Source organism: Tateyamaria omphalii (assembly GCF_019802125.1).
GTDB lineage: Bacteria > Pseudomonadota > Alphaproteobacteria > Rhodobacterales > Rhodobacteraceae > Tateyamaria > Tateyamaria omphalii_B.
Window position 1 is genome coordinate 956,205 of sequence record NZ_JAHVHT010000001.1, and the last position, 57,671, is coordinate 1,013,875.

50 protein-coding genes and 1 tRNA gene (1 of these 51 only partly in view) are annotated in these 57,671 nt (G+C 62.1%); 22 read left to right on the top strand and 29 right to left on the bottom strand.

Annotation, left to right across the window (positions count from 1 at the left end; all coding sequences use genetic code 11):
* Positions 1–279: 279 nt before the first annotated feature.
* The 6 genes from KUV51_RS04755 to KUV51_RS04780 all read right to left on the bottom strand — a co-directional run bounded on the left by KUV51_RS04755 (position 280) and on the right by KUV51_RS04780 (position 6,178).
* Positions 280–672 carry a hypothetical protein gene (locus KUV51_RS04755; protein WP_222520440.1) on the bottom strand — a complete coding sequence of 131 codons (393 nt, stop codon included), beginning with the start codon at positions 670–672 and terminating at the stop codon, positions 280–282.
* A gap of 436 nt (positions 673–1,108) precedes the next feature.
* Entirely contained in the window at positions 1,109–1,525 is a 417-nt protein-coding gene (locus KUV51_RS04760; protein WP_222520441.1) for a hypothetical protein, read from the bottom strand.
* A gap of 246 nt (positions 1,526–1,771) precedes the next feature.
* Positions 1,772–2,164, bottom strand: a complete 393-nt coding sequence (locus KUV51_RS04765) for a hypothetical protein (protein WP_222520442.1) — start codon at positions 2,162–2,164, stop codon at positions 1,772–1,774.
* A 69-nt stretch (positions 2,165–2,233) separates the two neighbouring features.
* A complete protein-coding gene (locus KUV51_RS04770; protein WP_222520443.1) occupies positions 2,234–2,620 on the bottom strand; it encodes a hypothetical protein in 387 nt (128 codons plus the stop codon).
* 94 nt (positions 2,621–2,714) lie between these two features.
* Entirely contained in the window at positions 2,715–5,021 is a 2,307-nt protein-coding gene (locus KUV51_RS04775; protein WP_222520444.1) for a mechanosensitive ion channel family protein, read from the bottom strand.
* A 251-nt stretch (positions 5,022–5,272) separates the two neighbouring features.
* Positions 5,273–6,178: a LysR family transcriptional regulator gene (locus tag KUV51_RS04780; protein ID WP_222521244.1), complete on the bottom strand. Its 906-nt coding sequence runs from the start codon at positions 6,176–6,178 to the stop codon at positions 5,273–5,275.
* A 170-nt stretch (positions 6,179–6,348) separates the two neighbouring features.
* On the opposite strand from KUV51_RS04780, the gene KUV51_RS04785 reads away from it, so the two are divergent.
* From KUV51_RS04785 to KUV51_RS04830, 10 genes are all read left to right on the top strand, one after another.
* Complete coding sequence (locus tag KUV51_RS04785) at positions 6,349–9,768, top strand: indolepyruvate ferredoxin oxidoreductase family protein (RefSeq protein WP_222520445.1); 3,420 nt, start codon at positions 6,349–6,351, stop codon at positions 9,766–9,768.
* A gap of 85 nt (positions 9,769–9,853) precedes the next feature.
* Positions 9,854–10,738, top strand: a complete 885-nt coding sequence (locus KUV51_RS04790) for a lysophospholipid acyltransferase family protein (RefSeq protein WP_222520446.1) — start codon at positions 9,854–9,856, stop codon at positions 10,736–10,738.
* Between the two features lie 18 nt (positions 10,739–10,756).
* Positions 10,757–11,566, top strand: coding sequence for a glutamate racemase (locus KUV51_RS04795; protein WP_222520447.1), 810 nt, complete (start codon positions 10,757–10,759; stop codon positions 11,564–11,566).
* A 27-nt stretch (positions 11,567–11,593) separates the two neighbouring features.
* Complete coding sequence (gene argC / locus KUV51_RS04800; RefSeq protein ID WP_222520448.1) at positions 11,594–12,622, top strand: N-acetyl-gamma-glutamyl-phosphate reductase; 1,029 nt, start codon at positions 11,594–11,596, stop codon at positions 12,620–12,622.
* 9 nt (positions 12,623–12,631) lie between these two features.
* Complete coding sequence (gene ccmE, locus KUV51_RS04805) at positions 12,632–13,075, top strand: cytochrome c maturation protein CcmE (protein ID WP_222520449.1); 444 nt, start codon at positions 12,632–12,634, stop codon at positions 13,073–13,075.
* A 74-nt stretch (positions 13,076–13,149) separates the two neighbouring features.
* A complete protein-coding gene (locus tag KUV51_RS04810; protein ID WP_222520450.1) occupies positions 13,150–13,761 on the top strand; it encodes a holin-associated N-acetylmuramidase in 612 nt (203 codons plus the stop codon).
* Entirely contained in the window at positions 13,752–14,324 is a 573-nt protein-coding gene (locus tag KUV51_RS04815; protein ID WP_222520451.1) for a holin family protein, read from the top strand. Before KUV51_RS04810 ends, KUV51_RS04815 begins: the two co-directional genes overlap by 10 nt.
* Before the next feature lie 155 nt (positions 14,325–14,479).
* Entirely contained in the window at positions 14,480–16,447 is a 1,968-nt protein-coding gene (locus KUV51_RS04820; RefSeq protein WP_222520452.1) for a heme lyase CcmF/NrfE family subunit, read from the top strand.
* The gene (locus KUV51_RS04825) at positions 16,444–16,899 is read left to right on the top strand and encodes a cytochrome c-type biogenesis protein CcmH (protein WP_222520453.1); all 456 of its coding nucleotides are present in this window, start codon (positions 16,444–16,446) and stop codon (positions 16,897–16,899) included. The genes KUV51_RS04820 and KUV51_RS04825 overlap by 4 nt, the downstream gene beginning before the upstream one ends.
* 69 nt (positions 16,900–16,968) lie before the next feature.
* A complete protein-coding gene (locus tag KUV51_RS04830) occupies positions 16,969–17,745 on the top strand; it encodes an enoyl-CoA hydratase-related protein (protein ID WP_222520454.1) in 777 nt (258 codons plus the stop codon).
* A gap of 56 nt (positions 17,746–17,801) precedes the next feature.
* Here the strand turns inward: KUV51_RS04830 and KUV51_RS04835 are convergent, their stop codons facing one another.
* The 4 genes from KUV51_RS04835 to gltX all read right to left on the bottom strand — a co-directional run bounded on the left by KUV51_RS04835 (position 17,802) and on the right by gltX (position 23,720).
* Entirely contained in the window at positions 17,802–19,556 is a 1,755-nt protein-coding gene (locus KUV51_RS04835) for a calcium-binding protein (protein WP_222520455.1), read from the bottom strand.
* Between the two features lie 198 nt (positions 19,557–19,754).
* On the bottom strand, positions 19,755–20,765 hold the full coding sequence (locus KUV51_RS04840; protein ID WP_222520456.1) for a calcium-binding protein: 1,011 nt from the start codon (positions 20,763–20,765) through the stop codon (positions 19,755–19,757).
* A 154-nt stretch (positions 20,766–20,919) separates the two neighbouring features.
* Complete coding sequence (gene gltA, locus KUV51_RS04845; RefSeq protein ID WP_222520457.1) at positions 20,920–22,215, bottom strand: citrate synthase; 1,296 nt, start codon at positions 22,213–22,215, stop codon at positions 20,920–20,922.
* A gap of 104 nt (positions 22,216–22,319) precedes the next feature.
* Positions 22,320–23,720, bottom strand: a complete 1,401-nt coding sequence (gene gltX / locus KUV51_RS04850; RefSeq protein ID WP_222520458.1) for a glutamate--tRNA ligase — start codon at positions 23,718–23,720, stop codon at positions 22,320–22,322.
* An 80-nt stretch (positions 23,721–23,800) separates the two neighbouring features.
* On the opposite strand from gltX, the gene KUV51_RS04855 reads away from it, so the two are divergent.
* Positions 23,801–25,870 carry a ComEC/Rec2 family competence protein gene (locus KUV51_RS04855; protein ID WP_222520459.1) on the top strand — a complete coding sequence of 690 codons (2,070 nt, stop codon included), beginning with the start codon at positions 23,801–23,803 and terminating at the stop codon, positions 25,868–25,870.
* 46 nt (positions 25,871–25,916) lie between these two features.
* Here the strand turns inward: KUV51_RS04855 and lexA are convergent, their stop codons facing one another.
* The 6 genes from lexA to KUV51_RS04885 all read right to left on the bottom strand — a co-directional run bounded on the left by lexA (position 25,917) and on the right by KUV51_RS04885 (position 30,816).
* The gene (gene lexA, locus KUV51_RS04860; RefSeq protein WP_039686474.1) at positions 25,917–26,615 is read right to left on the bottom strand and encodes a transcriptional repressor LexA; all 699 of its coding nucleotides are present in this window, start codon (positions 26,613–26,615) and stop codon (positions 25,917–25,919) included.
* 66 nt (positions 26,616–26,681) lie between these two features.
* Positions 26,682–27,857, bottom strand: coding sequence for a gephyrin-like molybdotransferase Glp (glp, locus tag KUV51_RS04865; protein WP_222520460.1), 1,176 nt, complete (start codon positions 27,855–27,857; stop codon positions 26,682–26,684).
* Positions 27,854–28,327: a cyclic pyranopterin monophosphate synthase MoaC gene (gene moaC / locus KUV51_RS04870; protein ID WP_222520461.1), complete on the bottom strand. Its 474-nt coding sequence runs from the start codon at positions 28,325–28,327 to the stop codon at positions 27,854–27,856. The genes glp and moaC overlap by 4 nt, the downstream gene beginning before the upstream one ends.
* The gene (gene trpC, locus KUV51_RS04875; protein WP_222520462.1) at positions 28,328–29,143 is read right to left on the bottom strand and encodes an indole-3-glycerol phosphate synthase TrpC; all 816 of its coding nucleotides are present in this window, start codon (positions 29,141–29,143) and stop codon (positions 28,328–28,330) included.
* 75 nt (positions 29,144–29,218) lie between these two features.
* Positions 29,219–30,238 (bottom strand): anthranilate phosphoribosyltransferase, encoded by a 1,020-nt coding sequence (gene trpD, locus KUV51_RS04880; protein ID WP_222520463.1) that lies wholly within the window; start codon positions 30,236–30,238, stop codon positions 29,219–29,221.
* Entirely contained in the window at positions 30,235–30,816 is a 582-nt protein-coding gene (locus KUV51_RS04885; RefSeq protein ID WP_222520464.1) for an anthranilate synthase component II, read from the bottom strand. The genes trpD and KUV51_RS04885 overlap by 4 nt, the downstream gene beginning before the upstream one ends.
* 166 nt (positions 30,817–30,982) lie before the next feature.
* Between KUV51_RS04885 and KUV51_RS04890 the strand changes: the two genes are divergently transcribed.
* The gene (locus KUV51_RS04890) at positions 30,983–32,473 is read left to right on the top strand and encodes a divergent polysaccharide deacteylase family protein (RefSeq protein ID WP_261385645.1); all 1,491 of its coding nucleotides are present in this window, start codon (positions 30,983–30,985) and stop codon (positions 32,471–32,473) included.
* A 152-nt stretch (positions 32,474–32,625) separates the two neighbouring features.
* Here KUV51_RS04890 and trpE read toward each other — a convergent pair whose 3' ends face one another.
* The 6 genes from trpE to fabI form a co-directional block, all read right to left on the bottom strand.
* Positions 32,626–34,134: an anthranilate synthase component I gene (gene trpE, locus KUV51_RS04895; protein WP_222520466.1), complete on the bottom strand. Its 1,509-nt coding sequence runs from the start codon at positions 34,132–34,134 to the stop codon at positions 32,626–32,628.
* Complete coding sequence (locus KUV51_RS04900; protein ID WP_222520467.1) at positions 34,134–35,981, bottom strand: peptidylprolyl isomerase; 1,848 nt, start codon at positions 35,979–35,981, stop codon at positions 34,134–34,136. The genes trpE and KUV51_RS04900 overlap by 1 nt, the downstream gene beginning before the upstream one ends.
* 77 nt (positions 35,982–36,058) lie before the next feature.
* Entirely contained in the window at positions 36,059–37,234 is a 1,176-nt protein-coding gene (locus tag KUV51_RS04905) for an aminotransferase (protein WP_222520468.1), read from the bottom strand.
* 64 nt (positions 37,235–37,298) lie between these two features.
* Positions 37,299–37,802 (bottom strand): xanthine phosphoribosyltransferase, encoded by a 504-nt coding sequence (gene gpt / locus KUV51_RS04910; protein WP_222520469.1) that lies wholly within the window; start codon positions 37,800–37,802, stop codon positions 37,299–37,301.
* 3 nt (positions 37,803–37,805) lie between these two features.
* A complete protein-coding gene (locus KUV51_RS04915; protein WP_315898792.1) occupies positions 37,806–38,414 on the bottom strand; it encodes a LysE family translocator in 609 nt (202 codons plus the stop codon).
* A gap of 4 nt (positions 38,415–38,418) precedes the next feature.
* The gene (gene fabI, locus KUV51_RS04920; protein WP_222520470.1) at positions 38,419–39,225 is read right to left on the bottom strand and encodes an enoyl-ACP reductase FabI; all 807 of its coding nucleotides are present in this window, start codon (positions 39,223–39,225) and stop codon (positions 38,419–38,421) included.
* A gap of 150 nt (positions 39,226–39,375) precedes the next feature.
* Between fabI and pdxH the strand changes: the two genes are divergently transcribed.
* The 4 genes from pdxH (at position 39,376) to KUV51_RS04940 (ending at position 41,241) form a co-directional block, all read left to right on the top strand.
* Positions 39,376–39,981: a pyridoxamine 5'-phosphate oxidase gene (pdxH, locus tag KUV51_RS04925; protein WP_222520471.1), complete on the top strand. Its 606-nt coding sequence runs from the start codon at positions 39,376–39,378 to the stop codon at positions 39,979–39,981.
* A gap of 146 nt (positions 39,982–40,127) precedes the next feature.
* Positions 40,128–40,637, top strand: a complete 510-nt coding sequence (locus tag KUV51_RS04930) for a cold-shock protein (RefSeq protein ID WP_222520472.1) — start codon at positions 40,128–40,130, stop codon at positions 40,635–40,637.
* Position 40,638: 1 nt separating this feature from the next.
* Positions 40,639–41,109, top strand: coding sequence for a DUF192 domain-containing protein (locus KUV51_RS04935; RefSeq protein ID WP_261385646.1), 471 nt, complete (start codon positions 40,639–40,641; stop codon positions 41,107–41,109).
* A 55-nt stretch (positions 41,110–41,164) separates the two neighbouring features.
* Positions 41,165–41,241: transfer RNA gene (locus KUV51_RS04940), tRNA-Pro, on the top strand.
* Positions 41,242–41,246: 5 nt separating this feature from the next.
* On the opposite strand, the gene KUV51_RS04945 is transcribed toward KUV51_RS04940, so the two are convergent.
* Positions 41,247–41,702 carry a hypothetical protein gene (locus tag KUV51_RS04945; protein ID WP_222520474.1) on the bottom strand — a complete coding sequence of 152 codons (456 nt, stop codon included), beginning with the start codon at positions 41,700–41,702 and terminating at the stop codon, positions 41,247–41,249.
* 512 nt (positions 41,703–42,214) lie between these two features.
* Here KUV51_RS04945 and KUV51_RS04950 point away from each other — a divergent pair.
* Positions 42,215–45,874, top strand: coding sequence for a vitamin B12-dependent ribonucleotide reductase (locus KUV51_RS04950; RefSeq protein WP_222520475.1), 3,660 nt, complete (start codon positions 42,215–42,217; stop codon positions 45,872–45,874).
* Between the two features lie 317 nt (positions 45,875–46,191).
* Here KUV51_RS04950 and KUV51_RS04955 read toward each other — a convergent pair whose 3' ends face one another.
* Entirely contained in the window at positions 46,192–46,665 is a 474-nt protein-coding gene (locus KUV51_RS04955) for an RNA polymerase sigma factor (RefSeq protein ID WP_222520476.1), read from the bottom strand.
* A gap of 236 nt (positions 46,666–46,901) precedes the next feature.
* Between KUV51_RS04955 and KUV51_RS04960 the strand changes: the two genes are divergently transcribed.
* Complete coding sequence (locus KUV51_RS04960) at positions 46,902–47,150, top strand: hypothetical protein (protein WP_222520477.1); 249 nt, start codon at positions 46,902–46,904, stop codon at positions 47,148–47,150.
* A 391-nt stretch (positions 47,151–47,541) separates the two neighbouring features.
* On the opposite strand, the gene KUV51_RS04965 is transcribed toward KUV51_RS04960, so the two are convergent.
* Complete coding sequence (locus KUV51_RS04965; protein ID WP_222520478.1) at positions 47,542–49,083, bottom strand: trimethylamine methyltransferase family protein; 1,542 nt, start codon at positions 49,081–49,083, stop codon at positions 47,542–47,544.
* 389 nt (positions 49,084–49,472) lie between these two features.
* On the opposite strand from KUV51_RS04965, the gene KUV51_RS04970 reads away from it, so the two are divergent.
* On the top strand, positions 49,473–50,060 hold the full coding sequence (locus KUV51_RS04970; protein WP_222520479.1) for an outer membrane protein: 588 nt from the start codon (positions 49,473–49,475) through the stop codon (positions 50,058–50,060).
* Here the strand turns inward: KUV51_RS04970 and KUV51_RS04975 are convergent.
* The 3 genes from KUV51_RS04975 to KUV51_RS04985 form a co-directional block, all read right to left on the bottom strand.
* Positions 50,057–51,235, bottom strand: a complete 1,179-nt coding sequence (locus KUV51_RS04975; protein WP_222520480.1) for a pyridoxal phosphate-dependent aminotransferase — start codon at positions 51,233–51,235, stop codon at positions 50,057–50,059. The two genes, KUV51_RS04970 and KUV51_RS04975, sit on opposite strands and share 4 nt — an antisense overlap.
* Positions 51,236–51,349: 114 nt before the next feature.
* On the bottom strand, positions 51,350–51,706 hold the full coding sequence (locus KUV51_RS04980) for an MmcQ/YjbR family DNA-binding protein (protein WP_222520481.1): 357 nt from the start codon (positions 51,704–51,706) through the stop codon (positions 51,350–51,352).
* A gap of 102 nt (positions 51,707–51,808) precedes the next feature.
* Positions 51,809–52,726: a DMT family transporter gene (locus KUV51_RS04985; protein ID WP_222520482.1), complete on the bottom strand. Its 918-nt coding sequence runs from the start codon at positions 52,724–52,726 to the stop codon at positions 51,809–51,811.
* Positions 52,727–53,089: 363 nt separating this feature from the next.
* Here KUV51_RS04985 and cysS point away from each other — a divergent pair, with 363 nt between their 5' ends.
* The 3 genes from cysS to KUV51_RS05000 all read left to right on the top strand — a co-directional run bounded on the left by cysS (position 53,090) and on the right by KUV51_RS05000 (position 57,090).
* Positions 53,090–54,583, top strand: a complete 1,494-nt coding sequence (gene cysS, locus KUV51_RS04990) for a cysteine--tRNA ligase (RefSeq protein ID WP_222520483.1) — start codon at positions 53,090–53,092, stop codon at positions 54,581–54,583.
* A gap of 85 nt (positions 54,584–54,668) precedes the next feature.
* Complete coding sequence (cimA, locus tag KUV51_RS04995) at positions 54,669–56,285, top strand: citramalate synthase (protein ID WP_222520484.1); 1,617 nt, start codon at positions 54,669–54,671, stop codon at positions 56,283–56,285.
* Positions 56,286–56,322: 37 nt separating this feature from the next.
* Positions 56,323–57,090 (top strand): squalene/phytoene synthase family protein, encoded by a 768-nt coding sequence (locus KUV51_RS05000; RefSeq protein ID WP_222520485.1) that lies wholly within the window; start codon positions 56,323–56,325, stop codon positions 57,088–57,090.
* Positions 57,091–57,110: 20 nt separating this feature from the next.
* Here the strand turns inward: KUV51_RS05000 and KUV51_RS05005 are convergent, their stop codons facing one another.
* A protein-coding gene (locus KUV51_RS05005) for an MFS transporter (RefSeq protein WP_222520486.1) crosses the window boundary here: on the bottom strand, positions 57,111–57,671 show its final stretch. The gene runs 663 nt beyond the window's last position; only the last 561 of its 1,224 coding nucleotides appear in the window; the start codon falls outside the window, past its right edge; its stop codon occupies positions 57,111–57,113.

Genomic DNA, 57,671 nt, shown 5'->3' on the forward strand with positions numbered 1-57,671 from the left:
TGTCCCCGCGGGGACAGCTTGTGCGGTACCTTTGCGCTATTTTAAGCGCTCTGTGAACGTGCCGCCAAACCAATGGCTTGCCATTGCGCACGGTGATTTCATCGGAAATTAACCATAATTTTCCAGACTGACGCACGATCCGGTGCGGTCGTGCGCGTGGCCTGTGTTTCTGGCGGTGCGATATAGGTTGTCCTGGTCCATCCAACGGACGGCAAAACCGGCCAAAACCTGAGAACCGTCAGGCCTGGCCATCACCGTCATAAGGGCATGACAGCCGTCTCAGGTCAAAAGGAGGATGGTCAGTGCGCCGTCCTGATCAGAGGCTGGATTCTGCGCCTTGATCCGCAGACGCAGCGTGTCCGCATCCAGCACCAGATCATTGCCGCGACGGGAGATGAGGTCGGTCTTGGTCGTGACGATCACGTCGCGGCCACGCAGACGAAAGATGGAGCCGGACCGGGGCAAAAGAAACAGCCGTACCCGTTCGCCACTGACGCGCAGTCCATTTGTTACGCCGACGAAGTCGCCGTCGGAGGAGTAAACGCGCACACCGCTCTTGCCATCAAATGCCGCAATGTCTTCGGCGCTGAGATCGGCCTGGCTGCCAGTTGCGGCCAGAGTAAATGCGGCGGCCATGGTGAATGCTTTCAAGGTGGTCTGAAGACGGGTCATGGGGCAATCCTTTTGAAGTTGTTGCCCATCATGTGAGTGTGCGCGGCATACGGGAAAAGATGCGGTCACGGGTACGTGTCCGTGCGTTCGCTGTCGGTGAACGGGTGGTAGGGGCAGATGCGGTCGGCATGATCGAGGTCACCAAAAGGCATGTAAGACTGCCGTCCGCTGAACCGAAGATCCAGCCGGATGCACGGCGTGTTGGGAAGACCTGGAGAATGTGAGCGGGACAGCTTTCTACAGCCTAAATCTCTGGTCCAAGGGATTGGACGGCTGCCTTTTCGAGAATGGGAAAGTTGCGTGAGCCTGCAGGTCTCGGAGGCGCTGGCCCTGTGCGCTTGGAGCAAGCGAACTGCTCTTGCCAGAACGAAAAACCGCCCTGCGATTGGCAGGGCGGTAGTCTCAGATCAGCAACCCTATGGGCTGCGATACAGAGTTATTGGAAATCGATCTCAAGCGGACCGGCTGCATTGTTGCCGCCTGCGCCGATGGATGCGTACAGCTCATCATTGCTGGGGCTGATGGCGACGCCACCGTCAACAACTGTCACGTTGGACGGATCAATGGTCAGATCCATGGTGTCACCGTTGTAGCGCAGGCCTGCTTCGAGATCGATCATGATCTCGGCGCGGTCGCCTTCACCGATGTTGAAATCTTCGATCTGGCCCAGCAGGACGCCGTCGCTTGTCACCACGTTGCCGCCTTCGATGGCTGCGATGGTGGTCACGCGGTCGGTGTCACCGGCCAGAGTGTTGGCGGGGTCGAACTTCATGTTGGCGTAGTCGTCGGCCAGCAGGGGTGCGGCGGACAGGGCCAGTGCGGTCGAAGCGATCAGTGCAATCTTGCGTGTCATTGTCAGTCTCCTTTGTATTTGTCTGACTTCGGGTACACAACGGCACCGCATTGCAGATCGTTCCCAAAAAAGCTGTCAAAAAAGCCATAAAAATAAGGGAACCTGCGGAGTACTGGGGCGTTTGGTAGAGTCGTCCCGGACGTCCGGGAATGGGAGCGGTTTTCAAACCTTTTGATATGTGGGCCGCAACGAAAAACCCCGGCACATCGGGTGCCGGGGTTTCGTGGATGTATGGCGAGAGAGCCGTCAGATGCGCGGCAGGTGCACCGTGATCTGGTCGTCATCCTCTTTGAAGACTTTTGCCTTGGTGCGGACGCGCTGCGCGTTGGCGCTCAGGAAAAGCTGTGTGCCCTGGAGCGACAGTTCCGTGGTGTTGGTGCGGATGATGATGTCCTTGCCGCTGCGGCGCAGGATGTCGCCGCTGCCGGGTTTGAGGAACAGCGAAGCGCGGTCGCCGCTGATGGACGCGCCTTCCATCAGGCCGACGAGAGCGCCATCGGAGGAATAGACGGCTGTGCCGCGGAGCTTTTCAACCTGCGCGGCCTGGCTGGCTGTGAGATCGGCCTGCGCTGTTGTAGCGGCGAGGCCCAGTGCAAGCGTGGCAAGCGCGCGTTTTGTCAATTTGGCGAGATGTGTCATTTGAAATGTCCTTTTCAAGTTGTTCTGCCATGACAACGCGCGAGGGGCGCGGTTTATTCGATGGGATTTCTACGGTCCGAGCAAAAGGATGGTAATGGGCGAGCTGTCATCGGTGAAGGACTTGTTCGCCTTGATCCGGACCCGTTGCGCGTCCGCATCCATCACGAGGTCATTTCCCTGCCGTGTCAGCTTGGCCGGGGTGGTAGTGACCACGATGTCCTTGCCGCCGGTCCGTCGGAAGATGTTGCCACCCCGCGTCAATACAAAGAGCTTGGCCCGGTCGCCGGATATGCTGACCCCGTCGATGGTGCCCAGCACGGCGCCGTCTGATGCCAGGACACGGCCCTTGGGGCCGTTCGACAGGGCAGTGACGTCGGCAGAGGACAGGTCTGCGTGACCCGTGCCCGGTATTGCGATGGCCAGCGCCAGTGGTGCGATGTATTTGGCAAGGTGCATGGTCGTCTCCCGTGATCATCTCCAAGGGAGAAGGTGGCGCGCCCGCATCCAAAGGCAAAACGGGTCACGCCATCGTGTCAGGTCCGTGTGCGGGTCAGTCGCCCGGTTTGCCCGGTCCGGCCGGTGCCTCTGCCATCTCTTGTGCGGCTTCGGTTGCGGCGGCGGCGATGGTCGCCTTGTCCTCTTCCGTCAGCTTGTCGTGGTCGTCGAGCCCGGGGATCGCCACCCGCACCTCGCGTCGGGCAAAGTCGATGCCGGCCTCTTCGAACTTTTTGTTCACGCGGCTGAGCAGTTCCTTGCGGATGGTGAATTGGGTGCCGGGTTTGGCCATGAACTTGCCCCGCATCACGATGCCCACGTCGTCGAATTCCAACACGCCCTGGGATTTGAAGGGTTGCAGGAAGTCGTCCTGGAACAGCGGGTCCTCCATCATTTCGGCGCCGATGGACTTGAAGATCTTTTTCACCTTGTTTGGGTCCGTGCCGAATGGGACGGTGAAGCGCAGTTTCATGATGACCCAATCACGGGAGTAGTTTGTGATCTTGGGGATCTCGCCATAGGGCAGGGTGTGCACGGGCCCACGGTGGTGGCGCAGCTGCATCGACCGGATCGAGATTTTCTCGACCGTGCCCATGGTGCCGTCGACCTCGACATATTCTCCGGTGCGGAAGGCGTCGTCGATCAGGAAGAAGATGCCGGAGACAACATCCGTCACCAGTTTCTGCGCGCCGAACCCGATGGCGAGGCCGACGATACCGGCACCGGCGAGGAGGGGCGTGGTGTCGACGCCCGCGTTGCTGAGCCCCAGAAGCAGGAACAGGACCACGATCGCCGCTTGGCTGACACCAAGGATGAGGGGCAGGACCGTGGAGAGCCGCGAGCCGCCCGCGCCGCCGCCATCCCCGCCGCCGATTTCTTCGGCATTGGGGTTATAGCCGGATGCCGTCATTTCGGCCGCCAGTTTGCGGTTGATGATGAGCGAGACGACCTCGTAAATCAGATAGCCGATGGCGATGATCAGCAGGAACTCCATCAGGCTGGCGGCGAACCGTTCGCCGACGCCTGCGCTGGCCAGCCTTGTCGGCGACATGCCCCAGAACGAGGCGACCGCCACGAGAACAAGTCCGAACACCAGTACCCGGCCGATGCGCACATAGGAGCGCCGGGTGGAGACGTAAGCGCGTTCGGCCACGGGCCCTTCGCCGGTCATGGGAGGCGCGAGGTGGCGGACCAGGCCCCGGATGGCGGTGTCCATGGCGGGGGCGAAGGTCAGGATGGCGAGGGTCTTGTACTGCGGCACGCCATCAAGCAGGCGGAAGTTGCCGTAGCTGACGACGACGTTCACGATCCACCAGGTGGCTATGGCCACGCCGATGCCGAAATAGGGGTAGATGCGGGCGATCCAGTCTTCGGCTGGACTGAGGTCATCGTAGCCACCGCGCATCATGTCGATGGCTTCATCCCAGTAGCGCCAGAACAAGAGGGCCACATACAGGTGGACCGCAAAGTTCATCCAGGCCCCGATGCGGGTTTCGCCCACAGGGACACCGTTGGCTGCGTTGAAGGGCACGATCACCTGGCCTATGCCGATCACCATGCCGAGCCAGAACATGTGAAACACCATGGCGCGCGCCGTCTCATCGCTGGCGGTCACGATGCGGTAGTCGGGTGCGTTGGGGGCCATGAAAAAGCGACCAACCGCCGCCGACATGCGCGGCAGACCAATGAGCCATGGGCCCACCAGCATAAAGAAAGGGTGGTAATAGCCCGGCACCGCATGGCGCGTGATCTGGGCGGCCGCAAACATGAAGATCGCGACCGAGACGATTTCACTGGTCAGCCGCTTGGCCAGCGGCACCACCGCCTGTCGGATACTTTGGGAATCCTCGCGTTTGGGTGGCAGGACCAGCCAGCTTCGGATCAGGCGCCGGAAGGCAAACTCGATCGCAAAGGCCCCAGCGAGAACCATCAGGAAGTACCCGGCGATTGCCAATAGCCCGTTTGCTCCGACAAAATTGCCGAAGGTCGAAAAGGCGCGTGCCTGCTCGGTAAAGAGGAGGGGCAGGCGTTGGATGGCTATAGCGGTCTGTTCAACGGCACCGAATGTGAGGTGGTAGATGAAGTCCTCGATCTCGGCGGCTTCCGCCTCGGCATCCGTAGTGGCTTGCGCGTTCAGTTGCTCCAGCAAGAGCGCGCGCACCTCGCTGTCACTGAGCCGTGAGAGCAGCGCATTTGCCGTCTCTTCGGTAAGCGGTTCTGGCAATTCCGCGACCGCGGCCTCGCTGTCGTCGGGTGATGTTGAGAGCAGCGATTGCGCCTGAACAGGTGCGGTCAGCATGCAGACCGCCAATGAAACAGTGAGCACGCAGCGCCAGATGGCGCGCAAATCAGGCTTTGTCATACATGTCCCCGGACGTATTTTATTGTTTTCTCACACACTGCGCGTGTGCAGGACACGTTGCAAGGAAAGCCGGTGGTCCGGGTGGATAAAAAAAGGCCGAGCATGAAGCTCGGCCAAGTCCAACAGGGAGGTATGAAGATGGCGCATCAGCGCCGTGTCTCTTCATTAGGCGAGGTAGGGGCGCATTTGCTGCCAATCAAGGCATTTTCCGCACGCGCGAAAGCATGGCAGGTATGCGCCAAATGCATGTCTTAGGGATTTTCCTTTTGCCTCAGTATCTTACGGTAGGCGATGATCTCTTCCTGGACGAAGTCCCGGAAGGCGGCGATCCGCTTGGATTGGCGAAGTTCCTCTGGATACGCCAAGAAAACAGGCACATCTGCGGACTCGATCTCGGGCAGTACCCGGATGAGTCGCGGATCATCCAGCGAAACGTAGTCTGGCAGGATGCCAAGGCCGAGGTCCTGCAACACGCCTTGCAGCACACCGAAGTAGTTGTTCACCGTCAAAAGTGACCGGATTTCATATGTCAAAAGATGCTGGACGAGGCTGCTGCCCGCGCCGACCTGGGCCGAACTGACATTTTGACAGATCAACCGATGCTGCGCGAGGTCGTCGAGTGTTTCGGGCGTGCCGTTCGCGTCCAGGTAGGCTTGCGTTGCAAAGACCTGCATCTTGACCGTCATCAGCCGCTTGCGGATCAGATCGGCCTGGCTGGGTTCTTTCATGCGGATGGCCACGTCGGCTTCGCGCATGGGCAGGTCGAGCACACGTTCTTCGAGCATCAGGTCCACGCGCAGGTCCGGGTATTGTTCGTAGAGTTTGACCAGACGCGGGGCGAGCCAGAGCGTGCCGAAGCCGATGGTGGTGGTCACGCGCAGGTCGCCGAACACCTCTTCCTCGCTGTCACGGATGCGTGCGGAGGCGGTGTCGAGCCGTTTGTTCATCGCCGTCGTGGCGTCAAAGAGCAGCTCGCCCTGTTCGGTCAGGATCAAACCACGCGCGTGGCGGTGGAAGAGGGTGGCGTTCAGCGATTCCTCAAGCCCACGGATCTGCCTGGAGACTGCTGACTGGCTGAGGTTCAGCTTGTCTCCGGCATGCGTCAGGCTTCCCGCGTCTGCCACCGCGTGAAATATTCGTAACTTGTCCCAGTCCATGCGCACCACTTTTATAATGTTGCCGTCAACATAAGCGAAATCTTCGTATTTCATATGCTTGGCTTTGCCGGAACCGTCAGGTGACAAAAATTTTTGTGGCAAGGTCAGCATGTGTGACCTATTATTGATTGAAAGATATGCAAGACTGATCACGGCAGGGGAGGCCAGCGATGAGCACGCAAAAGATTTCCTTGAACGACCGCTATGATCTGGAAAAAAGCCCTGTTTTGCTGAACGGCACGCAGGCGCTGGTGCGGCTGATGCTGATGCAGAAAGCGCGCGATGTGGCGGCGGGGTTGAACACGGCAGGGTTGGTCACGGGCTATCGCGGATCTCCGCTGGGGGCCGTGGATATGCAGATGACGCGGGCACTCAAGCAGCTTGCCGCGCATGATGTGACGTTTCAGCCCGGCTTGAACGAGGACCTGGCGGCGACGGCGCTCTGGGGATCGCAGCAGGCCGAGTTGCGGGATGAGGGGCGCTTCGATGGCGTCTTTGGTCTTTGGTACGGCAAGGGACCGGGCGTGGACCGGTCGGGCGATGCGTTCAAACATGCTAATATGGCCGGGTCTTCCAAGCACGGTGGTGTGCTGGTTGCCATGGGAGACGATCACACGGGCGAGAGTTCTACGGTTTTGCACCAGTCGGAATGGGCGCTGATCGACGCCTATATGCCGGTTGTGTCGCCTGCCGGTGTGCAGGAGATCATGGACTATGGCCTGTATGGCTGGGCGCTGAGCCGGTTTTCTGGGCTTTGGGTTGGTCTGAAGACCATGAAGGATACGGTGGAGGCCACGAGCGTGGTCGATGGCGATCCGCACCGCTTGTCCCTGACTGTGCCCGATTATGCGCTGCCCGAGGGTGGGCTGAACATCCGTCTGGTCGATACGCCGACGGAACAAGAAGCGCGGATGATCGACCACAAGCGCTTTGCCGCGGAAGCCTTCAGTGCTGCCAACAAGATGGACCGGCGGATGTGGGGCAAGCCCGGGGCCAAGATCGGCTTTGTGGCGGCGGGCAAGAACTGGCTGGATCTGGTTCATGCGCTGAACTTGCTGAACATTGATGAGAACGAGGCGGAGCGGCTGGGTATCACGACCTATAAGATCGGGCAGACCTTCCCGCTGGACATGCAGGGGTTCCATGACTGGGCCGAGGGGCTCGACCTGATTGTCGTGGTCGAGGAAAAGCGCAAGCTGATCGAGGTGCAGATCAAGGAGGCGATCTTTGACGACCGTCGGGGGCGTCGGGTCTATGGCTGGTACAAAGGTGGTGCCGGTGGGATGCACCGTGAGGAGCTGTTCCCGACCCGTGGTGCCCTTGATCCGATCCTGATTGCCGAAAAGCTGGGTGGTGTTCTGGTCGAGGAAGGCCGCAACACCGATGGGATCAAGGCGGGGCTGGCCAAGCTGGACGAGGCGCGCCGGTCCGACAATGCCGAGGATATCGCCGCGCGGTTGCCGTACTTCTGTTCGGGCTGCCCGCACAATTCATCGACCAAAGTGCCTGAGGGGAGCCGTGCCTATGCGGGCATTGGCTGTCACTACATGGTGCAATGGATGGATCGCGAGACCATTGGCTACACCCATATGGGGGCTGAGGGGGCGAACTGGATCGGTGAAGCTCCGTTTTCGAAGCGGGATCATGTGTTTCAGAACCTGGGCGACGGGACGTATAACCACTCGGGCGTGCAGGCCATTCGGGCCGCTTTGGCCGCCGGGACGAACATCACCTACAAGATCCTCTACAACGATGCCGTCGCCATGACGGGCGGGCAGGGGAACGAGGGGGGGCTTGATCCCTACCGCATCGTCGATGAAGTACGGGCGATGGGCTGTGAGCATGTAGCCGTTGTCTATGACGACAAGGAAGATGTGGATGTGTCGCGCTTTCCGTCCGGTGTGCCGACCCATGAACGGGCCGAGTTGCAAGTGGTGCAGGAGCGCTTTGCCAAGACCGAAGGCGTTTCGGTCATAGTCTACGTTCAGACCTGTGCCGCAGAGAAGCGGCGGCGGCGGAAGCGTGGGACGTTTCCGGACATCGACAAGCGGGTGTTTATCAATACCGACGTCTGCGAAGGCTGCGGTGACTGCGGGGTGCAGTCGAATTGCGTGTCGATCGTGCCCAAGGAGACAGAGTTGGGCCGCAAGCGGGCGATTGATCAGTCGTCCTGCAACAAGGACTTTTCGTGTCTCAAGGGGTTCTGCCCCAGTTTCGTGACGCTTGAAGGCGCGCAGGTGAAGAAGGCGGCGACGACCGAGTTGCATTTGCCGGACCTGCCGATGCCGGAGTTGCCGGCGATTGATGGGACCTGGAACGTGGTCATCACGGGCGTGGGTGGTACGGGTGTCGTGACCATTGGTGCCGTGATGGCGCAGGCGGCCCATATCGACGGCAAGGGTGCAGGCATGATGGAGATGGCGGGGCTGGCCCAGAAGGGTGGGGCCGTTCACATCCATTGCCGGATTGCCAATGATCCTGCCGATATCAGCGCCATTCGGGTTGCGACGGGTGAGTGTGATGCGCTGATTGGTGGTGATCTTGTTGTTTCTGCCGGGGCCAAGACGTTGGGCCTGACCAGTGCAGGCCGGACAGGCGCGGTTGTGAACAGCCATGAGATCATCACGGGTGACTTCACGCGGAATACCGAGTTTGCGCTGCCATCCGAGCGGCTGTCCCTGGCGCTTGAGGCGCGGCTGCGAGACCGGGTGGACATGTTCGATGCGTCCGATCTGGCAAAGGCCACGATGGGCGACAGTATCTTTTCCAACATGATGATCTTTGGCGCGGCGTGGCAGGGGGGCCTTGTGCCGCTGACGCTGGACGCCATCCATACCGCGATCGACCTGAACGGCGCGGCCGTCGAGCGGAACAAGCGCGCATTCGACATCGGGCGCTGGGCGGTGCTGCATGCCGAGGAAGCGGCGCGGATTGCGGAACCCAAGGTGATCCAACTGCCGAAGTCGCTGGAAGAGAAGATCGCGTTCCGCGCTGATCATCTGGTGAAGTATCAGTCCAAGCGGCTGGCGAAGCGGTATCGGAAGCTGGTGGACAGCATTGAGGACGCGGCAGTGAAAGAAGCTGTGGCGAAAGGCTATCACAAACTCTTGGCCTACAAGGACGAGTACGAGGTGGCCCGGCTGCATCTGGAGACGGAAGCCAAGGCGCGGGAGCAGTTCGAGGGGGATTTCCAAATGAAATTCCATCTCGCCCCACCCATGCTGAGCAAGGACGGTCCGGATGGGCGGCCTGTGAAGAAGGAATACGGCCCCAGCATGATGCGCAACTTCCGCATCCTTGCGAAACTGAAGGGGCTGCGCGGGACGCCATTGGATCCCTTTGGCTATACGGCAGAGCGTAAGATGGAGCGGGCGCTGATCAAGCAGTACGAGGCCGATCTGAAAACCGTGCTGCCCAAGCTGAATGAAAGCACGCGGGATGCGATTGTGGCCTTTGCGGCGCTTCCGCTCGACATCCGTGGATTTGGCCCGGTGAAGCAGGCCAATGAAGCCAAGGCCGCGAAACGGCGCGAGGAATTGCTATCGGTCATCCGCACGGGCGGACCAGAGCAAGCCAAGGCCGCTGAGTGATCGCGTCACACCTGTGTCATATGGGCTAGGCAGGATTGCGCGCACCCCGTAAAACGGGGTGTGTACAGCAGTCAGGCAGCCCTCCATGCCCAGTCGCCAACAACGCGAAATTACGCGCGAGATCAGCTATTCCCACTCGGCCGAAACCAAGGGCGGGCGGGCTTTGATCCGTATACTCGAAAACACCACGGGACGCTTGCGTTTGATCAAGCGGGCCGAAGGGTACGAACATGAGGTCGCGGCGGGCCGTGACTTCTGGGCCGTTATGGTCGAGCGATATGGGCTGTCTCTGAATGTGGTGGCCGGGAGCCTCGACAACATTCCACGTGACAAGCCGCTGATCCTGATTGCAAACCATCCCTATGGTATCCTTGACGGGTTGATGATGGGCCATATCCTGTCAACCGTTCGGGGTGACTTTCGGATCATGGCAAACTCAGTCTTCAAGAAGGCCGAAGAACTGAACCGCGTTCTGCTGCCCATCAGCTTCGATGATACGCGCGAGGCGATGGCGCTGAATGTTGCGACCCGCAAAGAGTCGCTGCGCTATCTGGGCGAGGGCGGAGCCATTGGCATCTTTCCCGGGGGCACCGTGAGCACAGCGGCCAAGCCGTTTTCCAGACCGATGGATCCGGGTTGGCGCAGTTTTACGGCGCGCATGGTTGCGAAGTCCGATGCGACTGTCGTGCCGCTTTACTTTGATGGATACACTAGCCGCCTGTTCCAGATTGCCAGCCATCTGCACAACACGCTGCGCCTTGGGCTGCTGATCAAGGAGTTCAAGAAGCGGGTGGATACGCCCGTGGACGTCGTTGTTGGCGATCCCATCGGCAGGGATGTGCTGAACCCCATGGCGCAGCACCCCAAACAGATGATGGAATTCCTGCGCAAAGCCACGTATGAGCTGAATCCAAACCCGATCAAGGTGTTTGATCTGGGTTATGAGTTCGAAGAGCGGCACCGTACCTGAAGCCGCAAGAGGCGCGCGATGGCAGTTGGTATTTTCGATTCCGGTTTGGGCGGGCTGACCGTGCTGGACGCCGCGCAGAAGCGGCTGCCGGATGTGGATTTCATCTATCTCGCCGACAGCGCCAATGCGCCTTATGGGGTGCGGACGGCGGACAACATCTATGACCTGACGACGGCGGCGGTGCAGCGGCTGTTTGATGCGGGTTGTGATCTGGTGATTTTGGCCTGCAACACGGCCTCGGCTGCTGCGTTGCGGCGGATGCAGGAAGGTTGGGTTCCCACCGACAAGCGGGTGCTGGGTGTCTTTGTGCCGATGATTGAGGCGCTGACGGAGCGGCAGTGGGGCGACAATTCTCCGCCCCGCGAGGTCGGAGTGCAACACGTGGCGTTGTTTGCCACGCCTGCGACGGTGGCCAGTCGCGCGTTCCAGCGCGAGTTGGCATTCCGGGCCATTGGTGTGGATGTGGAGGCGCAGGCCTGTGGCGGTGTGGTTGATGCTATCGAAGACGGTGACATGATCCTGGCCGATGCACTTGTGCGGTCCCATGTGGATGCGCTGAAGCGCAAGATGCCGGAGCCTCAGGCGGCCATTCTGGGCTGTACGCATTACCCGCTGATGCAGGACGAGTTTCAGGACGCGCTGGGCGCGGATGTGGCTGTGTACTCGCAGGCCGGGTTGGTTGGGGAGAGCTTGGCCGATTATCTGGACCGTCACCCCGACAAGATGGGCGGGGGCGCGCCTGGATTTCTGACGACGGGCGATCCCAAGACCGTCAGCCAGCGCGCCACGCAGTTCTTGCGACGACAGATCACGTTTGATGCCGCTTGATCTGACACCTTATCCAAGAAGACTGACATGACCTATAACATCGCTATTCTGGGCGCTTCCGGCTATACGGGCGCTGAACTGATCCGGCTGATTGCCGGACACTCTTCTATTGAAATCAAGGCTTTGGGCGCATTCTCCAAAGCGGGGCAGACGGTTGCGCAGGTTTATCCGCATTTGCGCCATCTGGACCTGCCGCCGATGGTTGCCTTTGACCAGATCGACTGGGCGGGGATTGACTTGTGCTTTTGCGCGCTGCCGCACAAGACCAGCCAGGAGGTGATCTCTGGCCTGCCGCGGGATCTGCGGATTGTGGATCTGAGTGCGGATTTCCGGCTGCGTGATCCTGAGGCCTATCAAAAGTGGTACGGCAACCAGCACTCGGCAGTCGAGATGCAGGGCGAAGCGGTCTATGGCCTGACCGAGTTTTATCGGGACGAGATTGCTGGTGCGCGGTTGGTGGCGGGCACGGGCTGCAACGCGGCGACGGGGCAGTTTGCGCTGCGGCCTTTGATCGCGGCTGGGGTCATCGACCTCGATGACATCATTCTGGATTTGAAGGCTGCTGTGTCCGGCGCGGGGCGGGCGTTGAAGGAGAACCTGCTGCACGCAGAGCTGTCCGAGGGGTACCATGCCTACGCCACCGGCGGGTCGCACCGGCATCTGGGTGAGTTCGATCAGGAGTTTTCCAAGATCGCTGGGCGGGACGTACACATCCAGTTCCAGCCGCATCTTATCCCTGCAAACAGGGGGATTTTGGGCACTGCCTACGTCAAAGGCGATGCACAGGCGGTGTGGGATGTGCTGACGGCGGCCTATGAGGGCGAGCCGTTCATCGAAGTGCTGCCCATGGGCGAGGTGCCGTCGACCCGGCATGTGCGTGGATCGAACTTCTGTCACATCGGCGTGGCGGCGGATCGGTTGCCGGGGCGTACCGTTGTGGTCGCGGCCCTCGACAATTTGACCAAGGGATCGTCCGGGCAGGCGTTGCAAAATGCCAATCTGATGTTAGGTATTAACGAGGTTGAGGGGCTGATGATGGCCCCGCTTTTTCCGTAGCATACGCCCATGAAAAGCCTGAAGAAGCAGCGTCGGATCCAGATCATCGCCCTCGCGGCGGTGGCATTGACGGTTTCGACGGTGCTGATCGGCTATGCGATGCGCGATGGGATCAACTTCTTCCGCGCGCCAAGCCAGATCATGGCGGAGCCTCCGGGCCCGACCGAGGTGTTTCGCATTGGCGGTTTGGTGGCTGAAGGGTCGCTGGTTCGTGGCGAAGGCGCTTCGATTCGCTTTGAAGTGACCGATGGGGGCGCGACGGTGCCAGTCGTGTTTACCGGCGTGTTGCCTGATCTGTTCGAAGAAAATCAGGGCATGGTGGGCACAGGTAAGTATATTAACGGTGTCTTTGAAGCGTCTGAAATTCTTGCCAAACATGACGAAACCTACATGCCCGCAGAGGTCGTCGATGCGCTGAAGGAGCAGGGCGTCTACAAAGACCCCGAGACCTAGCGTACGGTCGCGTTAGGACCCGTTAACGCACATCGCTGACGTTTTGCCCCATGGGACACCATGAGGGTGAAGATATGCAGGACGTACGTCAGATTGCCGAAGACATCGTGGGCCGCGAGGGCGGCTTTGTGAATGATCCGGATGATCCCGGCGGGGCCACGAATTTCGGCGTAACCATTCACACAATGCAGCGGTTGAGGCTCGACCTGGATCGGGACGGGGATGTGGATGTGGGCGATGTACGACGTCTGACGCGGGCGCAGGCGGTGGACATCTTTGTGCTGCACTACTTCGAACGGCCGCGGATTGCCGAGTTGCCGGAACCGCTGCACGCGACGGTGTTCGACATGTATGTCAACGCGGGCGGCAATGCGATCAAGATCCTGCAGCGGCTCCTCAACTCCATGGGGCAGAGCGTGACTGTGGATGGTGCGCTGGGACCGCAGAGTATCGGGGCGGCGCGCGCCGCTCATACCGCTGCGCCTGATCATCTGGTGGATGCCTACGGGATTGCGCGGCGCAATTACTACTTCCGCATTGCCGACAACCGTCCGGCCAGCCGCAAGTACGCCCGCACGCGGGCAGGCGGTAAGGGTGGTTGGATCAAGCGGGCCGAGGAGTTCATCGCGCCGCGCTTTCATCTGACTGAAGCGCAGTTTCGGGAAAGGGTTGCGGCATGGGGATGATCAACGGATTGCTGGGGCTGCTGTTTGGCGGCGACCGGAATGTGGTGCGGGACACGGTTCAGGTGTTTCGCGAGAATGCAGAGGCCGGTTCGGCCCGTGCGCACGAGGTGCAGATGACGGCGATGCGCGAGTTTGGCGCTGAATTCGCCGTGCCGCGTCAGGGATGGTTCGATCGGTTTATGGACGGGATCAACCGGTTGCCGCGCCCTGCGCTGGCACTGGGCACGCTGGGGCTGTTCGTGTCGGCCATGGTATCGCCCTTGTGGTTTGCAGAGCGGATGCAGGGGATTGCACTGGTGCCGGAGCCGCTATGGTGGCTTTTGGGTGTGATCGTGTCGTTCTACTTTGGTGCGCGCCATCAGGTGAAGGCGCAGCAGTTTCAGCGCGAGATCGTGCAGACGATGGCGCATGTGCCGCAGGTGATGGAAAATGTCTCGGCGCTCAGGAAGTTGCGCCATGACGGGATCGGTGTTGCGAGCACGGAAGGTGATGCGGTTTTGACTGTTGCATCGCTCAAGCCATCGGGAAATGCGGCGCTGGACGAGTGGCGCGCCGCTGCGTAATCCGACGGCCGCTGCGCGACGACATGCTTTGTTGGGGCTCTGCCCCAAACCCCGAAGTATTTCTAGCCAGAAGAAAGGGTATTCTGGCGCTTTAGTGATGCGACATAAACGGCAGGGGCATTGGCTGGACGTCCTGCGCGTCATATACATTCATTATGATTACAGAGCTCGGTCACTTCGCCCTCGTCCTCGCCTTTCTGATCGCCATCGTGCAGACGGTGGTCCCGTTGGTCGGGGCATGGCGACGCGACCAGAGGTGGATGGCCGTGGCCGAGCCGGCGGCGTCGCTGCAATTCATCCTGATCGCCTTTTCCTTTGCGGCGCTCATGTGGGCATTTATCGTATCCGATTTCTCGTTGCGGCTGGTCGTGCTGAACAGCCATTCGGCGAAACCGATGATCTACAAGATTTCGGGCACGTGGGGGAACCACGAGGGATCCATGCTGCTGTGGGTGCTGATCGTCGCCCTGTTCGGGGCCATGGCCGCATGGTTCGGGAACAACCTGCCGCCGACGCTACGCGCCCGTGTTTTGGCCGTGCAGGGGGCAATTGGCGTGGCGTTCCTCGCCTTTATCCTCTTCACCTCGAATCCGTTTCTGCGTCTGGCTGTTCCGCCCTTTGACGGTCAGGATCTGAATCCCCTGCTGCAGGACCCCGGCTTGGCGTTTCATCCGCCGTTTCTGTATCTCGGCTACGTCGGGCTGAGCATGGCGTTTTCCTTTGCCGTTGCCGCCCTGATCGAGGGGCGGGTCGATGCGGCCTGGGGGCGCTGGGTGCGGCCCTGGACGCTGGCGGCTTGGGTGTTTTTGACCATCGGGATCGCGCTGGGGTCGTGGTGGGCCTACTACGAGCTTGGCTGGGGCGGTTTCTGGTTCTGGGACCCGGTCGAGAATGCGTCGTTCATGCCGTGGCTGCTCGCTGCCGCGCTGTTGCATTCGGCCATCGTGGTCGAGAAGCGCGAGAGCCTGAAATCCTGGACCATTTTGCTCGCCATCCTTGCCTTTGGGTTTTCGCTGATCGGCACGTTCATCGTGCGCTCGGGTCTGCTGACCTCGGTCCACGCTTTTGCCAATGATCCCGAACGGGGTGTTTTCATCCTGATGATCATGGGCTTTTTCATGGGCGGTGCGCTGATCCTCTTCGCCTTGCGCGCTGGCGTGATGGAGGCGCGGGGCGTGTTCAGCATGGTCAGCCGCGAAAGTGCGTTGATTGCGAACAACGTGTTGCTGGCTGTGAGCTGTTTCGTGGTCTTCGTGGGTACGATGTGGCCGCTGGTGGCCGAGATGTTCTTTGACCGGACGCTGAGTGTCGGGCCGCCCTTCTTCAACATGGCGTTTACGCCGTTCATGGTGATCCTTGGATTGATCCTTCCCATCGGGGCCATGATCCCCTGGAAGCGCGGACAGGTGGCGCGTGCGATGCGACCCCTGCGCTATGTATTTGTGCTGGCGCTGGCCTTTGGTGGCCTCGCCTGGGCGATGAACACGGGCAAGCCGCTGACCGGGCCGCTTGGCGCGTTCCTGGGTGCCTGGCTTGTGATGGGGGCGATGGTGGACCTGGCCTCTCGCACCGGGCAGAAGTTTGACTTTGGTCGGCTGTGGCGTCTGCCGCGCGCGGACTGGGGCAAGACGGTGGCCCATGCGGGGCTGGGTGTGACCATGATCGGTGTGGGCGGGCTGACCGCCTGGCAGACCGAAGATATTCGCGTGGCCCAGATCGGCGAGCAGTTCAATGTCGGCGGCTATGACCTGACATTGGATGCGGTCGAGAATGTGGAAGGCCCAAATTACCTGTCGACCATGGCGTTCATCACGTTGTCGCAAGACGGCGATGAGATTGCGCAGTTGCGACCCGAGAAGCGGATTTACCCTGTTGCGCAAATGCCCACGACCGAGGCGGGGATCGACTACGATCTGGCGCGCGACGTGTATGTCGTGATCGGGGATGAGCAGGTGAACGGCGGCTGGGCCGTGCGCACCTATATCAAGCCGCTGACGAACTGGATCTGGATTGGCTGTGCGCTGATGTCCTTGGGCGGGCTCTTGTCCCTGAGTGACCGGCGGTTCCGTGTGGCCGTGGGTGCCCGCAAGACGTCGGGCGAAGCGGCGGTGCCGGCGGAATGAAACGGTTGGCGATCCTCTTCTCGCTGATCCTCAGCACCGCGGCGTTTGCCCTCGACCCCTCCGAAATGCTGGATGATCCCGCGCTTGAGGCGAAGGCACGAGAGCTGGATCATGCATTGCGCTGCGTGGTGTGCCAATCGGAGGCAGTGGCGTCGTCGAATGCGCAATGGGCCGTGGATGCGCGCCGTGTGATCCGGGAACAGATTGCTGCCGGACAAACGCAGGAACAGGTCGTCGATTTCTTTGTCGAGCGGTATGGCGAGTTTGTTCTGATGACCCCGCGTGTGTCTGGATCCAACTGGATGCTGTGGGCGGCTGGGCCGCTCATGTTCCTGCTCGCCATCGGGATCGGCATTGGCTACTTGCGTGGCCGGAGCCGCGCACCTGTCACGACCGATGCCGGTCTGAGCGAGGCAGAGACGCGGCGTCTGCGCGAGATTATGGACGAGTGACGGTCCTCGGGGCTTTTCTAAACTGATCGGTTTGGTATTGAGGGGCAGACCCGGAAAAGGACACTGGCCATGAAATACGACACCCTCACCTACGAGATGGATGATGGCGCAGCGATCATCACGCTGAACCGGCCGGACAAGATGAATGCGCTGACCACGCAGATGCGGGCAGAGATCGACGTGGCTGTCACCCATGCCGGACGCAATGCCCGCGTGGTTGTGCTGACGGGTGCGGGCCGTGCGTTCTGCTCGGGTCAGGACCTGGGCGATCGCGCCAATGCGTCGAACCTGGACCTCGAGCGGACACTGCGGGACGAATATGCTCCCATGCTGACTGCCATCGTGGAGTGTCCGGTGCCAACGGTCGCCGTCGTCAACGGCGCAGCAGCGGGCGCGGGTGCAAACCTGGCGCTGGCCTGTGACGTGGTGATCGCGTCGGAGAGTGCGTATTTCCTGCAGGCGTTTACGCGGATTGGCCTGATCCCGGATGCTGGGGGCACCTATGTGTTGCCGCGCACGATGGGCATGGCCAAGGCGATGGGGGCGGCTCTGTTTGCCGAGAAGATCACTGCACGGCAGGCCGATGCCTGGGGCATGATCTGGGAAGCGGTCGCTGACGAGAATTTCGAAGCCCATTGGAAAGCGCGTGTCGCCCATCTGTCGCATGGCCCGACCCAAGCCTTTGCTGCGGCCAAGCGGGTGATCCGGGCCAGCTGGAGCAATGACCTAGAGAACCAACTGGCGTCCGAGGCGGCAGAGCAGGGGGCCTGCGGCAAAAGCCGCGACTTCCGCGAGGGCGTTCTGGCTTTCGTGGAAAAGCGCAAACCCAGCTTCGAAGGTCGCTAGGTCCAAAAAGAAAACAGGCCGCGAGTGTCGCGGCCTGCCTTTAACACTTCCACCTTTTACAAATTGGCGTCGAAGAGTTCTGTTGCCAATGCACTGGTCACGGTGACGTCGGCAGCGGTGAGGGTGCTGGCCGCACCAACCACGACAGCCACCTCTGTGCCATTCAGGAATACCCGCGCCTCATCGCCATCTGCCTCGACGGTGATTTCAGGTGTCTCACTGCCATCCGTGTCGACAATGATGATCTGATCCTCGCCATCGGTGTAGTCGAGGATCGTGGCCGCACCGACCTGGTCCTTCGCACCCAGAATGGCAAAGGTGTCGTCTCCGGCGCCACCGGTTGCGCTGTCGCTCGTGCCTGCCACCAATAGGTCGGATCCGTTCCCTCCATCCAACGTGTCGGCCTGGTTGTCATCCAGGATGTCCAGCGTCTCACCAATCTCGACACCCGTCAGTGCGTCATTCAATGTTGCGCCGCCCTGAATGGCTTCGAGCGCGGTTGTGCTGAGAGGATCGGACAGAAGCTCGCCGCCAACCACGACGTCGTTGCCCTCACCGCCGCTCAACAGGTCAGCCCCGTTGCCGCCGATCACCGTATCGCCCTGCAGGCCTCCGTTGACCTTGTCGTCGCCGTCGTTGCCATCGACCCAGTCAAAGCCCCTGTTGCCGGACAGGGTGTCATCGCCACCACGTCCTTGCAGAAGATCATCATCTGCGTTTCCGGTGATCACGTCAAAACCTGCCTGGCCCTGCACGATGTCCGAACCGTCACCGCCTGCAATTGTATCGTTGCCTGCGCCGCCTTCGATCTGGTCGTTCGCGCCGAGACCGTTGATGATTTCATCTGCGGCAGTACCAGCGAGTGTATCAGCATTCTCTGTGCCGTCGATCACCGGCGTGGTGGACGGATCTTCGGGTTGCAGGATTTCGATGTCGGCTGCGGATAGTGTGCCCGCTGCACCCGTCACGCGTGCCAGTACTTCGCCGTCATAGCCGACAAGTGCGTCGTCGCCGTCGTCGGTGACGGTGATGGCATCCTCGTTCACCGTCTCATCTGCGCGGAAATAGAGGGCGAGGCTTTCGCCGTCCGGGCTGTTGAAATCGCTGATCGTGGCCGGACCGAGCTCGCTGTCCGCCGCGTCGGCGATCACGGCAAAGGCGTCGACCTCACTGCCGCCGGCAGCAACATCGCCGGAACCCAGGATCATGAAATCTGAGCCACGGCCACCAAAGATCTGGTCGGCCGCGCCATCGTCACGCAGCTCGGCAAAGGGCGGCGTTTCCTCGGTGAAGATGTCGTTGATCGTGCCGCCATCGCGCAAGATGCCCAATTCGTCGGTCGTCAGTGGATCGGCGTTGAATTCGCCGCCGACGATCACGTCGTCTCCGCTGCGCCCATCGACGGTGTCTTCGCCCTTGCCGCCGATGACGACATCCGACCCGCCGCCGCCACGCACGAGGTCATCGCCGTCATTGCCATCGACCCAGTCATCGCCGGAGAAACCCTGAACCGTATCGTTGTCGCCACGGCCCTGCATGGCGTCGTTGCCTTCGCCACCGATCAGCAGGTCGTCTCCGTTCAGGCCCTGGATGACATCGTTGCCGCCGGGCCCGCCATCAAGCGTGTCGTTGCCCAACAGTCCGATGATGTCATCATCACCTTCACCGCCGGTGATGGCGTCGTCGCCAATCGTTCCGATCAGCAGTTTGCCGTCTTCGTCTTCTGCAAATGATGTCTGCTCATCGACGTCGTCGTCGGTGACCAATCCACTGGTTAAAAGGGCTGGAAACAAAGAAAGAAGAAAGAGCATGGCGGATCCCCCAGGACACGAGCGCAATTTGTTAAAGATTGATTAAGAGTGTCCAAGCGGGCCGGTTTCGAGTCAATCCGCGGCCGCTAAATGCAACTAAAGCAAGAAAAAAAGGGGCTCGGGCCGGCTGACTGTCAACCTTGCCGGGACAATGCTGCGCGTTGCGGTAGAACTGACCACAACGCGCAACAGATGCTCTTACGGGCGGGGATCAAGCAAGCCCACAACGATTCCCGTACCGCCGCCGATATCGGCCGATTCGATTTGGCCGGCGGCTCCGACGAGAACCGAAATCGGGGTTCCGTTCACGGTAATGATCGCGTCCCCATTTTCATCCACGACGTCCACGACGGGATCTACGGTCTGGTTGGGATCCACCAAGATCACCAAGGCGTCTTCTTCGCTGTTGAAATCGGTGATTGTGCTTGGACCGGCGTCCGAGTCCGCCGTTTCAGCCAGCAGCGCAAAGCCGTCTTCGCCTTCACCACCGGTGCCAATGTCGCCTGCACCCAGCACCAGTGCATCGTCGCCATCGCCGCCGTTCAACACGTCAGCAGCGTCATCATCCAGCAGCGGAATGGCAGTTTCAGCGTCCAGGTTCAGGATCGTTGTCAAAGCTGTGGTTCCATCACGCAGCGCTTCAAGATCTTCCGTTGCAAATGGGGTTCCCGACAGTTCTCCACTGATGAGAATGTCGTTACCTCCTTCGCCGTTCAACGTGTCCGCTCCGTCACCGCCAAGGATCGTGTCATTGCCAAATCCGCCGGATGCGCTGTCGTTGCCGTCATTGCCTTCGAGCCAGTCGATTCCAAGGCTGCCGTTCAGCGTATCGTCACCGCCGCGACCCTGCACAAAGTCATTGCCGGACCCCGCGGCTGCCACATCATTGCCACCGCCAGCGACGATGACGTCGTCGTCCGCCTGGCCCAGCAGCCGGTCATTGCCGCCGTTGCCTTCCAGCAAGTCATCTCCGGTGCCGCCTTCCAGCGTGTCGGAGGAGGCACCGCCGCTCAGCGTGTCATCCTCTGCACCGCCTGACAGCAGGTCCGTACCGTCCGTACCATCGATCGTGTCGGCATCGTCCGTCCCGTTGCGTACAACACCTTCCGGTTCTGATGCGGCCGCCGTTTCGTTGTCGTCATCATCGTCGAAAATGCTGACAATCAGGCCAATGCCCAATAGCGACAGCAATGCAATTCCAATACCCATGTCCAATTCTCCGCTTGGCTTTTGAACCACCGTCTATCGCGACGCGGAATGGCGTCAAGTTTGACGTTGCGATTGTAGACAGCGGGGAAACGGTCGCTGGTATCTGTCACCATTGACACGAAAAACCCCCGCGTCGTGCGGGGGTTTATCTGATTTAGCGTTTTTCGATATCGACGTAATCGCGGGATGTCTCGCCCAGGTACAATTGCCGCGGGCGGCCGATCTTGTTCTGTGGATCGGCGATCATTTCTTTCCACTGGCTGATCCAGCCAACGGTCCGCGACAGCGCGAAGATCGGCGTGAACATCGAGGTGGGGAAGCCCATCGCCTCGAGGATGATACCGGAATAGAAGTCCACGTTCGGGAACAGCTTTTTCTCCGCGAAATACGGATCTTCCAGCGCCTGCTTTTCCAGCTCCTTGGCGACTTGCAGAACCGGGTTGTTTTCGACACCCAGAAGCTCCAACACCTCGTCGGCGGACTGTTTCATGACCGTCGCGCGGGGATCGAAGTTTTTATAGACGCGGTGGCCGAAGCCCATCAGGCGGAACGGGTCGTCCTTGTCCTTGGCGCGTGCGATAAACTCGGGGATGCGATCGACGCTGCCGATTTCCTTGAGCATCTCGAGGCAGGCCTGGTTTGCGCCGCCGTGTGCCGGACCCCAAAGGCATGCAATCCCAGCGGCGATACAGGCAAACGGGTTCGCACCCGAGGACGACGCCAGCCGCACGGTCGAGGTCGATGCGTTCTGCTCGTGGTCCGCGTGCAGGGTAAAGATGCGGTCCATCGCACGGCTCAGGATCGGGTTGACCTCATAATCTTCGGCCGGCACGGCAAAGCACATGCGCAGGAAATTCGACGCATAGTCCAGATCGTTGCGCGGATACACGAAGGGTTGTCCGATGGAGTACTTGTAGGCCCAGGCCGCGATCGTCGGCATTTTGGCGATCAGCCGGTGCGAGGCGATCTCGCGCTGGTGTTCGTCGGAGATGTCGGTGCTGTCGTGATAGAAGGCCGACATGGCACCGACCACGCCGACCATGATGGCCATCGGGTGCGCGTCGCGGCGGAAACCACGGAAGAAATTCTGCATCTGCTCGTGCAGCATCGTGTGCAGCGTGATCGTCGTTTCGAACTCTTCCAGCTGCGCAGCCGTCGGCAGAACGCCGTAGAGCAGCAGATAGCACACTTCGAGATAGTGGGACTTCTCCGCCAATTGGTCGATCGGATAGCCGCGGTGCAAGAGCACGCCCTGGCCACCGTCGATATAGGTGATCGTGCTGTCGCAGCTTGCGGTCGAGGTAAAGCCTGGATCGTAGGTGAACACGCCTGCCTGGCCATAGAGCTTGCGGATGTCGAGCACATCAGGGCCTGCGGTGGGCGAGTAGATGGGCAGGTCGTAGCTGTCGTCACCAATTGTCAGGGTTGCGGATTTTTGGGTATCGGCCATCAGGGTCGTTCCTTTCGTCGCGTGGCGGGCGCACCCGCCTGGGCACACGGAAGGCCCGCGTGCCCATCGTTAGACTGCGCACCGTGAACGATTTATGAACCGCGTCAGGTGGCAGCATCCTCAAGCCTGGCAAGGGTTTCGTCACGCCCCAGCACCAGCATCATGTCAAAGACCGAAGGCGTGACTGCCCGACCCGCGAGGGCGGCCCGCAGCGGGCCTGCCAGCTTGCCGAATTTCGTGTCCTGTGCGGCAGCAAAGTCGTTCAGGACGGCCTCCAAACTGTCCCGCGACCAAGTAACGGTTTGCAGCTGCGGCGTCAATTGCGTCAGTATACCACGGGATACCGTATCAAGAGCTTTTGAGGCCTTTTCATCTGGCGTGATAGGGCGGTCTGTCAGAACAAATCTTGCTTTTTCAAGGAGTTCTGGAAGTGTCTTTGCGCGCTCTTTTACAAATGGCAGCGCCGCGAACAGCCCATCTTTCTGTGATTGCGTCAAAGGTTTTTCACCCGCGGCAGCCAAATAGGTCTCGATTTCCTGCTGCAACGCAGCGTCATCTGCTTGGGCAATATGCTGTCCGCTCAGGTTTTCGAGCTTTTTGACGTCAAACCGCGCAGGGCTTTTGCCGATGCCGTTCAGGTCAAACCACTCGCGCGCCTGCGCGTCGGTAAAGAATTCGTCGTCCCCGTGGCTCCACCCCAGTCGGGCCAGATAGTTTCGCATCCCCGCCGCCGGATAGCCCATCACCTGGTATTCCTGCGCCCCAAGCGCGCCGTGACGTTTCGACAGCTTCTTGCCGTCGGGCCCGTGGATCAGCGGGATATGCGCCCAGACGGGTACGTCCCACCCCATGGCGTCATAGATCATCATCTGCCGCGCGGCATTGTTCAGGTGGTCGTCGCCCCGGATTACATGAGTGACGCCCATGTCATGGTCATCGACCACCACGGCCAGCATGTACACCGGCGTGCCATCGGCGCGCAGCAGGACCATGTCGTCGAGTTGGTCGTTGCGGATGGTCACGTCGCCCTGCACTTCGTCCTTGATCACGGTCGCGCCGTCCTGCGGTGCCTTGATCCGCACGACGAAGCGCGCGTCGGGGTAGGTCGATGGGTCCGCATCACGCCATGGCGAGCGGAACAGTGTGGACTTGCCTTCGGACCGCGCGGCCTCACGGAATGCCGCGATCTCATCCTGTGTGGAAAAGCACTTGTATGCCTTGCCTTCGGCCAGCAGCTGATGCGCCACTTCGGCGTGCCGATCAGCGCGCTCAAACTGGCTGAACACCTCTCCATCATGGTCGAGGCCGAGCCACGCCATGCCGTCCAGAATGGCCTGCGTCGCTTCGGGGGTGGAGCGGGCGCGGTCTGTGTCCTCGATCCTGAGCAGGAATGTGCCGCCGCGGCCACGGGCATAAAGCCAGTTGAACAGCGCCGTGCGCGCGCCACCGATATGCAGAAAGCCGGTGGGCGAGGGGGCGAAACGGGTGACGACGGCTTTGGACATGGGACGGATTTACCTTTGCTTAACCACGACGGGTCTACGGTTTCGGCTCCTGATACTCACCGCGAGCGAGAGGGGCAAGCATGGGGCTGGGGCACGCGATGCTGATCCAGCGCGGGCACCTGTTTGGCTGGTGTCCGGTGGGTATGGCATGCGGGATCGCCCTGTTCTTCGGGCTGAAGTTCGAACCCTCCGTCACCCTGATCGTTAGCATCGGCGCCCTCGGCGTGCTCATGGCCATCGTGGCCCGACGGATGAGCGAGCTGACCTCGCCCATATTCGTCTTGGCCGCCATGATCGCGCTCGGCTTCGTTCTGGCCGGTTGGCGCGCGCATTCGGTTGCGGGGCCCGTGCTGGACTGGCGGTACTACGGCCCGGTCGAGGGGCGGATCGTGGGCATGGATCGCAGCGCATCGGACGCGGTGCGGCTGACCCTTGATCATGTCAAACTGGACCATGTGGCGCCTGCCGACACGCCCACGCGGGTACGCATTTCCCTGCACGGCGACAGTGCCTTGGGCGTCGCGCCCGAGCCGGGACTGCGCGTGATGACGACCGCCCATCTGGGCCCGCCCGGCGGACCGGTCGAGCCCGGTGGCTTCGATTTCCAGCGCCATGCCTGGTTCGCCGAGCTTGGGTCGGTAGGCTATACCCGTGTGCCACTGGTCGCCATCAGCGTGGCCGAGTTTGACCTGCGCCAGACGATCTTTCGCATCCGCATGGGTGTATCCGCCCATGTGCAGGACGCTTTGCCAGGCGATGTCGGTGGTTTTGCTGCGGCCGTAACCACGGGCGATCGCAGCGGGATCAGCCAAGACGCGCTGGAGGACTTGCGCGCCTCCAACACAGCGCACCTGCTGGCTATTTCCGGGCTGCATATGGGGCTGCTTTCGGGCTTCGTCTTCGGCCTCCTGCGGCTGCTCTTTGCGTTGATCTCGCACGTCGCCCTGCATTGGCCTGCGCGCAAACTGGCAGCCCTTGGTGCGTTGATTGCTGCGGCGGTCTACCTTGCCTTGTCAGGCGGAAATGTCGCCACCGAACGCGCCTTTGTCATGGTGGCCGTCGCGCTTTGCGCAATCCTCGTCAACAGGCGGGCCATCAGCCTGCGCGCGGTCGCAATGGCGGCCATCATCGTCCTGACGCTCCGGCCCGAGGCGTTGATGGGGCCGGGCTTCCAGATGTCCTTTGCCGCCACCACGGCGCTTGTGGCTGTGTTCGGCTGGATCAGGAATATGGAGTGGACGCTGGGCCCCAAATGGCTGCAACCCGTGGTCGGTGTGGTCATCTCGTCCGCTGTGGCCGGGTTGGCGACAGCGCCCATCGGGGCCGCACATTTCAACACGATGGCGCATTACGGGCTGATCGCGAACCTCGCGAGCGTGCCGCTGATGGGGGTTCTTGTGATCCCGGCAGCTGTGCTGGCTCTGGTACTTGCGCCGGTTGGCCTCGACATCATCGGGTTGTGGTTGATGGGCGCGGGTTTGCGTTGGATCCTCTGGGTGGCCGATACGGTATCTGGGCTTGACGGGGCGCAAGGCTACGTGGCCGGACCGAGCGCGGTCGTTCTGCCCCTGATCGCCATGGGCATGCTCTTTGTCATTCTATGGCAGGGGCGCGCGCGTTTTGCCGGTGTGGTGCCAGTGATCCTGGGCCTTGCACTGTGGCAGGCGGGGTCGCGTCCGCATGTCTTGATTGCGGACACGGGCGGCCTCGTGGGGCTGATGACCGAGGACGGGCGCGCACTCAGCCGACCGAAAGGGGCGGGGTTTGTCGCGCGCAACTGGCTTGAGAATGATGGGGAAGGGATCGATCAGGCCACGGCGGCCAAGCGCTGGGACAGCGCGCATCTGGTGCAGATCATTCACCTCAGTGGCAAGCGCGCGGCTGCGGGTTTCACCGGATGTACCAAGGGAGAGATCGTTGTCAGCAATACTGATCTTACAGACGCGGATGACATGCCGTGTCTTGTTTTGACACCCACCTTGTTGCGGCGCACCGGCGCCATTGCGATTGTAGGTGATGCAGACAAGCTGCGCATTCGCACGGCCAGGGATATTGCGGGCGACCGGATGTGGTCGGGCTGGACAAAGTCATCGGCCCCGGAGATCGGCTTTGGCAGCCTGCAATTGCAGCAACTGGTGAAGAAAAAGTAAGGCGGACCTGTGGTCCGCCCAAGTCTTCGTAGAATGTGCCGCGCGATCAGTAGGTTCGGATCAACCCGACCAGACGACCTTGCACCTTGACCTGACCCACCGGGAACACCCGCGTTTCGTAAGCCGGGTTCGCCGCCTCCAGAGCTATGGTATCGCCCTTGCGCATGTAACGTTTGAGGGTCGCTTCGTGATCCTCGACCAGCGCCACCACGATGTCGCCATTGTCGGCCGAGGATGTTTCGCGGATCACCACGACGTCGCCGTCGTTGATGCCTGCGTCGATCATCGAGTCGCCCTTGACCTCAAGCGCGTAGTGGTCGCCCTGGCCCGACAGCATCTGGCCTGGCACAGCCACCGAATGAGAGACCTCGGAAATGGCAGAGATCGGTACACCAGCCGCAATCCGGCCCATCACGGGCAATTCGACGGCGTGGGTCGCTTCGACCGGACGGGCAGAGGCAGGGGGCGGCATGTCCGGCTTGTCACCGTCGATCACCTTGGGTTGGAAGCCGCTGGGCGCGCCGCCAAGGCTCTCGGGCAGGCGCACCACTTCGATGGCGCGTGCCCGATGGGCGAGACGACGGATGAAACCACGTTCTTCCAGCGCCGTGATCAGCCGGTGGATGCCTGATTTGGAGCGCAGGTCGAGCGCTTCCTTCATCTCGTCAAAGCTGGGCGGCACGCCGTCCCGTTGAACCCGTTTGTGAATGAATTCCAGCAGATCGAGCTGCTTCTTGGTCAGCACTGTTCGTCCTCCAAACCCTGTTGGTTTGGGTTTGTTCTATGGACGTTCCCGTTTTGTGTCAACTCTTTAGGTCAGGGGGACCACATCCACTACGTCACCTGTTGCACGTGCCGGGTCGCTTGGGGGGCGCACGATCAGTGCGTTGGCGTTGGCAAGCACGCTCAAAAGCGAGCTGTCCTGAAGCCCTGCATCGGCCACCGCACCGTCTTTTGTCATGGCGCGCATGTAGTGCTCGCGCGGGCCATTGGAGGCGAGCGGTGCCGACAGTGGCATCTGAATGCGCGGCGCGGCTTCCCGTCCCAACCCCTGCATCGCGCGGATCATGGGCGTCAGGAACACAGTGCCACAGACCATGGCCGACACGGGGTTGCCGGGCAGACCGACAAGGGGCACGCCATTCAGCCGCCCCGCCATCAGCGGTTTGCCGGGGCGCATCGCGACCTTGTAGAAACTGCGGTCCATTCCCAATTCGCCCGCGACATGCCCCACCAGATCGTGGTCGCCTACGGACGCACCGCCAATGGTGACAATCAGGTCGGCACCTTCGGTAAGGCCAAACACAGTTGTCAGAGATACCGCGCTGTCGCGCGCGATTGGCAACAGGCGGGGTTCCGCGCAGATGCGACGCAACATGGCGGCAAGGCCGAAGCTGTTCGATGCAATGATCTGGTCCGGGCCCGGGTTTTCACCCGGCATGACCAGCTCATCCCCCGTTGCAATCAGCGCAACCACCGGTTTGCGCCGGACGGGAACAGTTGCCACGTTCATGGAGGCGAGCAGGGCAATGTCGGCAGGCCCCAGAACGCGCGGCGCGTCCAGCGTGTCGCCAGTTTCAAAGTCGATGCCAGCGGCACGGATGTTGTCCTTCGCACCCGGCTCGTCCGTGATGGTGATCAGGTCGCCGGTCCGCGTCACATCTTCTTGAATGACAACCTTGTCGGCGCCCTCGGGTACGGGTGCCCCGGTGAAAATACGCACGGCCTGTCCGGCGCCAACCGTGCCGGACCAACCATGACCTGCCGCTGCTTCGCCCATCACCTTGAACTGCGCGTGCAGGTCCGCTTCGACGCCTTTGAGCGCGTAACCGTCCATCGAGGAGGCGGCGAAGGGAGGTTGCGTTCTGCGGGCGGCCACCGGTTCGGCCAGAATGCGGCCATCTGCCTCGAGCAGTGGCACATGTTCGACCGGCATCTCGTCTGCGAGGGCAAAGAGATGGCTCAGCGCCTCGGCAACCGTGATCATGTCGCCTCGTAACGCCCTGATTTTCCGCCGTCCTTGAGCACGACGCGCAAACCGCCGATCTCGATGCCCTTGTCCACGGCCTTGACCATGTCATGCACTGTCAGCGCGGCGGTCGAGGCGGCGGTCAGCGCCTCCATCTCCACCCCGGTCTGGCCTGTGGTCTTGACGGTCGCGGTGATACGCAGGCCGGGAAGGTCGTCATCAGGCTCCAGATCGACGGACACCTTCGTGATGGGCAGCGGGTGACAGAGCGGGATAAGGTCGGCGGTGCGCTTGGCGCCCATGATGCCCGCGAGGCGGGCGACACCGATCACATCCCCTTTCTTGGCACGACCTTCGGTAATGATCTCAAAGGTTTCGCGTTTCATCTTCACGTAAGCCTCGGCCACGGCAATGCGGTCGGTGACGTCCTTGTCGGACACATCAACCATATGGGCCGCACCCTGATCGTCGAAATGCGTGAGCCCCATCTACATGCCTCCCCCGGAGGTAAGCGGATTGGCCAGCAGCGCCCGTGTGGCGGCGGCCACATCATCCTGCCGCACCAGGCTTTCACCGATCAGAAAGGTGCGCGCGCCATACATCGCCAGATCCGCCAGATCTTCGGGCGTGTTGAGCCCGCTTTCGGCAACGATGGTGCGATCCGCGGGCACCTGTTTTGACAGGGTGCGGGTCGTGTCCAGCGTCACCTCGAACGTTTTCAGGTTCCTGTTGTTGATCCCCATCAGCGGGCTTTTGAGCGCCGTGGCGCGGGTCAGCTCTTCTGCGTCGTGGACTTCCAGCAGCACATCCATGCCCCATTCGAATGCGGCTTCCTCAAGCTCATGCGCCTGCGCATCGCTGACCGACGCCATGATGATCAGGATGCAATCGGCCCCCAGCGCGCGGGCCTCGGCAACCTGGTAGGTGTCGTACATGAAATCCTTGCGCAGGGCGGGCAGGGCGCAGGCGTCCCGGGCCTGGGTCAAGAATTCCTTGGCCCCCTGAAAGCTGGGCGTATCGGTCAGCACCGACAGGCAGGTCGCACCGCCGTCTTCATAGGCTTTGGCGAGCGTAGCGGGATCAAAGTCCTCGCGGATCAGTCCCTTGGACGGGCTGGCTTTCTTGATCTCGGCTATTAGGCCATATGCCTCGCGGTTCGCCATCTGCAGGGCTTGGGCAAAGGGGCGCACCGGTGAAGCTTCACGCGCTTCCGCCTCCACCGCTTCAAGCGGTTTGGCAGCCTTGTCGGCGGCAACCTCTTCGAGCTTGTAGGCTTTGATCTTGTCGAGGATCGTATCTGTCATCTATCGCGCTGTGTTTAGCGGCGGAACCGGGGGCCAGCCCCCGGACCCCCGGGATTTTGGGAACCAGAGAAGGGACTAGGCCGCGCCCTGGGTGATGTCTGCTACCGCCTTGATCTTAGCCTTTGCGGCGCCGCTGTCGATGCTTTCCGCAGCAAGGGCGACCCCGTCCTTGAGCGTGTCGGCACGGCCTGCGATTTTCAGGGCTGCGGCGGAGTTCAGCAACACCGCGTCGCGATAGGCGCCGGGTGCGCCATCCAGCAATGCAGCAAAGGCTTGGGCGTTCTCTTCGGGTGTGCCGCCGACAATCGCCTGGAACGGGTGGGGCGGCAGGCCTGCTTCTTCCGGGTGCACTTCGAAATCGGTGACGGCCCCGTTTTCAAGGGCTGAGACCCAGGACACCCCGGTGATCGTCAACTCGTCGGTGCCGTCCGATCCATGTACCAGCCAAGCGGTGTCGGAGCCGAGCTGCGCCAGCGTCTCTGCCATCGGGCGGATCAGATCGCGGGAAAAGGCGCCGGTGAGCTGGCGTTTGACCCCGGCCGGATTGGTGAGCGGCCCGAGAATGTTGAAGATCGTGCGGGTACCCAGCTCGGCCCGCGTGGGCATCACATGCGCAATCGCGGGGTGATGCATGGGCGCCATCATGAAGCCGATACCAGCCCCGTCCAACGCCTGTTCCACCACGTCCGCGCCGACCATGACATTGATGCCCATCTGGGTCAGCGCGTCCGCTGCGCCCGACTTTGAACTGAGGTTGCGGTTGCCGTGCTTGGCGACCGTCACACCGGCCCCAGCTACGACGAAAGCGGTCGCGGTCGAGATGTTCAGCGTGCCCTTGCCATCACCACCGGTGCCCACGATGTCCATCGCCCCCTCGGGCGCCTTGACCTTGTAGCACTTGGCGCGCATGACGGCTGCGGCTGCCGCGTATTCGTCGACTGTTTCGCCCCGCGTGCGCAGCGCCATCAGCAGACCGCCGATCTGGCTCGGCGTCGCTTCGCCGTCAAACAGGATCTGAAATGCCGCCTCCGCCTGGTCCCGGCTCAGCGGGCCGTTGGCTGCGGCGTCGATCAATGGCTTCAGCGCGTCGCTCATGCGGGCACCGGCATCAGATCAAGGAAGTTTTTCAGCATCGCGTGCCCGTGTTCGGAGCGGATGGATTCGGGGTGGAACTGCACGCCGTGAATGGGCAATTCCTTGTGCGCGAGGCCCATGATCGTGCCATCCTCAAGCGCGCCGGTGATTTCCAGCTCATCCGGTAAACCCTCACGCTCCACGATCAGTGAGTGATAGCGGGTGGCCTCAAACGGCGAAGGCAGACCCTTGAACACCGATGCGCCGTCGTGGTGCATCGTACCCATCTTGCCGTGAACAATCTCGCCCGCGCGCACCACTTTGCCCCCGAACGCTTGTCCGATGGTCTGATGCCCAAGGCAGACACCCATCAGCGGCGTGCGTGTTTCTGCTGCTGCTTCTGTCAACGCGAGGCAAATACCGGCCTGATCGGGGGTGCCGGGGCCGGGTGACAGGAGGATACCATCGGGCTTGAGGGCCATCGCCTCCTGCACGTCCAAGGCGTCGTTGCGGTAGACATGCACATCCGCGCCCAGCTCGCCCAGATAGTGCACCAGGTTGTAGGTAAAACTGTCGTAATTGTCGATCAGCAGCAGCATGGTCGTATTCGATGTTCCAAGGGCGCGCGATGGCCGGTATAGTTGCGCCTACATGTTCAGGCTTGCCCGCCAGCGTCAAGGGGCGGGCAGGGCCGGAACAACGGGAAGAGCAGGCGGCGGCACATCGCAAAGCGGGGCTGCGGCGGGACAGGCAAAGAGGTCAGATATGGCACGGGGTTTTCTGAGCGGCATTTTGTGGGGCGGCGTCGTCAGTGTTGCGGGTGCAGCGGCGCTGTCCATCGCCAGCGACAGCCCGACAGGGCCCGATGCTGTGGTGCTCGCACCGGAAGGATCGGATGCGCCGCAGACCGGCACCGGTGCGACGCCGCAAACCACAGGCGACGCGGACCTTGTGCGCGATGGGGATGTGCCTCCGGTCGGCAGCCCCGAACCCGACGATGTAACAGCCGCCGAAGCCGCGGGCGCGGATACCCCGACCGTTCCACAAACAGGCGGTGCAGAGGGTCTGGGAACGCCCGCCGATGCGGGTGAGGGCGCGCGTATTGCCGTGGACAGCAACGCCCCGACCCAACCAAACGTTCAGGGCGACGCACCCACAGCGCCTACGGGCGAGACCGAGCTTTCCATTTCCACCGATCCTGCGCAACCGCCCGCACCCGATGTCCCGGATGCGCCCGGCGCCTTTTCCGAAGAGGCGTCCGTGGTGCCTGAGGGCACGGACACGCCGGGTGCCGAAGCGCCAGCGCCTTCCGCACCGGGGACTACACCTGCGCCGCAGGCACCCGAAGTGGCCGACAGCCCGGTCGAGGTTGAACCCGTCCCGGCCCCCGAACAGACACAGGACCGCGCGGCCGGTCTGCCCTCCGCGCTTGATCCGACAACCGATGCACGACGCCCAAGCATCGGGCGGCCCGCAACGTCGCTCATCGACCGCGACGACGCGCCGGACGCCACGACCGAAGCTGCGCCGACAGAGACGGTCGAGGTCACACCGGTCGGACCGCCGATGGAGGCTTTTGCAGCGCCCTTCGAAAACCCCGAAGACAAGCCGCTCATGTCCATTGTCCTGATCGACAATGGTGCGGACCTGACGGGCGGCAGCGTGGGCCTCGCCGCCTTGCAAAGCTTTCCCTATCCGCTCTCTTTCGCCGTCAACGCATCCCTCCCAGACGCCGCCGCGCGCGCCGCAGAGTACCGGGGGCAGGGGTTCGAGGTGGCCGTTCTGCTCGACATGCCCACTGGCGCCACCGCCTCCGATGCAGAGATAACGCTATCCGCAGCCATCGACGCGGTGCCACAGGCGGTCGCGGTGATGGAGGGCACGGGCATCGGCCTGCAGGAAAGCCGCGACGTGTCGGACCAGGTGGCGGCGGCAGTCCTCGCTTCCGGCCACGGGTTGGTGCTTCAATCCAAAGGGCTGAACACAGCGCAGAAACTCGCCGCCCGCGAGGGTGTGCCTGCGGGCCTGATCTTCCGCGACTTCGACAGTGCCGGGCAAACACCCACGGTGATCCGGCGCTTTCTGGATCAAGCCGCCTTCCGTGCCGGGCAGGAAGGGGCCGTGATAATGGTTGGACGGGTCCAGCCCGACACAATCTCGGCCCTGCTGCTCTGGGGTTTGCAGGACCGGGCCGAACGCGTCGCGCTGTCGCCCGTGTCAGCCGCGCTGAAAACGCTGGCCGAACAGCCGGAATAGATGATGCGGCCGGTCCTGGGCTCCGCCCATTCGGACCTCAAAAGCCATCCCACGTCGTGTGTGACTATGCGGACCGGTCCGAATTCCCTGTTTTAAAAAATCCTCCCCGAAGGGCCGGGTTGCCACAACCCGGACCCTAGACAGAGAGAGCACTACCGGTTGCCACCACCAAACCGCGCCGCATCCGCAGCTGCCCGCCTAATGGCACCGGACTTATGCACGGTTTCCATGAACTCGGCCTCCGGATCGCTGTCATAGACAACGCCACCACCGGCTTGGATATAGAGCTTCTGATCCTGCACCACGGCCGTGCGCAGCGCGATACACATGTCCATGTCGCCACCTGCGCTGAAATATCCAACGCCGCCGCCATAGACGCCGCGCTTTTCAGGCTCCAACTCGTCGATGATCTCCATCGCCCGCACCTTGGGCGCGCCTGACACGGTGCCCGCGGGCATCCCGGCAAAAAACGCATCAAGCGCATCCTTGCCCTCGGCCAGCTCGCCCACGACGTTCGACACGATGTGCATGACGTGGCTATAGCGTTCGACGATGAATTCCTCGGTCGGGCGCACGGTGCCGATCTTGGCCACACGGCCCACATCGTTGCGGCCCAGATCCAGCAGCATCAGGTGCTCCGCCAGTTCCTTCTTGTCGGCCAGCAGATCGGCCTCCAGCGCGCGGTCGGCCTCGGGCGTGTCCCCGCGGGGACGGGTGCCTGCAATGGGGCGGATGGTCACTTCGCTTCCAAAGACACGGACCAGGATCTCGGGGCTGGCGCCCACGACCTGAAAGCCGCCGAAGTTGAAATAGAACATGAAGGGCGACGGGTTCGTCCGGCGCAGGCTGCGATAAAGCGCAAAGGGCGGCTCGCGAAACTCCTGCGTCCAACGTTGGGCAGGCACGACCTGAAAGATGTCGCCTGCCTTGATGTACTCGCGGGCCTTCTCGACAGCAGCCTTGTAGCCATCCTTGGTGAAGTTCGACACAGGCTCAGCCACCTCTGACGCATCACCCAGATCGCGTGTTTCGACGGGCATCGCGCGTTCCAGATCGCGCACCGCATCCATCACCCGTTCGGCCGCTTGAGCATAGGCCGCGCGGGCAGACTGACCTTCGCTCACCCAAGCGGGCGACACCACAGTCACTTCACCCTTCACACCGTCCAGCACGGCCACAACGGAGGGGCGCAGCATCAGCGCATCGGGCAGGCCCAGAGGGTCCGGGTTCACATCCGGCAAACGCTCCACCAGCCGGATCATGTCATAGCCCAGATAACCAAAGAGCCCCGCGGCGGCTTGCGGCAGATCGTCAGGCAGCGCGATGCGGCTTTCGTCGATCAGCGCGCGCAGCGCATCGAGCGGATTGCCCGCCACCGGCTCGAACGCATCGGCGTCGTAGCGCGCCATCCGGTTGATCGACGATGCTTCGGCATCGCAGCGCCAGATCAGGTCCGGCTTCATCCCGATGATGGAATAGCGCCCGCGCACCTCTCCGCCCGTGACGGACTCAAGCACAAAGGCGTCCTTCTGCGCGCCCGTCAGCTTCAGCATCAGCGACACGGGCGTGTCCAGATCAGCCGCCAGACGGGTATAAACCACCTGGTTCTCGCCTGCCGCATAGGCAGCGGCAAAGCTGTCATAGTCCGGAACGAGGGCCATCAGGGAAAGTTCACATGCACGGCGTCCAGCGCCTGCTGATTGATCTGGGTGCCTGCGCGCAGAACCACATCCTCACCGAAGATGTTGAAAATCTCACCGGCCACGATCTGGCCCATCTCGGCACTCAGCGCTTCGGTTTCGGCCTGCGCTTCGGGGCTGTCTTCGATCGGGTTGATCCCGTCGAGCCGCACGATCAGCACGGCACCGTAGCCTGGAATGACACGCACATCGCCCGGCTCCATCTCGAAGACGGACGTCATGAACTCCGGCGGCGTGCCCTGGACAAAGGCGCTGCGGTCCAGCTCGGTTTCGACGATGGAATCCAGCGACTGGCTGGCAAAGCTTTCACCCGCTTCAAGCGCAGGCAACAGCGCCTCAGCCCGCTCCGTCAGACGCGCTTCGGTCTGCTCGGCCTCCCAATTGCCCTGCACATTCAGCTTGGCCTCTTCAAAGGGGGCAGGGCGCGGGGGCAGCAGTTCTTCCATCCGCATGGCAAAGATGCCGCCTTCGTCCAGTTGCACGATTTCGGGGAAATCATCTTGCGTCAGCTCAGCCGCTGCATCGCGGAAGCCATCATAGGCGGCCAAGCCTTCGCCGAGCGCCGGGTACCAGTCGATGGTGCCAAGCCGCATGTCGGTTTCCGCGTCCAGCTCTTCCAGCGTGGCGCCACCGGCCAGCATATTGTCGAATTCTTCGGCCAGAACCTCGACCTGACGGCGTGCGGCGGCCATCGACAGCTCCTGCTGCAACTCGGGTTTGGCATCCTCAAAGCTGATTGTCTGCGCGGGCAGCACGGCATTCACACGAAACAGCGCCGGACCCAGAGACGAGGGCAGCGGACCCACCACATCACCCACATCGGCGGCAAAGACGGCCTCGCCCGCCGCATCCAGTTGCAGCCGCGTAACATCGCCCATGTCGATGTCGCCCAGGTCCAGACCACGCTCGGCCACCAGGGCCTCAAACGTCGTGCCATCGACCTCAAGCTGCGCCGCGGCACGGTCTGCGGCCTCGGCATCCAAATAGACCAACCGCTCGACCAAGCGGCGCTCGGGCTGATTGTACTGATCCGCGCGCGCCTCGTACTCCGCCCGCAGCGTGTCCTCCTCGACCTCCATGGAGCCGACGATCATGTCCGGCAGCAGCACCGCGTAGGTGATGCGCTTGGTCTCGGGCAGTTCATAGTCGTCGAGGTTTTCCTCGTAATAGGCGCGCAGCACGTCATCGGAGGGGGCGGGCAGGTCGGTTTCAAGATCCGCCTGGCCCAGGCGGACCCATGTGAAATCGCGCGTTTCACCAAGGAAAGACACCAACGTGCGGGCATAGGTGTCTGGCATCTGCATACCCGAAACGATGGCGCCCTGCAGGATCGAGCGGGACACTTCCTCGCGCAGCGTGGTTTCGAAATCGGCTTCGCTGGTGCCCTGTTGGTCCAGCGCGAAGCGATACGCGTCGCGGTCAAAGGATCCGTCGAGGCCTCGGAAGGCCGGGATGTTCAGGATTTCGTCCCGGATCACCTCGTCACCCACGCTCAGCCCCATTTCACCCGCCTCGTAATCCAGCGCGCGGGCGCGCACCAGCTGGGCCAGCACAGCTTGATCCAGACCGATGGCCTGCGCGCGGGCGAATGTCAGCGGTTGGCCTGTCTGCTGGCCCACGGCCTGCATCTCGCGTTGCAGCGTGTTGGCATAGGTTTGCACGTCGATATGCTTGTCGCCGACCTTGCCCACGGTGCGGATCGTGCCGCCCAAGCCATCGAGGCCAAAGCCAAGGCTCAGGCCCACAAACAGCAGGCCCAAAAGGATCCAGACAGCGATTTTCGAGATGGAAGTCTTGCCCTGAGCCATGTGCGCCTTCTTGCGGGTTTTGTTGCGTTCCGGGGATGTCTAACGGCCCCGCCAGACACGGGCAAGGCCGGTTGAGGTCAGAGCGTGAGCGCTGACAGCCTTGTGTAGAGTTCCGCTATGCCTGCCGCGTCGAGATTGGCAAAGGCGATGCGCAGTTGTGTCCGGCCTTCGGTCGTGCCCTCGGGCCAGAACATGTTGCCCGGCAGGCACAGGATACCCGCCTCCTCGACAAGGCGCGGCGCGAGGTCGGCAGAGGACATGTCGAACGGATGCCGCATGTAGGCGAAGTAAGCGCCCAGCCCCATCAGTTCCCATCCCTTGTCGGCCAGCATCGGGAAGCCATCGGTGATCGCCTGTCTGCGCGCAAGAATCTCATCCCGCTCACCGGCAACCCACTGGCCGAGGTGCTCCAACCCCCAAAGCGCTGCATATTGGCCAATCTGCCCGGGACAGATCGCGACAGTGTCCAGAAACTTCTCTGCCTCTGCCAAGCGATCCGGCGACGCCACCAACGCCCCAACGCGGTGGCCGGTCAGCCGATAGGCCTTGGAAAAAGAGTAAAGGTGGATGAACGTCTCGTCCCACCCGTCCTGCTGGAACAGCGCATGAGGAGCGCCGCTCCGGCTGTCGAAATCGCGATAAGTCTCGTCGACAATCAGCGCGATGCCATGTGCCTTCGCCAATTCATAGAACCCCAGAACCAGCGCGTCCGGATATTCGACCCCGGCGGGGTTGTTGGGCGTCACAAGCGCAATGGCCCGCGTCCTGTCCGTGATCAGGGCCTTGGCGGCTGCCACATCCGGCAGCATCCCATCGCTCACCGGCAACGGAACCGAGGCCACACCCGCCATGTCCAGCCACATCTTGTGATTGAAGTACCACGGCGTCGGCAGGATCACCTCGTCCCCTTCATCGCACAGGGTCGCGATAGCGGCGGCAAAGGCCTGGTTACAGCCCGAGGTGATGGCCACGTTTTCGGCGGTGGTCGTCGCGCCATAGTGCCGGTTGATCTGATCCGATAGGCCAGCGCGCAGCGCGGGCATCCCGAGAACCGGGCCGTAGAGGTGCGCGTCATCGCGCATCAGGGCCGCATCGGCCATCGCCTGGCGCAGCGCATCGGGCGGCGGGTCGACAGGTGCGGCCTGGCTGACATTGATCAGCGGACGGTCGGGCGGAAAGGAGACCCCGTCAATCCAGCGCCGCGCCTCCATCACCGGCGGGGCAAAGGTTGATGCGGTGCGCGTCATTTTCATCGGGTTGCTCGGTTTGAAAGCGCCGGAGCCTCCGGCGGGAGTTTATCTGGCAAGATGAAGGAGCTTAGTCCTTGCCGCGATAGGGCTCCACATATTGCAGGGCCATGTCCCAGGGGAAGAAGATCCAGGTGTCCTGGCTGACACCGGTGATGAACGTGTCGACCATCGGCTCGCCCTTGGGCTTGGCATAGACGGTGGCGAAATGCGCCTTGGGATAAAGGTCGCGGACCACTTCCAGCGTGCGGCCCGAATCCACCAGATCGTCGATGATCAATATGCCCTTGCCATCGCCCATCAGGTCGGCATCCGGTGCCTTCAGCACCTCGACCTCGCCCTGGCTCTGGTGGTGGTAGGACTTGACGCTGATCGTATCGACAGTGCGGATGTCCAACTCGCGGCTGACGATCATCGCGGGCGCCATTCCACCCCGGGTAATGGCCACCACGGCCCGCCACGCACCATCATCCGGGCCATGCCCATCCAGCCGCCACGCCAGTGCCCGGCTGTCGCGATGGATCTGGTCCCAACTGATATGGAACCCTTTTTCGTGGGGGAGGCGGTCTGCCATGGTCTATTTCTCCAGGATCAGGCGCAGGCCAAGTGCGCCCAGCAAGGTGGCCGCGACGCGGTCAAAGATGGGTTTCAGGCTGACATAGCCGCGCCGCACATGGGGTGTGCTGAGCGCCAGCGCCAGACAGGTGTAAAAGATCAGCTCAAGCACCCAGTGGTTCAGCACGATCACCGCGATGTCGGTGGGGGCCAGGCCCTTGGGAAAGACCACCACGATCACGGCAGCGGCAAAGAGCATGGATTTTGGATTGCCGAAGTTCAGCAGCATCCCCGACAGAATGGCACGACCGCGCGCAACAGGCGCCTGGCCCAGCGGGTCGCGGGCATGGCGCCACGTCTGAACGGCGATCCAGATCAGGTAAAGCGCGCCGCCGATCTTCAGGGCCGTGTAGGTCCACGGAAACAGCGAAAACACCACTTCCAGCCCCAGCAGTGCGGCCAGGGTCCACATCGCGGCGGCCGTCCCCAGCCCGATACCTGTCGCAATGCCCGCACCCCGCCCGCCGGTCACGGTGGAACGGGTGATAAACAGCATCGCAGCGCCCGGCGACACGAGGGCCGCCAGCAATACGGTGTTGAAAGCGATCAGCTCGGCAACGGTCAGCGACATGGGCTTAGCCTTTCGAGATGTCGGGGGCGTCCACCGCCTTCATGCCCACCACATGGTAGCCGGCATCGACATGCAGGTTCTCACCCGTGGTGCCCGAGCCCAGATCGCTCAGCAGGTACAGCGCCGACTTGCCCACATCATCGATGGTCACATTGCGGCGCAGGGGCGAATTGTACTCGTTCCACTTCATGATGTAGCGGAAATCACCGATGCCTGAGGCGGCCAGCGTCTTGATCGGCCCCGCGCTGATGGCGTTGACGCGAATACCGTCCTTGCCCAGATCCTCGGCCAGATACTTGACCGACGCCTCAAGGGCCGCCTTGGCCACGCCCATGACATTGTAATGCGGCATGACCTGTTCTGCGCCGTAATAGGTGAGGGTCAACGCGCTCGCGCCTTCGCTCATCATCTTTTCGGCACGCTGCATCACGGCGGTGAAAGAATAGACCGAAATGTCCATGGTCAGGGCAAAGTTGCCGCGCGTCGTGTCGACATAGCGACCGCGCAACTCGTTCTTGTCGGAAAACCCGATGGCATGAACGATGAAGTCCAATCCATCCCAACGCTCTTTCAAGCTGTTGAACAGGGCATCGATCGATGCCTCATCGCCTACATCGCAGGGCAACACGATGTCGCTGCCAAGCTGTGCGGCCAGCGGATCAACGCGTTTTTTCAACGCCTCGCCCTGATAGGAAAAGGCCAACTCGGCCCCAGCCTCGCGCAGGGTGCGCGCAATGCCCCAGGCGATGGATTTGTCGTTGGCAAGGCCCATGATCAGACCCCGCTTGCCTGCCATCAGACCGCTCGCCATGTCACTGCCCATCCCGTACCCCACTTTCGGCCGTGTCGTCTGCCGGCCAGCTTTAGGCCATTGCCCAAGACGCATCAAGAGAGGCAGGTGCGGTTGAACCTCGATCCGGCGAACGCTAGCTGTCTGAGGACGAAAGCGAAGGAGACTGGCATGGCGGATCGGGATGGCAAGTTTGCAGGGGACAACCCCTTTGACATCGTACGCGCCTGGATGGCCGAGGCCGAAGCGGCCGAGTTGAATGATCACAACGCCATCGCACTGAGTACGGTCGATGCCGACGGGCTGCCCAATGCCCGTATGGTGCTGCTGAAAGAGGTCGAGGACAACGCCTTTGTCTTCTATACCAACTACACCAGCGCCAAGGCGGCGGAACTGGACCAGGCGGGCAAGGCGGCATTTGTCATGCACTGGAAGTCCCTGCGGCGGCAGGTGCGCGTGCGCGGTCTGGTTGAAAAGGAAGACGGGCCACAGGCCGATGCCTATTACGCATCGCGGTCCCTGAAATCCCGGTTGGGCGCATGGGCCTCGGATCAAAGTGCGCCACTCGACAGCCGGACAAGCCTGATGGCCAAGGTCGCGAAAGTGACGGCGCGTGAGGGCACGAACCCGTCGCGGCCACCATTCTGGGGCGGCTATCGGATCACCCCGGTCGAGATCGAGTTCTGGGCCGACGGCGCATTCCGGTTGCACGACCGCTTCCGCTGGGTACGCGAAAATGCGGCTGCGGATTGGACGATCACACGTCTCAACCCGTGAATTTCACGTGACGTGAAATGTAACCATCTGAAAAATATTCGATATTTCGTGCTTGAATTATCATGTGAAAATGGCGCAAGTCTTGGGGGCGGCAAAAAGCACTTAAAGAAAGACAAGTCGTGTCAGAACACTCATCAGATACAGACATGGTCACTGGAACGGTGAAGTGGTTCGATCCCGTCAAGGGTTTCGGCTTTATCGTGGCAAATTCGGGCGGCCCCGACATCCTTCTGCATGTCAATGTCCTGCGCAATTTTGGACAATCGTCGGTTGCGGATGGTGCCAATGTCGACGTGCGCATTCAGCACACGGAACGGGGCGTGCAGGCGGTCGAGGTGCTGTCGATCACGCCTCCCACCCATACGGATTCGTCGTCGTTGAGCGATCTGGCTCACATGGACGAAGCGGCTGTCGCGGATGCCCCCCTTCAACCGGGCCGTGTGAAATGGTTCGACAAGGGCAAGGGGTTCGGCTTTGCCAACGTTTTCGGCAGCACCGAGGACGTGTTTCTGCATGTCGAGGTTCTTCGCCGCTCGGGCCTGTCGGATCTGCAACCGGGCGAGGCGCTCGCGCTGCGCGTGATCAACGGCAAGCGTGGCCACATGGCGGCCGAAGTGCTCGCGTGGGAGGCAGCGCTGCCCAAGGAAGATGCCTAGGATGCGGCTGGTGCGCGGTTGCATCGCCATGCTGTTCGTCATGGTCAGCGCGCATCTTGCGGCGGCATCCTGTAGCGAAAACACCGTCTGGATTCGCGGAGACTTTGGCGAGGCGCGGTTCTCGGTCGAGATCGCGGACACACAGCGCAGCCGCGCCATCGGCTTGATGAACCGCCCCTCCATGCCGTCGAGCGAGGGTATGCTGTTCATCTATCCCCGACCGCAGCCATTGTCGTTCTGGATGCGCAACACGCTCATCTCTCTCGACATGCTGTTTGTCGACCCGACCGGCACTGTCACGCACATCCATCACGAAGCGATCCCGCTCGATGAAACGTCAATCTATGGCGGCGATGGGTTGACGCATGTGCTCGAAATCAACGGCGGGCTGGCCCGTTTGCTTGGGATCGAGGAAGGGGCGGAGCTGCGTCACCCCAGTTTTGATCAGAATAACGCTGCGTGGGCGTGCTGATCGTGCGCTTTGGGCTTTTCAATTCGAAACGCGCCGTCTAAGACAGCGCCACGGTCGGAGCGTGGCGCAGCCTGGTAGCGCACCTGTTTTGGGTACAGGGGGTCGGAGGTTCGAATCCTCTCGCTCCGACCAGTTCCTCAGCTTTCGGAAACACCACCCGTTGCAACCAGCAACTGGTCCATCAACTCGTCCAGCGCACGCTGCTTGATATAGATGCGCCGCGGGTTGCCCGACTTCTGCACCACTTCCGCGAAATAGGACAGCTCGACAACGTAGTCCCCGTTGGCGCGATCCGTTTCTTTCTGGACCACCAGCGTCGGCGCCTCGAGCGCGCCATCGTAGCGCAAGAGCAGAAACGCAGCCACATCCGGGGGCGGCAGGATACGGCATTGCACGACGGACCGGGACACATTGCGCAACTCATCACCCGGCGCGTTGCATGACGACCGGAACGCATCATCCAGCGGCGCGGGATTCGCGGCAAAGGTGGCACGGCGCACGGGCAAATCTTGTTCGTCCGTCACCACAGTCTCTACATATTGTGGTGCGCAGGCGCTCAACGCGACGGCAAAACAGGCTATGAATGGTCGCATTTCGGGCCTCATGTCAGGGATGGCCGAACATCACCACATTTTCCGCAGCGCGGCAAAACCTTTCTATATGACCGGGTGTTAACCTGTGGATAACTTCAGGTGAAGCATCCACAGGTGCCCCTAAACTGCACGAATACTGGTGATTTCTCGGGTCAGACCTCGGGATGATTTTTGCGGCGCGACACTCGGCGTTAACGAAGTGAATCGGCGCTATTCCGCAGGCCGCCATCGTCAAGAAAAAAGTTGTCAAAAAACTTCTAAAATGTCGTTGACGGACACCCTCCAGATACGCCACCTTGTGCGAGCCGGGCGGCTCACCACAACATTTAGTGGTCAACACTACGGGCGGGGCGCCAGGCACGAGGGACAGACTCAACCGCGCACAACGTATCAAACAGACCTGACACTCGGGTCTGCGCGCGTCCGGTTTTCCCCTTGTGTCGGCAAGACATCGGGGGGTCGCAAAACCAGGCACTCCGCACGGGAACACCAGCTGGGAATGAGGCAGCGCAATGAAAATTGAAAGACAGTTCACCAAAGCCGGTCAGGACGCCTATGCGGACCTTGATTTCGTGACCACAGCGTCCGAAATCCGCAATCCCGACGGCACCGTGGTGTTCCGTTTGGACGAGGTTGAAGTACCGGGCTCGTGGAGCCAGGTGGCAAGCGACGTCATCGCGCAGAAATACTTCCGCAAGGCGGGCGTGCCCTCCAAGCTGCAAAAGGTCGAAGAAAAGGACGTGCCCGAGTTCCTGTGGCGCTCCGAAGCGGCCAAAGACGCCGAGATGGGTGGCGAAACCTCCTCCAAGCAGGTCTTTGACCGTCTCGCCGGCGCTTGGGCCTACTGGGGCTGGAAAGGCGGCTACTTCTCGACCGAGGAAGATGCACGCGCCTACTACGATGAAATGCGCCACATGCTGGCCACCCAACGCGCGGCCCCCAACAGCCCGCAATGGTTCAACACCGGTCTGCACTGGGCCTACGGCATCGACGGTCCGGCCCAAGGGCACCACTATGTCGACTACAAAACCGGCAAACTGACCAAATCCAAATCTTCCTACGAACACCCGCAGCCCCACGCCTGCTTCATCCAGTCGGTCGAAGACGACCTGGTGAACGACGGCGGCATTATGGACCTCTGGGTCCGCGAGGCGCGTCTGTTCAAATACGGCTCCGGCACCGGCACGAACTTCTCCAGCCTCCGCGGCGAGGGCGAGAAGCTGTCGGGCGGCGGCAAATCCTCCGGCCTCATGGGCTTCCTCAAAATCGGTGACCGTGCAGCGGGCGCGATCAAGTCCGGCGGCACCACCCGCCGAGCGGCCAAGATGGTGATCGTCGATGCCGACCACCCGGATATCGAAGACTTCATCAACTGGAAGGTGATCGAAGAGCAAAAAGTGGCGTCCATCGTCGCAGGCTCCAAGATGCACGAGGAAAAGCTGAACGGCATCTTTGAAGCCATCGGCACATGGGATGGCGCCGAAGCAGACGCATACGATCCCAACAAAAACAATGCTTTGAAGGCGGCAGTGAAAGCAGCCAAACAGGTTGCGATCCCCGAAACCTACATCAAGCGCGTGCTGGACTACGCCCGTCAGGGCCACACCAGCATCGAGTTCCCGACTTACGACACCGACTGGGACTCCGAAGCCTACAGCTCCGTTTCCGGCCAGAACTCGAACAACTCGATCCGCGTGACCAACGCCTTCCTCACGGCTGTCGAAAAAGACGCCGACTGGGAACTGATCTCCCGCGTCGATGGCACCGTGACCAAAACGGTCAAGGCGCGCGATCTGTGGGAACAAGTGGGCCACGCCGCATGGGCCTGTGCCGATCCGGGCATCCAATACCACGACACCGTCAACGATTGGCACACATGCCCCGAAGATGGCGCAATCCGCGGCTCCAACCCGTGCTCGGAATACATGTTCCTCGACGACACGGCCTGTAATCTGGCGTCGATGAACCTGCTGACCTTCCTCAAGGATGGCCAGTTCCAGGTCGAGGATTACATGCACGCGGCCCGTCTCTGGACCGTGACGCTGGAAATCTCGGTGATGATGGCGCAGTTCCCGTCCAAGGAAATCGCCCAACGCTCCTACGACTTCCGCACGCTGGGCCTTGGTTATGCCAACATCGGCGGCCTGCTGATGAACATGGGCCACGGTTATGACAGTGATGAGGGTCGCGCGCTTTGCGGTGCGCTGACCGCGATCATGACCGGCGTGTCCTACGCCACCTCGGCCGAGATGGCAGGCGAGCTTGGGCCATTCCCCGGCTACAAGAAAAACGCCGACCACATGCTGCGGGTCATGCGCAACCACCGCAACGCGGCCTACGGTGCGACCGAAGGATACGAAAAGCTGGCGGTGAAACCGGTCGCACTGGATCACGCCAACTGCCCCGATCCGCGCCTGATCGACGTCGCCATGTCCTCGTGGGACGAGGCGCTTAAACTGGGCGAGGCCAACGGCTACCGCAACGCGCAATCCACCGTGATCGCGCCCACCGGCACCATCGGTCTGGTCATGGACTGCGACACCACGGGGATCGAGCCGGACTTCGCACTCGTGAAGTTCAAGAAGCTGGCCGGTGGCGGTTACTTCAAGATCATCAACCGCTCGGTGCCCGCCGCCCTCGAAAACCTCGGCTATGGCTCCGCCCAGATCGAAGAGATCGTCAGCTACGCAGTGGGCCACGGCTCCATTGGTAACGCACCGGCGATCAACCACACGACGCTTGCGGGCCACGGCTTTGGCGCCAATGAGCTGGCGAAGGTGGACGCAGCGCTGGAAAGCGCCTTCGACATCCGCTTCGTGTTCAACCAGTGGACACTGGGCGAAGAGTTCTGCACCGGCGTGCTGGGCATCCCGGCGGCCAAGCTGAACGACCCGACCTTCGACCTGCTGAAGCATCTGGGCTACGCCAAGGCCGACATCGATGCCGCGAACGACCATGTCTGCGGAACGATGACGCTGGAAGGGGCACCGCACCTGAAGGAAGAGCACTACCACATCTTCGACTGCGCCAACCCGTGCGGCAAGAAAGGCAAGCGTTTCCTGAGCGTTGACAGCCACATCACCATGATGGCCGCGGCACAGTCCTTCATCTCGGGCGCGATCTCGAAAACGATCAACATGCCCAACGATGCAACGATCGAGGATTGCCAACGCGCCTATGAACTGTCTTGGTCGCTGGGGGTGAAGGCCAACGCGCTCTACCGTGATGGCTCCAAACTTTCGCAGCCCTTGGCCGCAGCACTTGTTGAGGATGACGAGGACGCGCAAGAGGTTCTCGAAAGCGGCGCACCCGCCGAAAAGGCCGCTGTGCTGGCCGAAAAGATCGTCGAAAAGATCATCGTTAAGGAAGTGGTCAAATCGCACCGCGAGAAGATGCCTCAGCGTCGCAAGGGCTACACTCAGAAAGCCATCGTGGGCGGCCACAAGGTCTACCTGCGGACAGGCGAGTATGAGGACGGCAACCTCGGTGAGATCTTCATCGACATGCACAAGGAAGGCGCCGGCTTCCGTGCGATGATGAACAACTTCGCCATCGCCGTCTCCGTTGGCCTGCAATATGGTGTGCCGCTCGAAGAGTTCGTGGATGCCTTCACCTTCACCAAGTTCGAACCGGCGGGCATGGTGCAGGGCAACGACAGCATCAAGAACGCGACCTCGATCCTCGACTACGTGTTCCGCGAGCTCGCTGTCAGCTACCTGGACCGCACCGATCTGGCGCATGTGAAACCCGAAGGGGCCACATTCGACGATCTGGGCCGGGGCGAGGAAGAGGGCGTGTCCAACGTCTCCGAACTCTCCGAGACAGCGGCGTCCAAGTCCCTGGAAGTGCTGAAGCAGATCAGCTCGACCGGCTACCTCCGCAAGCGCCTGCCCCAAGACCTGGTGGTGCTGCAGGGCGGCATGGCCGAGACGACCTCCATGGACGCCGAAGTGGCCCTGCAAACCCTGGTGCCCGAAGTGGCAGCCAGCGGTGCAGCGGCAGTGTCGACCACGACCGTGTCGGCAACTGCGATGACCATGGACGCACGGACCAAAGCCAAGATGCAGGGCTACGAGGGCGAGGCCTGCGGCGAATGCGGCAACTACACGCTGGTGCGCAACGGCACCTGCATGAAGTGCAACACCTGCGGCGCGACGTCCGGGTGTAGCTGAGACATACGCTCCCCGGGGAAGGGGGGCGAGGGGGCCGGGTCGGACGATCAGATCCGGCTCCCGACGAGACGGGTGGGGCGGACGTTTGCTCCTCCCACCTTTTGAGGAGGCAGAGAGATCTGCCTCTGACACACGGGGCGGGTGCGCTCGCCCCCGACGACGTGCAGGCCGCAGGCAGAAAAGTACCGGGCGGTTAACATATTGAGCCTGTACGGCGAAACTATCAGGGGGGCCTTCCGGTCCCCCTTTTTTCTTGTCGCAGTGTCGGTGAGCGCTCTCTTTGCTGCGCAAATTCGCCCACCCACCGACCCCGACGGCTATGCGTCCTTGGCCAGAACCAGCCGCAACTTCGCCCGTGCGCGCGCCAGCCGTGACATGACCGTGCCCAGCGGCAGGCCCGTCGCATCCGACAGCGCGCGGGGTGAGGTTTCGCCCGAGACCACCAGATCCATCAGCTGACGCTGTGGTTTGGGCAGCTGCTCGATTGCGGCCAGCGTGTCCGCGCAATCCAGCCGCAACAGCGCATCGGGTTGGGTCAGCGCGTGATCCTCCTCCAACTCGTCCGTGGCCTCCATGCGCCAGGTCCGGCGCGCGCGGTTCGACAGGGTGCGCATCGCATAGGCGGGCAGATCGTCGATCTCGGTGCCGTCCTGCAGGCGCTGGCACAGGCTCAGGAGCGTGTCCTGCACCAGATCCTCGGCTTCGGCCCGCGTGCGGGACAGCCTGCGCGCCCGCCGCGTCAGCACGGGGATCAGCGGCACAAGGCGGGGGACGGTCGTGCGATGTGTCATGCGACATAGGCTGGGCGCAACCGAACCGCTTGAACACCCCGGGGGTTTTCGCCGACGCCGCAGGGCCGCCCTTTTTGGGCAGCCTGCCGCCCATCGTCGCGGCGCGGATCGGCAGGCGCTCGCGCGATCCGCATCCGTGCTGCAGCGCGGGGATGCAAAGCGGCAAAAGGTGCTCAATCTTTGTGAAGGCGCGTCAAAAGTGCCGCACAAAACAAAAACTCAAGTGGAGTTCACCCATGAAGAAGATTGCGTACCTGAGCTTTGTCGCAGCAATCAGCCTTCCCGTGATCGCCGTGGCCGAGATCCCCGCGGATCTCGACACCGACGCGGATGGCGTGCTGACCATCGACGAAGTGCAAGCGAGCTTTCCAGAGGTCACATCGGACGGTTTTTCCGCAATGGATTTGAATGCTGACGGCGTTCTCGACGAGGACGAAGTCACCGCCGCACAGGAGGCCGGCTTGATGCCGCCAACCGAAAGCTAACCCGAACACCCGGCTTTCGCTGCGTGTTGTAACGTCCGCGCAGTGGAAAGGTGGGAGTGTGGGGTCCGGTCTCCCCCCAGGGGCCGGGCCCCGTTTTTTTGTCTGCGTGCTTTATGATGTGGCCTGGGGCGTCTTGGCCAATCGGCCCTTCGGGGAGGATTTTTTGAAACAGGGAATTCGGACCGGTCCGCGCCAGCGGCAAACGCCGTGAGACGGCGTCCCTCTCGCGCATCGCTGCGCGATACGCTGCCGGTCATCGCGCGCCGCGTTGCGTCACGCTTGTTGAGGTCCGAATGGGCGGAGCCCCGGACCGTCCCTCTCGCGCGCCACGTCGTGGCACGCTGCCGGGCGACGCGGGCGAAGCCCGCTGGTCCGCCCAGATGGCCCGGCGCTACGCCTCCGGCAGATGGATCGCGAATTTTTCTCTGATCGCGCCGTCCAGCACAGGGTCAAAGGCCGCGGCGGGGCGGGTGGCGAGGATTTCGTCCTTGCGCGCCCTGGCCTTGGCGATCAGGTCCGGCTTGCCCCGTTCGACCCACTCCTTGGGCGACGTGCGATCACCAAATGTGGGATAGACGCAGTCCGATTGCATCCGCGACAGGGTCTGATCCGTCCCGAGATAGTGACCCGGTCCCTCCATGCAGACCTGCGCGATCTGGTCCAGCGCCAACGTTTCATCCGTCACCTCGATCCCGCGCGTGCAGCGCAGCGCCTGGCCGATGATGTCATCGCCAAGGATCAGGCTTTCGTGGCAGAACCCAAGCAGCGAGGCGTGCATGCCTGCGGCTTCATACACCATGTTCAGCCCCGACAGACCCGCCATCACGTTCGAACACATCTGTTCCCAACCCGCCTGCATGTCGGGCAGCTTGCTGTCGGTCGCCCCCGCCGCGGCCCCACCCGGCAGGTCGTAGAAGCGGTGCATCTGCGCGCAGCCCGCCGTCAGCAGTGCCTGTTCACCCGATCCGATGGACATGGCCCCGGTGCGCAGATCAAGGCCGAAGGGCCACGTGCCGAAGATCGCAGGCGCGCCCGGTTTGACCGAGTTCACATAGACAAGGCCCGCGAGGCATTCGGCCACCGCCTGCACAATGGCGCCCGCGATGGTCGACGGCGCCGTGGCCCCTGACATGCCCGCCGACAACAGCAGGACAGGCAAGCCCGCCTTGATACAGGCCTCCATCACCTGGCAGGATTCCGATGCGAATTTCATCGGCGGCACGACAAAACAGTTCGTGTTCGACATGAAGGGCCGCGCGCGCCATGCGTCTTCCCCACCGGCGATCATGTGCAGCATCTCGACTGCGGGTGCGACGCATTCCGGTTCGGAAAAGCTCATGCCGATATGTTTGGTCGTGCCGGACGTGCAGGCGTAGACCGAATTGTATTCGCTCTCGACCGTGTCGGGGATGTCGCGACAGACCATGGGCCGCTGGCAGAAATGGATGTTGTCGAGCACATCGCAAATGCGGGCGGCATCGTGCAGGTCCTGCACCGTGCTGTCGCGGTAATTCTGCCCGTCGACATCCACCATGTGCACGGCGGCCCCGGCGGTGCCGTAGTGCACGCGGCTGCCGCTGAGGTCGAGGTCATGCTTGCCGTCACGGCTGTGCAGCGTGATGGCGCGGTTTGCCTGTGCCAGCGTGTCCTCGACCAGCGCACGCGGGAAGCGGATCCGTCCGTCATCGCCCTGGATCGCGCCCGCACTGGTCAGATAGGCGACGCCCGACGGTGGGGCATCGGCAAGGCCGATGGTTTCAAGCGCATCAAGGGCCGCGTTGTGGATGCGCGCCACCTCGGCGTCGGTGAGCGGGTTGTACCGCCCGCCTTGCAGGCCGGGCCGCACCGGGCGCAGGTGGTCGGGCAGGGCGGTGGCGCGGGCGGCACGACGCGCAGCGCGTCCGCCTGAGCGGGAAGGGGTTTGATCGTTCATGTGTTTGGGTCCGCGGATCAGATAAGTGACAGGAATGGCGTGGTTCGGGCCAATTCGGGTCGCCCGCGCGCGGCTCGTCCGCGCTCTGCACCGATGGTACGTGTCACCAAACTGATCTTGCTGAAAGCACCCTGCACGTCGTGCGACTCCCCCATCGCGAATGTTTCAGTGTGTCGTCTGCTCACAGGATGTTGTGCAAAATGCCGCTTGTCTTGTCTGTTTGCGACAGGGGTCACGCGGCATGTTGCTGCCGCCGTCCGGCAATTTGAGCGATCTGCTGCGCAGGCACGCGACTGTGAAGGGCCGGGGCTGGAACACCACACCATAGTCGCCACTTGTTCCGCGGAAGGCGCGGGATCGCGTCTTGCCAACACAAAAGGAGCAGACTTATGAAGACGCGCATTCTTGCGATTGGCCTGGCCGCGGCGCTGGCAGGCCCCGCTTTGGCAGGCAGCCTTGAGCCTCCGGCGCCTGAACCTGCGGCGCCCGCACCACTGCCCCCCGCACCCGTGCAGACCTTTGGCGGTGACTGGACCGGTGGCTATGCCGGTTTGCAGTTGGGCTACGGTGACGTGGACGGCAGCGGCGCGGCTGACGGCGACGATTTCCTCTACGGTGCCCATCTCGGTTACCGCTATGATTTCGGTACGTTCGTTCTGGGCGGTGAGTTGGACTATGACTTTGCCGACATCGACCTGAACGGCGCAGCCGAGGTGGACAGTGTCGCCCGACTGAAGCTGCAGGCTGGCTATGACTTCGGTCGGACGCTGGGCTATCTGACAGCCGGTGTGGCTGAAGTGGACACGTCACTGGGCAGTGAATCGGGTGAGTTCTATGGTATCGGCGTCGCCTACCAGATCAACGATCGATACACCGTCGGTGCCGAGCTGTTGGACCACAACTTCGACGACATCAACGGAACCGGGGTCGATGCTGACGCAACAACCCTGACCGTGCGTGGTTCGATCAACTTCTAAGCGGCCCGCGCGCAGGTCTCGGCAAATGCCGTGAGCCTGCGCAGCGCCGCTTCAAATCCCGCGTCGTCAATGGTCATCGCGACGCGGACATGCCCGGCGGCAGCGTTCCCAAAGCTTTCGCCGGGCATCACTGCGATGTGGTGCTGATCCAGCAGCGCATTGGCAAAATCATCACCGCTCATACCCGTCGCCCGGATGTCCAGCATCAGGTACATGGCCCCCTGCGCCGGGATCATGCCGATGGTGTTCTGCGCCCCGAGCACCCGCTGCGCAATGGCCCGGCGGCGCAGGAAGGGGGCTGCGATCTCGGCTTCGAAATCGGGGCCCTGACCCAGGGCAAAGACCGACGCATCCTGGATAAAGCCGGGCACGCCGTAGGTGGTGTGGGTGGCAAAGGTGATGAGGTGCGCAATGACCTCCTCGGGCCCGATGATCCAGCCACAGCGGGACCCGGTCATGGCATGGCTTTTCGACATGGATCCCACGACCAGCGTCCGCTCCGCCATGCCCGGCAGGGCACGGGGCGAGACATGCGCGCCCTCCCATACCTGCGTGTCATACACCTCGTCCGAGATCAGCCACAGATCGTGCTCCATGCACACCTGCGCAATCCCGTCGAGTGTCGCCCGGGAATAGACGGTGCCGGTAGGGTTGTTGGGTGAGTTGATCAGCAGGCTTCGCGCGTCCGGCGCATGGGCGGCAATATCGGCTGCACGCGGCTGAAACGCATCCTCGGCCCGGGTCTGAACGGCGCGCGGCACGGCAGAGACGCCACGGATCGTGCCGGGATAGGTGGCATAGTAGGGATCGATATACAGCGCGGTATCTCCGGGATCGCACGCCGCTGCATGAGCCGTAAACAGGGCCGATTGTCCGCCGGGGGTGATCAAAACATTGTCGCGGGTCGTGGGCACGCCGGTTCGCTCGGACGTGCGCCGCGCCACCATGTCACGCAAAGCGTCCGTGCCGGGCACCATGGCATAACCGGTATGCCCACCCATCGCGCTGCGGTGCATGTCCTGCAGAATGGGGGCGGCGGTGCGTATGTCATGCTCACCAATGGTCAGCTCGACCACGGGCGTACCCTCGGCAATCATCCGGCGCGCCTTGAGGAACACATCCCACCCGTCCGATCCGCCGCCGGTCAGGGTTTGCATCCGTTGGGACAGGGTCATGCGCGCGCTCCTTGGCAGATGGTGGCGCCAAGGGGACAGAGGGGACGAGCGATGTCAACACGATGGACCGGGGCGCTGCCCCGGACCCCGTCGTATTTCCAGTCAGAAGAAGACCTAGGTGTCGTCCTGCCAGGCCGCCAGCTCTGCCTGCGCCTTCTTGGGCAGGCTCTTGCGGATCAGGCCATAGGAGGTGTGGATCCGGTCCTGCAAAGCGTCCACGCCGGGATGATCAAAGGGAATCCGCACCCAGGACCGGTGAAAATACTTCGCCTTTACTGCCGCGCCAATCTCGATCAGGAACTGCGCACTTTCAGGATCTGCTGTCTTGACCGAAATCCCGTCCAGCGCATGTCCGTAACAGGCAAACATCTTGTTACCCACCTTCCACGCCTCAAGCCCGCCCTCGGCGTTGGAGTGATACCAGGCGCCGGGCAGGGCGGCGCAGATGCGGTTCGCGTCATCGAGGGTCATGGTCAAGCCTTGTCCGGTGCAGCTTCGGGTGCGGAAACTGTTGTGCGTCTGGGCGCGCCTGTCAAATCCTGCGGTGCCTTGCCAGCCAAGAATCCGAGCCGCTCAGGCAGCCGGCCCCTTAGCCCGCATCGGCACGCTGACACAGACGATTCCAGCCAAAACAAGGACCAATCCAAGCGCGATGATGGGCCGAAACGGCTCTCCGAGCAAAAGGACAGCCAGCCCGATTGCCGCGATCGGATTGAGCGTGACAAAGATCGCCACCTTCGTGGGTGTCGTGCGTTGCAAGGCCCAAATCCAGAGGTAGAAACCGATACCACCCCCAAGCGTGCCGAGGAACAAGACCGCCAGCAGGCCGCTGGTCGAGATCGCAGGCAAGCCAACCATGGCAGCCTCGAAGGCGGCGAAGGGCAGCAGGAAAGCGGCACCCGACATCATCGACACCGTCGTGAACGCAATCGAATTGTTCCGCTGCAGGAATGGGCGCGAAAAGACATTGTAGATTGCGCCACACAGGGACGTGGCAAGCATCAGGGCTGCACCAATCCACAGATCGACGCCGGTCATACCGGCGAACGACCCGGGCGAGGCAACGGCTATGGCCACGCCTGCAAATGCCAAACCCGTTCCAATCAGCTTGTTCCGGGTGAGCGCCTCGATCCCCACGAGTGCGGCCATCACGAGCGTAAGAACGGGCATGGTGGCAAGAATGATCGCTCCGACCGATGCGGGTATGAACAGCAGGGATTGACTGAACAGCCACGGAAAAACCCCGAAAAACAGCGCGCCCAGGGCGAGCGTGGCGGGAATGTCCTTGCGCCGAATTCCGACCCCGGACGTGACAACCGCGATACTTGCGATACAGGCCGTGCCAATCGCGAACCTGAGGAATGCAAGGGTCACCGCGCCCGTCTCGCCAACGACAAACCGGGTTGCCACCACCGAAGCGCCAAAGAACAGCGCGGCCGACATGGCGGCAAGGGCTGGCGCTGCAACGCCGTTTTCGGTCTCAGTGGCCATGCCGTCATGCTACAGCCTTGCCGGGGCGGAGACCATCGAGCTGTCAGGCGAAACTGTCACCCATCTGCCGGGCAGCATTGGACAATCCGGGCTCAGACCCCACCTCCATCTCATGCGGTCGCCCCCCAACGCATATGTCCTCTCCAAACCCCGCACGGCCCCACGGCACTGCCCAGCCGCCGAAAAGGGTTGACCGCCGTCACCCGCCGCGCTACCCACAGCCCATGACCGGAACGATCTGCATTACCTGCTGCATCATCTGCTGATTTCTTCAGCGGGCCGGTTCTTTGTTTCCATGACATCTCAGAATTGCTAGGCCCGCGCCAAACCCGCGCCCGCGACGTGCATATCTGAGGCTTCGACATGACCATCCAGCTCCACAACACCGCGACCCGAGGGAAAGAGGCGTTCACGCCCATCGATCCGTCAAATGTGCGGATGTATGTCTGCGGCCCCACGGTCTATGACCGCGCCCATCTGGGCAACGCGCGGCCCGTGCTGGTCTTTGACGTGCTCTTTCGCCTGCTGCGCCATGTTTATGGTGAGAATGCAGTGACTTACGTGCGGAACTTCACGGATGTGGATGACCGGATCAACGAAACGGCACAGGCCCGCAAGGCTGCGGGCGCTCCGGGCACGTTGGAAGAGTTGATCCGCGACCGATCCGACGAAACCATCCACTGGTATCACGAGGATATGGATGCCCTCGGCGCGCTGCGGCCCAGCCAGGAACCGCGCGCCACGGAATTCATCGCCCAGATGATCGCCATGATCGAGGATCTGATCGCCAAGGGCTTCGCCTACGCCAACGACAGGCACGTGCTGTTCCGCGTCCGCGAATACGCCGACTATGGCAAGCTGTCGGGTCGCTCCGTCGACGACATGATCGCCGGTGCCCGGGTCGAGGTCGCGCCTTACAAGGAGGACCCGATGGATTTTGTCCTCTGGAAGCCCTCCGACGACGATCTGCCCGGCTGGGACAGCCCATGGGGCCGGGGACGGCCCGGCTGGCACATCGAATGCTCGGCCATGGCCTATGATCTGCTGGGCGACCGGTTCGACATCCACGGCGGCGGCAACGATCTGCAATTTCCGCACCATGAGAACGAGATCGCGCAGTCGAAATGCGCAGGCCACGGCTTTGCCAATGTCTGGATGCACAACGAGATGTTGCAGGTCGAGGGCAAGAAGATGTCCAAGTCCCTGGGCAACTTCTTTACCGTGCGCGACTTGCTGGATCAGGGCGTTCCGGGCGAGGTGATCCGGTTTGTCATGCTGTCCACGCATTACCGCAAGCCGATGGACTGGACGGAGAAGAAGCGGGCGGAGGCGGAAAAAACTCTCCGCAAGTGGGCGGCGCTTTTGGCCGATCCGCCGCTCTGGACGCACCGAGGGCATCACAATGGAAAGCTGATACCACCTCCCGACGAGTTTGTTAGGGCCTTATCTGATGACTTGAACACGTCCCTGGCACTGAAATTACTACGGGACTATGCGTCCGAATTGCAAACTGGTGCGCTAGCCTCGGGGCTATACCTACTGGGTTTTGACCCAGAGCATCTGGTGCGCGCTTTTTATCCATTTCAGTTTCAATCCCGTGAAAACGAACAGTCTTCCTCGTGCGCTTCGCAAACGTGGGGGCAGGAAGAACACGGCCTGGGCGAGCTGGCACAACACCTAGGAAGTGAACTGGATCGATTGCGAAAACGGGCGAAGGAAACCAAGGATTTTTCAGAAGTCGATGAATTGAAGGCCAGTTTGCTAGCTGCAGGAGTCGAGGTTCGTATGACTCAGGAAGGTGTCGAATTGGTGCCCGGCCCAGACTTCGACGCCACCAAACTGGAGGCGCTGAAATGAGACCGAACCTTACCAACAGGTTAAAACACCTCTGTAACCCCTTGAAATCGTGTCGCTGCACAGGCGTCCCAGCAAGGGACAAGACATGACCCGCGAACGCCTCTACCTTTTTGACACCACATTGCGGGACGGCCAGCAAACCCAGGGGGTCCAATTCTCGACCCCCGAAAAACACCAGATCGCCCAGGCCCTCGATACCCTCGGCATCGACTATATCGAAGGCGGCTGGCCGGGTGCCAATCCCACCGACAGCGCCTTTTTCGAGGACGCCCCCAAAACCCGCGCCACCTTCACCGCCTTTGGGATGACCAAGCGGGCGGGCATCAGCGCCGAAAATGACGATGTTCTGGCTGCGGTCCTGAATGCGGGCACGAAGGCCGTCTGCCTGGTCGGCAAGACGCATGATTTTCACGTCGAAAAGGCGCTCGGAATCTCTCTGCCCGAAAACACCACCAACATCTCCCAAACCTTCGCCCACCTCGCGGCCCAGGGGCGCGAGGCGATCTTTGATGCCGAACACTTTTTTGACGGGTTCAAAAGCAACCCCGACTACGCCCTGGAGGCCATCCACGCTGCCCACGACGCAGGCGCGCGCTGGATCGCTCTCTGCGACACAAACGGGGGCACGCTGCCCCATGAAATCCACGAGATCACCAAGGCCGTGATCGCATCAGGCATCCAAGGCGACCGGCTGGGCATCCACACCCACAATGACACCGAAAACGCTGTCGCGGGGTCTTTGGCCGCCATCGACGCAGGCGCGCGGCAGATCCAGGGCACCCTCAACGGGCTGGGCGAGCGCTGCGGAAACGCGAACCTGACGGCCCTGATCCCCATCCTGCTGCTCAAGGAACCCTATGCCAGCCAGTTCGAAACGGGCGTGTCGCAAGAGGCGCTGGCAGGGCTGACGCGGACAAGCCGGATGCTCGACGACATCCTGAACCGTGTGCCACAGAAACAGGCCGCCTTCGTCGGCGCATCGGCGTTCGCCCACAAAGCAGGGCTGCACGCCTCTGCCATCCTCAAGGACCCGACGACCTACGAGCATGTCGATCCGGCCACGGTCGGCAACACCCGCATCATCCCGATGTCGAACCAGGCCGGGCAGTCGAACCTGCGCAAGCGCCTGGCCGAGATGGGGTTGGAGGTCCCGCCGAAGGACCCGGCTCTGGCCCGTATTCTGGACCGGATCAAGGCGCGCGAGGCGGAGGGGTATTCCTACGACACGGCGCAGGCGTCCTTTGAGCTGCTGGCGCGGGACGAGCTGGGGCTGCTGCCCGAGTTTTTCGAGGTCAAGCGCTACCGCGTGACCATTGAGCGGCGCAAGAACAAGCGGGACCAGATGGTGTCGCTGTCCGAGGCGGTCGTGGTGGTGACGGTCGACGGGCAGAAGATGCTGTCGGTCAGCGAGTCCATGGACGAGGCAGGCACCGACCGTGGCCCTGTGAACGCGCTGGCCAAGGCCCTGGCCAAGGACCTGGGGCGGTACCAAACCTATGTCGAGGACATCCGCCTGGTCGACTTCAAGGTGCGCATCACCCAAGGCGGGACCGAGGCAGTCACCCGTGTCATCATCGACAGTGAAGACGGGCAGGGGCGCCGGTGGTCCACGGTGGGCGTGAGTGCGAATATCGTGGATGCGTCCTTTTCCGCCCTGCTGGACGCTATCCGATGGAAGCTGGTGCAGGATGGCGTGACATGACGGGCCGCCAAGTTGCTTGCGGTACGACGTGCCGGACATGAGCCTCCCCGACGCAGTCGTTCCTTCTGCCCGCATCGTTGAACAGGGGGACCCGGACCGCTTTCGCACCGTGATGGCAGCGCCGGTTCCAGCCCGGGCCGTCCTCTTTCCCCTTTACGCCTTCAATGTCGAAGTGGCCCGTGCCCCTTGGGTGACGCAAGAAGCCATGATTGCCGAGATGCGCTTGCAGTGGTGGCGCGACGCGCTTCAGGAAATTGCCGAAGCGCGCGCGGTGCGCAAGCATGAGGTCACCACGCCCTTGGCTTCTGTTTTGACGCAGGCCGCTGCGCGCCGTCTTGATGAAGCTGTCGCCGCGCGCCGCTGGGACGTGTACCGTGATCCGTTCGAAGATGAGGCCCATTTCGACCGCTATCTCGACCAGACCGCAGGGCATTTGATGTGGACCGCCGCCGAGGCCTTGGGCGCGCCCGCGGATCAGGAACAAGCCGTGCGCTCTGTGGCGGTAGCTGGCGCTCTGGTCGCCTTTTTGCGGGCCGTGCCCAAGCTGGAGGAGGCGGGGCGCATACCGCTGCTGGATGGAACGCAGGATGGTGTCGCAGCACTTGCCCGGCGCATCAGGATGCGCCTTACAACGCCGCGCCTGCCTGCGGATGCGCGCGCGGCGTTGTGGCCTGCTTTGGGATCAAGTCAGGCTTTGAAACAGATCGAGCGCGCTCCGGGCATGGTCGCGGATGGCGCAATACCTGCGCCAGTGGCTCCGTGGCGTTTGAGCGTGGCGGCTTTGACCGGGCGCGCGATGCTGTAAGGCGGATCCGGGTCCGTCCGCTACGCTGTCACGGCGCGCTGCCGCATCACCAGCCAGATCAGCGATCCACCCGCCAGCACCAGGAATGGCACCATGGCGATGTTCACCGCCGCCCAGCCCTCGACCGCGTCACCGCCTGCACAGTTCATCAACCCGCCCGAGGCCAGCGACGCCAGCGTCACGCCACCAAAGACAATCAGGTCGTTCATGCCCTGCATCCGTCCACGCTCTTGCGGGCTATGTGCGCCTGCCAGCATCGTGGTTGCGCCGATGAAGCCGAAGTTCCAGCCCAGACCGAGCAGGAACAGGGCCCAGTAGAAGTTCTCCAGCTCGACACCTTGCAGCGCCACCACGCCCGCAAGGCCGAGGATGGCAAGGCCAAGGCCCATGATCCGCTCAACTCCGAACCGCGAGATCAGGTGCCCGGTGAAAAAGGACGGGGCGAACATGGCGAGCACATGCACGGTGACGACGTTTGCCGCGTCTGGCTCGGTGAACCCGCAGCCGACGACGGCCAAAGGCGTGGATGTCATCACAAGGTTCATAAGGGCGTAGGATACTGCGGCACAGATGACGGCCAC

Excerpts from the sequence above, each read along its gene's own strand:
- KUV51_RS04755 (WP_222520440.1), bottom strand. The coding sequence starts at position 672 with ATGACCCGTCTTCAGACCACCTTGAAAGCATTCACCATGGCCGCCGCA.
- KUV51_RS04760 (WP_222520441.1), bottom strand. The coding sequence starts at position 1,525 with ATGACACGCAAGATTGCACTGATCGCTTCGACCGCACTGGCCCTGTCC.
- KUV51_RS04765 (WP_222520442.1), bottom strand. The coding sequence starts at position 2,164 with ATGACACATCTCGCCAAATTGACAAAACGCGCGCTTGCCACGCTTGCA.
- KUV51_RS04770 (WP_222520443.1), bottom strand. The coding sequence starts at position 2,620 with ATGCACCTTGCCAAATACATCGCACCACTGGCGCTGGCCATCGCAATA.
- KUV51_RS04775 (WP_222520444.1), bottom strand. The coding sequence starts at position 5,021 with ATGACAAAGCCTGATTTGCGCGCCATCTGGCGCTGCGTGCTCACTGTT.
- KUV51_RS04780 (WP_222521244.1), bottom strand. The coding sequence starts at position 6,178 with ATGGACTGGGACAAGTTACGAATATTTCACGCGGTGGCAGACGCGGGA.
- KUV51_RS04785 (WP_222520445.1), top strand. The coding sequence starts at position 6,349 with ATGAGCACGCAAAAGATTTCCTTGAACGACCGCTATGATCTGGAAAAA.
- KUV51_RS04790 (WP_222520446.1), top strand. The coding sequence starts at position 9,854 with ATGCCCAGTCGCCAACAACGCGAAATTACGCGCGAGATCAGCTATTCC.
- KUV51_RS04795 (WP_222520447.1), top strand. The coding sequence starts at position 10,757 with ATGGCAGTTGGTATTTTCGATTCCGGTTTGGGCGGGCTGACCGTGCTG.
- argC (WP_222520448.1), top strand. The coding sequence starts at position 11,594 with ATGACCTATAACATCGCTATTCTGGGCGCTTCCGGCTATACGGGCGCT.
- ccmE (WP_222520449.1), top strand. The coding sequence starts at position 12,632 with ATGAAAAGCCTGAAGAAGCAGCGTCGGATCCAGATCATCGCCCTCGCG.
- KUV51_RS04810 (WP_222520450.1), top strand. The coding sequence starts at position 13,150 with ATGCAGGACGTACGTCAGATTGCCGAAGACATCGTGGGCCGCGAGGGC.
- KUV51_RS04815 (WP_222520451.1), top strand. The coding sequence starts at position 13,752 with ATGGGGATGATCAACGGATTGCTGGGGCTGCTGTTTGGCGGCGACCGG.
- KUV51_RS04820 (WP_222520452.1), top strand. The coding sequence starts at position 14,480 with ATGATTACAGAGCTCGGTCACTTCGCCCTCGTCCTCGCCTTTCTGATC.
- KUV51_RS04825 (WP_222520453.1), top strand. The coding sequence starts at position 16,444 with ATGAAACGGTTGGCGATCCTCTTCTCGCTGATCCTCAGCACCGCGGCG.
- KUV51_RS04830 (WP_222520454.1), top strand. The coding sequence starts at position 16,969 with ATGAAATACGACACCCTCACCTACGAGATGGATGATGGCGCAGCGATC.
- KUV51_RS04835 (WP_222520455.1), bottom strand. The coding sequence starts at position 19,556 with ATGCTCTTTCTTCTTTCTTTGTTTCCAGCCCTTTTAACCAGTGGATTG.
- KUV51_RS04840 (WP_222520456.1), bottom strand. The coding sequence starts at position 20,765 with ATGGGTATTGGAATTGCATTGCTGTCGCTATTGGGCATTGGCCTGATT.
- gltA (WP_222520457.1), bottom strand. The coding sequence starts at position 22,215 with ATGGCCGATACCCAAAAATCCGCAACCCTGACAATTGGTGACGACAGC.
- gltX (WP_222520458.1), bottom strand. The coding sequence starts at position 23,720 with ATGTCCAAAGCCGTCGTCACCCGTTTCGCCCCCTCGCCCACCGGCTTT.
- KUV51_RS04855 (WP_222520459.1), top strand. The coding sequence starts at position 23,801 with ATGGGGCTGGGGCACGCGATGCTGATCCAGCGCGGGCACCTGTTTGGC.
- glp (WP_222520460.1), bottom strand. The coding sequence starts at position 27,857 with ATGATCACGGTTGCCGAGGCGCTGAGCCATCTCTTTGCCCTCGCAGAC.
- moaC (WP_222520461.1), bottom strand. The coding sequence starts at position 28,327 with ATGGGGCTCACGCATTTCGACGATCAGGGTGCGGCCCATATGGTTGAT.
- trpC (WP_222520462.1), bottom strand. The coding sequence starts at position 29,143 with ATGACAGATACGATCCTCGACAAGATCAAAGCCTACAAGCTCGAAGAG.
- trpD (WP_222520463.1), bottom strand. The coding sequence starts at position 30,238 with ATGAGCGACGCGCTGAAGCCATTGATCGACGCCGCAGCCAACGGCCCG.
- KUV51_RS04885 (WP_222520464.1), bottom strand. The coding sequence starts at position 30,816 with ATGCTGCTGCTGATCGACAATTACGACAGTTTTACCTACAACCTGGTG.
- KUV51_RS04890 (WP_261385645.1), top strand. The coding sequence starts at position 30,983 with ATGGCACGGGGTTTTCTGAGCGGCATTTTGTGGGGCGGCGTCGTCAGT.
- trpE (WP_222520466.1), bottom strand. The coding sequence starts at position 34,134 with ATGGCCCTCGTTCCGGACTATGACAGCTTTGCCGCTGCCTATGCGGCA.
- KUV51_RS04900 (WP_222520467.1), bottom strand. The coding sequence starts at position 35,981 with ATGGCTCAGGGCAAGACTTCCATCTCGAAAATCGCTGTCTGGATCCTT.
- KUV51_RS04905 (WP_222520468.1), bottom strand. The coding sequence starts at position 37,234 with ATGAAAATGACGCGCACCGCATCAACCTTTGCCCCGCCGGTGATGGAG.
- gpt (WP_222520469.1), bottom strand. The coding sequence starts at position 37,802 with ATGGCAGACCGCCTCCCCCACGAAAAAGGGTTCCATATCAGTTGGGAC.
- KUV51_RS04915 (WP_315898792.1), bottom strand. The coding sequence starts at position 38,414 with ATGTCGCTGACCGTTGCCGAGCTGATCGCTTTCAACACCGTATTGCTG.
- fabI (WP_222520470.1), bottom strand. The coding sequence starts at position 39,225 with ATGGCGAGCGGTCTGATGGCAGGCAAGCGGGGTCTGATCATGGGCCTT.
- pdxH (WP_222520471.1), top strand. The coding sequence starts at position 39,376 with ATGGCGGATCGGGATGGCAAGTTTGCAGGGGACAACCCCTTTGACATC.
- KUV51_RS04930 (WP_222520472.1), top strand. The coding sequence starts at position 40,128 with ATGGTCACTGGAACGGTGAAGTGGTTCGATCCCGTCAAGGGTTTCGGC.
- KUV51_RS04935 (WP_261385646.1), top strand. The coding sequence starts at position 40,639 with ATGCGGCTGGTGCGCGGTTGCATCGCCATGCTGTTCGTCATGGTCAGC.
- KUV51_RS04945 (WP_222520474.1), bottom strand. The coding sequence starts at position 41,702 with ATGCGACCATTCATAGCCTGTTTTGCCGTCGCGTTGAGCGCCTGCGCA.
- KUV51_RS04950 (WP_222520475.1), top strand. The coding sequence starts at position 42,215 with ATGAAAATTGAAAGACAGTTCACCAAAGCCGGTCAGGACGCCTATGCG.
- KUV51_RS04955 (WP_222520476.1), bottom strand. The coding sequence starts at position 46,665 with ATGACACATCGCACGACCGTCCCCCGCCTTGTGCCGCTGATCCCCGTG.
- KUV51_RS04960 (WP_222520477.1), top strand. The coding sequence starts at position 46,902 with ATGAAGAAGATTGCGTACCTGAGCTTTGTCGCAGCAATCAGCCTTCCC.
- KUV51_RS04965 (WP_222520478.1), bottom strand. The coding sequence starts at position 49,083 with ATGAACGATCAAACCCCTTCCCGCTCAGGCGGACGCGCTGCGCGTCGT.
- KUV51_RS04970 (WP_222520479.1), top strand. The coding sequence starts at position 49,473 with ATGAAGACGCGCATTCTTGCGATTGGCCTGGCCGCGGCGCTGGCAGGC.
- KUV51_RS04975 (WP_222520480.1), bottom strand. The coding sequence starts at position 51,235 with ATGACCCTGTCCCAACGGATGCAAACCCTGACCGGCGGCGGATCGGAC.
- KUV51_RS04980 (WP_222520481.1), bottom strand. The coding sequence starts at position 51,706 with ATGACCCTCGATGACGCGAACCGCATCTGCGCCGCCCTGCCCGGCGCC.
- KUV51_RS04985 (WP_222520482.1), bottom strand. The coding sequence starts at position 52,726 with ATGGCCACTGAGACCGAAAACGGCGTTGCAGCGCCAGCCCTTGCCGCC.
- cysS (WP_222520483.1), top strand. The coding sequence starts at position 53,090 with ATGACCATCCAGCTCCACAACACCGCGACCCGAGGGAAAGAGGCGTTC.
- cimA (WP_222520484.1), top strand. The coding sequence starts at position 54,669 with ATGACCCGCGAACGCCTCTACCTTTTTGACACCACATTGCGGGACGGC.
- KUV51_RS05000 (WP_222520485.1), top strand. The coding sequence starts at position 56,323 with ATGAGCCTCCCCGACGCAGTCGTTCCTTCTGCCCGCATCGTTGAACAG.